General features: G+C 68.6%; 49 protein-coding genes and 2 pseudogenes (2 of these 51 cut by a window edge). 33 read left to right on the plus strand and 18 right to left on the minus strand.

Going from position 1 to position 57,221, the window contains the following annotated elements; genetic code table 11:
• Positions 1-829: the 3' portion of an LLM class F420-dependent oxidoreductase gene (locus tag ACWEKS_RS26085; RefSeq protein WP_452342557.1), read on the plus strand. 38 nt of this gene lie to the left of the window's left edge; 829 of the gene's 867 nt are visible here — the last part of the coding sequence; its start codon lies beyond the left edge, outside the window; it ends in the stop codon at positions 827-829.
• Positions 830-887: 58 nt separating this feature from the next.
• Positions 888-1,694 carry a nuclear transport factor 2 family protein gene (locus ACWEKS_RS26090; RefSeq protein ID WP_452342496.1) on the plus strand — a complete coding sequence of 269 codons (807 nt, stop codon included), beginning with the start codon at positions 888-890 and terminating at the stop codon, positions 1,692-1,694.
• Here ACWEKS_RS26090 and ACWEKS_RS26095 read toward each other — a convergent pair.
• Together ACWEKS_RS26095 and ACWEKS_RS26100 are read right to left on the minus strand one after the other, a co-directional pair.
• The gene (locus tag ACWEKS_RS26095) at positions 1,691-1,918 is read right to left on the minus strand and encodes a hypothetical protein (protein WP_354850320.1); all 228 of its coding nucleotides are present in this window, start codon (positions 1,916-1,918) and stop codon (positions 1,691-1,693) included. The two genes, ACWEKS_RS26090 and ACWEKS_RS26095, sit on opposite strands and share 4 nt — an antisense overlap.
• A gap of 112 nt (positions 1,919-2,030) precedes the next feature.
• Complete coding sequence (locus tag ACWEKS_RS26100; protein ID WP_452342497.1) at positions 2,031-3,041, minus strand: AraC family transcriptional regulator; 1,011 nt, start codon at positions 3,039-3,041, stop codon at positions 2,031-2,033.
• 70 nt (positions 3,042-3,111) lie between these two features.
• Here ACWEKS_RS26100 and ACWEKS_RS26105 point away from each other — a divergent pair, with 70 nt between their 5' ends.
• From ACWEKS_RS26105 to ACWEKS_RS26115, 3 genes are all read left to right on the plus strand, one after another.
• Complete coding sequence (locus tag ACWEKS_RS26105) at positions 3,112-4,608, plus strand: flavin-containing monooxygenase (protein WP_452342498.1); 1,497 nt, start codon at positions 3,112-3,114, stop codon at positions 4,606-4,608.
• Between the two features lie 573 nt (positions 4,609-5,181).
• On the plus strand, positions 5,182-5,529 hold the full coding sequence (locus tag ACWEKS_RS26110; protein WP_452342499.1) for an Rv3235 family protein: 348 nt from the start codon (positions 5,182-5,184) through the stop codon (positions 5,527-5,529).
• A 135-nt stretch (positions 5,530-5,664) separates the two neighbouring features.
• Positions 5,665-6,012, plus strand: a complete 348-nt coding sequence (locus ACWEKS_RS26115) for a histone-like nucleoid-structuring protein Lsr2 (RefSeq protein ID WP_364621785.1) — start codon at positions 5,665-5,667, stop codon at positions 6,010-6,012.
• A gap of 112 nt (positions 6,013-6,124) precedes the next feature.
• Here ACWEKS_RS26115 and ACWEKS_RS26120 read toward each other — a convergent pair whose 3' ends face one another.
• Positions 6,125-9,649, minus strand: a complete 3,525-nt coding sequence (locus tag ACWEKS_RS26120; RefSeq protein ID WP_452342500.1) for a BTAD domain-containing putative transcriptional regulator — start codon at positions 9,647-9,649, stop codon at positions 6,125-6,127.
• Between the two features lie 273 nt (positions 9,650-9,922).
• Here ACWEKS_RS26120 and ACWEKS_RS26125 point away from each other — a divergent pair, with 273 nt between their 5' ends.
• Positions 9,923-10,147: a hypothetical protein gene (locus ACWEKS_RS26125; protein ID WP_452342501.1), complete on the plus strand. Its 225-nt coding sequence runs from the start codon at positions 9,923-9,925 to the stop codon at positions 10,145-10,147.
• Between the two features lie 51 nt (positions 10,148-10,198).
• Here ACWEKS_RS26125 and ACWEKS_RS26130 read toward each other — a convergent pair whose 3' ends face one another.
• A complete protein-coding gene (locus tag ACWEKS_RS26130; RefSeq protein ID WP_452342502.1) occupies positions 10,199-11,479 on the minus strand; it encodes an amidohydrolase in 1,281 nt (426 codons plus the stop codon).
• Between the two features lie 197 nt (positions 11,480-11,676).
• Here ACWEKS_RS26130 and ACWEKS_RS26135 point away from each other — a divergent pair, with 197 nt between their 5' ends.
• On the plus strand, positions 11,677-14,283 hold the full coding sequence (locus ACWEKS_RS26135; RefSeq protein ID WP_452342503.1) for an ATP-dependent Clp protease ATP-binding subunit: 2,607 nt from the start codon (positions 11,677-11,679) through the stop codon (positions 14,281-14,283).
• 215 nt (positions 14,284-14,498) lie between these two features.
• Positions 14,499-15,002, plus strand: coding sequence for a PaaI family thioesterase (locus ACWEKS_RS26140; RefSeq protein WP_452342504.1), 504 nt, complete (start codon positions 14,499-14,501; stop codon positions 15,000-15,002).
• A 212-nt stretch (positions 15,003-15,214) separates the two neighbouring features.
• Here the strand turns inward: ACWEKS_RS26140 and glpD are convergent, their stop codons facing one another.
• Both glpD and glpK (ACWEKS_RS26150) read right to left on the minus strand, forming a co-directional pair.
• On the minus strand, positions 15,215-16,891 hold the full coding sequence (glpD, locus tag ACWEKS_RS26145; RefSeq protein ID WP_452342505.1) for a glycerol-3-phosphate dehydrogenase: 1,677 nt from the start codon (positions 16,889-16,891) through the stop codon (positions 15,215-15,217).
• A gap of 45 nt (positions 16,892-16,936) precedes the next feature.
• Positions 16,937-18,463 (minus strand): glycerol kinase GlpK, encoded by a 1,527-nt coding sequence (glpK, locus tag ACWEKS_RS26150; RefSeq protein WP_452342506.1) that lies wholly within the window; start codon positions 18,461-18,463, stop codon positions 16,937-16,939.
• A gap of 148 nt (positions 18,464-18,611) precedes the next feature.
• Between glpK (ACWEKS_RS26150) and ACWEKS_RS26155 the strand changes: the two genes are divergently transcribed.
• The 5 genes from ACWEKS_RS26155 (at position 18,612) to ACWEKS_RS26175 (ending at position 24,086) form a co-directional block, all read left to right on the plus strand.
• Entirely contained in the window at positions 18,612-19,376 is a 765-nt protein-coding gene (locus ACWEKS_RS26155) for an IclR family transcriptional regulator (RefSeq protein WP_452342507.1), read from the plus strand.
• Between the two features lie 25 nt (positions 19,377-19,401).
• On the plus strand, positions 19,402-20,934 hold the full coding sequence (gene glpK / locus ACWEKS_RS26160; RefSeq protein WP_452342508.1) for a glycerol kinase GlpK: 1,533 nt from the start codon (positions 19,402-19,404) through the stop codon (positions 20,932-20,934).
• Between the two features lie 15 nt (positions 20,935-20,949).
• A complete protein-coding gene (locus ACWEKS_RS26165) occupies positions 20,950-21,783 on the plus strand; it encodes a DUF72 domain-containing protein (protein WP_452342509.1) in 834 nt (277 codons plus the stop codon).
• A 56-nt stretch (positions 21,784-21,839) separates the two neighbouring features.
• Positions 21,840-22,610 (plus strand): ArsR/SmtB family transcription factor, encoded by a 771-nt coding sequence (locus ACWEKS_RS26170; RefSeq protein ID WP_452342510.1) that lies wholly within the window; start codon positions 21,840-21,842, stop codon positions 22,608-22,610.
• Positions 22,611-22,724: 114 nt separating this feature from the next.
• On the plus strand, positions 22,725-24,086 hold the full coding sequence (locus ACWEKS_RS26175) for an MFS transporter (protein WP_452342511.1): 1,362 nt from the start codon (positions 22,725-22,727) through the stop codon (positions 24,084-24,086).
• 82 nt (positions 24,087-24,168) lie between these two features.
• On the opposite strand, the gene ACWEKS_RS26180 is transcribed toward ACWEKS_RS26175, so the two are convergent.
• The gene (locus ACWEKS_RS26180; RefSeq protein WP_452342512.1) at positions 24,169-25,167 is read right to left on the minus strand and encodes an acyl-ACP desaturase; all 999 of its coding nucleotides are present in this window, start codon (positions 25,165-25,167) and stop codon (positions 24,169-24,171) included.
• Positions 25,168-25,470: 303 nt separating this feature from the next.
• On the opposite strand from ACWEKS_RS26180, the gene ACWEKS_RS26185 reads away from it, so the two are divergent.
• On the plus strand, positions 25,471-26,715 hold the full coding sequence (locus ACWEKS_RS26185; protein WP_452342513.1) for a KasA/KasB family beta-ketoacyl-ACP synthase: 1,245 nt from the start codon (positions 25,471-25,473) through the stop codon (positions 26,713-26,715).
• A 167-nt stretch (positions 26,716-26,882) separates the two neighbouring features.
• Positions 26,883-28,760, plus strand: a complete 1,878-nt coding sequence (gene fadD32 / locus ACWEKS_RS26190; protein ID WP_452342558.1) for a long-chain-fatty-acid--AMP ligase FadD32 — start codon at positions 26,883-26,885, stop codon at positions 28,758-28,760.
• A gap of 79 nt (positions 28,761-28,839) precedes the next feature.
• Here fadD32 and ACWEKS_RS26195 read toward each other — a convergent pair whose 3' ends face one another.
• Positions 28,840-29,409 carry an NADPH-dependent FMN reductase gene (locus ACWEKS_RS26195; protein ID WP_452342514.1) on the minus strand — a complete coding sequence of 190 codons (570 nt, stop codon included), beginning with the start codon at positions 29,407-29,409 and terminating at the stop codon, positions 28,840-28,842.
• 227 nt (positions 29,410-29,636) lie between these two features.
• Here ACWEKS_RS26195 and ACWEKS_RS26200 point away from each other — a divergent pair, with 227 nt between their 5' ends.
• Entirely contained in the window at positions 29,637-30,794 is a 1,158-nt protein-coding gene (locus tag ACWEKS_RS26200; protein WP_452342515.1) for a lipase family protein, read from the plus strand.
• Between the two features lie 54 nt (positions 30,795-30,848).
• Here ACWEKS_RS26200 and ACWEKS_RS26205 read toward each other — a convergent pair.
• From ACWEKS_RS26205 to ACWEKS_RS26215, 3 genes and pseudogenes are all read right to left on the minus strand, one after another.
• Positions 30,849-31,910, minus strand: a pseudogene (locus tag ACWEKS_RS26205) (YeiH family protein); the annotation flags it as partial.
• A 94-nt stretch (positions 31,911-32,004) separates the two neighbouring features.
• Entirely contained in the window at positions 32,005-32,160 is a 156-nt protein-coding gene (locus ACWEKS_RS26210; protein ID WP_452342516.1) for a hypothetical protein, read from the minus strand.
• A 115-nt stretch (positions 32,161-32,275) separates the two neighbouring features.
• Positions 32,276-32,509: a helix-turn-helix domain-containing protein gene (locus ACWEKS_RS26215; RefSeq protein WP_452342559.1), complete on the minus strand. Its 234-nt coding sequence runs from the start codon at positions 32,507-32,509 to the stop codon at positions 32,276-32,278.
• 83 nt (positions 32,510-32,592) lie between these two features.
• On the opposite strand from ACWEKS_RS26215, the gene ACWEKS_RS26220 reads away from it, so the two are divergent.
• Together ACWEKS_RS26220 and ACWEKS_RS26225 are read left to right on the plus strand one after the other, a co-directional pair.
• Positions 32,593-32,715, plus strand: a complete 123-nt coding sequence (locus tag ACWEKS_RS26220) for a hypothetical protein (RefSeq protein WP_452342517.1) — start codon at positions 32,593-32,595, stop codon at positions 32,713-32,715.
• A 55-nt stretch (positions 32,716-32,770) separates the two neighbouring features.
• Entirely contained in the window at positions 32,771-34,498 is a 1,728-nt protein-coding gene (locus tag ACWEKS_RS26225) for a GMC oxidoreductase (RefSeq protein WP_452342518.1), read from the plus strand.
• Between the two features lie 108 nt (positions 34,499-34,606).
• On the opposite strand, the gene ACWEKS_RS26230 is transcribed toward ACWEKS_RS26225, so the two are convergent.
• Both ACWEKS_RS26230 and ACWEKS_RS26235 read right to left on the minus strand, forming a co-directional pair.
• Positions 34,607-35,584 (minus strand): NAD(P)H-dependent flavin oxidoreductase, encoded by a 978-nt coding sequence (locus ACWEKS_RS26230; protein ID WP_452342519.1) that lies wholly within the window; start codon positions 35,582-35,584, stop codon positions 34,607-34,609.
• A gap of 55 nt (positions 35,585-35,639) precedes the next feature.
• Positions 35,640-36,890: an oxygenase MpaB family protein gene (locus tag ACWEKS_RS26235; RefSeq protein WP_452342520.1), complete on the minus strand. Its 1,251-nt coding sequence runs from the start codon at positions 36,888-36,890 to the stop codon at positions 35,640-35,642.
• A gap of 104 nt (positions 36,891-36,994) precedes the next feature.
• Between ACWEKS_RS26235 and ACWEKS_RS26240 the strand changes: the two genes are divergently transcribed.
• On the plus strand, positions 36,995-37,642 hold the full coding sequence (locus tag ACWEKS_RS26240) for a TetR/AcrR family transcriptional regulator (protein WP_452342521.1): 648 nt from the start codon (positions 36,995-36,997) through the stop codon (positions 37,640-37,642).
• A 55-nt stretch (positions 37,643-37,697) separates the two neighbouring features.
• Here the strand turns inward: ACWEKS_RS26240 and ACWEKS_RS26245 are convergent, their stop codons facing one another.
• On the minus strand, positions 37,698-39,497 hold the full coding sequence (locus ACWEKS_RS26245; RefSeq protein WP_452342522.1) for an alkyl/aryl-sulfatase: 1,800 nt from the start codon (positions 39,495-39,497) through the stop codon (positions 37,698-37,700).
• A gap of 337 nt (positions 39,498-39,834) precedes the next feature.
• Between ACWEKS_RS26245 and ACWEKS_RS26250 the strand changes: the two genes are divergently transcribed.
• Positions 39,835-40,377 (plus strand): TetR/AcrR family transcriptional regulator, encoded by a 543-nt coding sequence (locus tag ACWEKS_RS26250; RefSeq protein ID WP_354841428.1) that lies wholly within the window; start codon positions 39,835-39,837, stop codon positions 40,375-40,377.
• On the opposite strand, the gene ACWEKS_RS26255 is transcribed toward ACWEKS_RS26250, so the two are convergent.
• Complete coding sequence (locus tag ACWEKS_RS26255) at positions 40,367-41,068, minus strand: TetR/AcrR family transcriptional regulator (protein WP_452342523.1); 702 nt, start codon at positions 41,066-41,068, stop codon at positions 40,367-40,369. The two genes, ACWEKS_RS26250 and ACWEKS_RS26255, sit on opposite strands and share 11 nt — an antisense overlap.
• 115 nt (positions 41,069-41,183) lie before the next feature.
• Here ACWEKS_RS26255 and ACWEKS_RS26260 point away from each other — a divergent pair, with 115 nt between their 5' ends.
• The 5 genes and pseudogenes from ACWEKS_RS26260 to ACWEKS_RS26280 all read left to right on the plus strand — a co-directional run bounded on the left by ACWEKS_RS26260 (position 41,184) and on the right by ACWEKS_RS26280 (position 44,870).
• Positions 41,184-42,053 (plus strand): metal-dependent hydrolase, encoded by an 870-nt coding sequence (locus ACWEKS_RS26260; protein ID WP_452342524.1) that lies wholly within the window; start codon positions 41,184-41,186, stop codon positions 42,051-42,053.
• Positions 42,054-42,084: 31 nt separating this feature from the next.
• Positions 42,085-42,966 carry a metal-dependent hydrolase gene (locus ACWEKS_RS26265; RefSeq protein WP_452342525.1) on the plus strand — a complete coding sequence of 294 codons (882 nt, stop codon included), beginning with the start codon at positions 42,085-42,087 and terminating at the stop codon, positions 42,964-42,966.
• A 9-nt stretch (positions 42,967-42,975) separates the two neighbouring features.
• Positions 42,976-43,074 (plus strand): annotated as a pseudogene (locus tag ACWEKS_RS26270) (SDR family NAD(P)-dependent oxidoreductase); the annotation flags it as partial.
• Positions 43,075-43,181: 107 nt separating this feature from the next.
• Positions 43,182-44,249: a 2Fe-2S iron-sulfur cluster-binding protein gene (locus tag ACWEKS_RS26275; RefSeq protein ID WP_452342526.1), complete on the plus strand. Its 1,068-nt coding sequence runs from the start codon at positions 43,182-43,184 to the stop codon at positions 44,247-44,249.
• Between the two features lie 69 nt (positions 44,250-44,318).
• The gene (locus ACWEKS_RS26280; protein WP_452342527.1) at positions 44,319-44,870 is read left to right on the plus strand and encodes a GtrA family protein; all 552 of its coding nucleotides are present in this window, start codon (positions 44,319-44,321) and stop codon (positions 44,868-44,870) included.
• A 29-nt stretch (positions 44,871-44,899) separates the two neighbouring features.
• Here ACWEKS_RS26280 and ACWEKS_RS26285 read toward each other — a convergent pair whose 3' ends face one another.
• The gene (locus tag ACWEKS_RS26285) at positions 44,900-46,102 is read right to left on the minus strand and encodes an amidohydrolase (protein WP_452342528.1); all 1,203 of its coding nucleotides are present in this window, start codon (positions 46,100-46,102) and stop codon (positions 44,900-44,902) included.
• Positions 46,099-47,337, minus strand: coding sequence for an MFS transporter (locus ACWEKS_RS26290; protein WP_452342529.1), 1,239 nt, complete (start codon positions 47,335-47,337; stop codon positions 46,099-46,101). Before ACWEKS_RS26290 ends, ACWEKS_RS26285 begins: the two co-directional genes overlap by 4 nt.
• 231 nt (positions 47,338-47,568) lie before the next feature.
• On the opposite strand from ACWEKS_RS26290, the gene ACWEKS_RS26295 reads away from it, so the two are divergent.
• The 6 genes from ACWEKS_RS26295 (at position 47,569) to ACWEKS_RS26320 (ending at position 53,959) form a co-directional block, all read left to right on the plus strand.
• Complete coding sequence (locus ACWEKS_RS26295) at positions 47,569-48,780, plus strand: serine hydrolase domain-containing protein (RefSeq protein ID WP_452342530.1); 1,212 nt, start codon at positions 47,569-47,571, stop codon at positions 48,778-48,780.
• 231 nt (positions 48,781-49,011) lie between these two features.
• A complete protein-coding gene (locus ACWEKS_RS26300) occupies positions 49,012-50,760 on the plus strand; it encodes a thiamine pyrophosphate-binding protein (protein WP_452342531.1) in 1,749 nt (582 codons plus the stop codon).
• Positions 50,757-51,416: an SRPBCC family protein gene (locus ACWEKS_RS26305; protein ID WP_452342532.1), complete on the plus strand. Its 660-nt coding sequence runs from the start codon at positions 50,757-50,759 to the stop codon at positions 51,414-51,416. Before ACWEKS_RS26300 ends, ACWEKS_RS26305 begins: the two co-directional genes overlap by 4 nt.
• Positions 51,417-51,418: 2 nt before the next feature.
• Positions 51,419-52,429 (plus strand): 3-oxoacyl-ACP synthase III family protein, encoded by a 1,011-nt coding sequence (locus ACWEKS_RS26310; protein WP_379436512.1) that lies wholly within the window; start codon positions 51,419-51,421, stop codon positions 52,427-52,429.
• Positions 52,430-52,442: 13 nt separating this feature from the next.
• Positions 52,443-53,447 (plus strand): pyridoxal phosphate-dependent aminotransferase, encoded by a 1,005-nt coding sequence (locus ACWEKS_RS26315; RefSeq protein ID WP_452342533.1) that lies wholly within the window; start codon positions 52,443-52,445, stop codon positions 53,445-53,447.
• Between the two features lie 122 nt (positions 53,448-53,569).
• Positions 53,570-53,959 carry a MarR family winged helix-turn-helix transcriptional regulator gene (locus tag ACWEKS_RS26320; protein ID WP_452342560.1) on the plus strand — a complete coding sequence of 130 codons (390 nt, stop codon included), beginning with the start codon at positions 53,570-53,572 and terminating at the stop codon, positions 53,957-53,959.
• Between the two features lie 78 nt (positions 53,960-54,037).
• Here ACWEKS_RS26320 and ACWEKS_RS26325 read toward each other — a convergent pair whose 3' ends face one another.
• Positions 54,038-54,748: a Mut7-C RNAse domain-containing protein gene (locus ACWEKS_RS26325; RefSeq protein ID WP_452342534.1), complete on the minus strand. Its 711-nt coding sequence runs from the start codon at positions 54,746-54,748 to the stop codon at positions 54,038-54,040.
• Between the two features lie 257 nt (positions 54,749-55,005).
• Here ACWEKS_RS26325 and ACWEKS_RS26330 point away from each other — a divergent pair, with 257 nt between their 5' ends.
• A complete protein-coding gene (locus ACWEKS_RS26330) occupies positions 55,006-56,016 on the plus strand; it encodes an AurF N-oxygenase family protein (RefSeq protein ID WP_452342535.1) in 1,011 nt (336 codons plus the stop codon).
• 132 nt (positions 56,017-56,148) lie between these two features.
• Positions 56,149-57,221: the 5' portion of a flavin-containing monooxygenase gene (locus tag ACWEKS_RS26335; protein ID WP_452342536.1), read on the plus strand. The gene runs 430 nt beyond the window's last position; the window shows 1,073 of its 1,503 coding nt (coding positions 1-1,073); its start codon is at positions 56,149-56,151; its stop codon lies beyond the right edge, outside the window.

Consider the following 57,221-nt stretch of genomic DNA (forward strand, 5'->3'; position numbering starts at 1 on the left):
CGCCGCGACCGACCGGATCGCGTCGACGCTGGCGCATACCGCCCGCATTGCCGAACAGGCCGGATTCGCGCAGTTCACGGTCATGGACCACTACTTCCAGATGGAGCTTCGCGGCAGCGCCGAGGAACCCATGCTGGAGGGCTACACCACCCTCGGCTACCTGGCGGCGCTGACCGAGCGCATGCGGCTGGGACTGCTGGTGACCGGGGTGATGTACCGGTATCCCGGCCTGCTCGCCAAGATCGTCACCACCCTCGACGTGCTCTCGGGCGGCCGGGCCGAACTGGGCATCGGCGCGTCCTGGTACGAGCGGGAGCAGCGCGGGCTCGGCATACCGGTCGTTCCGATGGCCGAGCGGTTCGAACGGCTCGAGGAGACACTGCAGATCTGCCTGCAGATGTGGAGCCCCGACAATGGGCCGTACAAGGGCGAGCACTACCAGCTGGCCGAGACCCTCTGTGTGCCAGCGCCTTTGAGCCGGCCGCGCCCGCCCATCCGGATCGGCGGCGGCGGTGAGCGCAAGACGCTGCTGCTGGTGGCCCGCTACGCGGACGCCTGCAATCTCTTCGCGAGCAGCCCCGAGGAGGTCGCCGCCAAGCTGGCCGTGCTGCGCGCGCACTGCGAGGCCGAGGGCCGCGACTACGACGCCATCCGCAAGACCGGGGTCTATGTGTCCGATGCCCTCGGCAATCCGGACCAGGTGCTGCGGGATGTCGAGCAGCTCGCCGCCCTGGGCATCACCGAGCTGGACTTCATGCCCGATGGCGATCCCATCGCCTTCGTGACCGAATTCGCCGAACGCCTGCTCCCGCGCTTGGCGACCATCTAGTCCGGCGCCGGGGGCGTTCGGTATCATCGCGCGCGCTTGCCAACATCTGGAGGACACTGTGCCCGCGAATCCCACCGCCGCCGAACTATTGGCGACCGTCGAAGCGTCACCGCGGGCGGTCGGCGCGCACGACAAGGCCGCCTGGGTGGGCCTTTTCGCCGACGACGGCAGCGTCGAGGACCCGGTCGGCTCACGCCCGCACATCGGGCGCGCGGCCATCGAACGCTTCTACGACACCTTCATCGCGCCCAACGGCATCGTCTTCGACGTGACCGGTGACGTGGTGTGTGGCATGACGGTCTTCCGTGATCTCACCATTGCCACCACCATGTCCACCGGGGTCACCCTGCACGTGCCCATGCACCTCCGCTATGACCTGGCCGAAGTGGACGGCGCGCTGAAAATCCGAGCCCTGCGCGCACATTGGGAGCTGGCGGGCATGATCGGCCAGCTGCTGGGATCGGGCACGCAGGGTCTGCTGGCGGGCGCCAAGCTGGGCCCGCAGCTGCTCGGCAATCAGGGCATCGGCGGGGCGTTGGGCTTCATGTCCGGCCTGCGCGGTGTCGGCGCGGCGGGCAAGCGGGCCGCCGGGCAGCTGCTGGATGCCGTGGCCGCCGGTGATTCGTCCAGTGCCCGTGCGGTTCTGGCTCCGGTCCCGCGCCTGGAGTGGGGTGTGGACGGCGCGATGTCGCTGGAGGACTTCACCACCCGGGTGAAGGGCCTGCGCTGGAGCAAGGCCATTGCCGCCGGGCACTCGGTGACGGTGTCGGTGGAGACCCGTGAGGGCCGCGGTATCGCCGAACTCGATTTCGCCGACCGTGGGCTGCGCATCGAATCGGCGCGAATCTTCGTGCCGGCGAGCTAATCCCGGATCCCGGCGATCTCCGCCAGGGGATTGTTCCCGCTGAACGTGGTGCCCCCGGCCGCGCCGACCACCTTCCCGTGCACGCTGATCAGCCACTGGCCGCACACACAGCGCAGGTACTGCACCCCGCGGTGGGAGGAGACAGCCGTGGGAGAGGGCCAAGCGCAGGAGGGGCATTCGGCGATCATCAGGACATCCTGGGGGCGGGAGCGCCGATTGACCATGATCGACACGCGACGACTCGCAAATCGAGCGCGTGTCGTGAGCGACTCGCCGTACGTGATTTGCCAATGGGCCCATCGAAACTCGGCGCCCTCCCATTGACATCCGGTGTGGTCAGCCCGCTTTGCCCTTGCGTACCGCGGTCGGCGTTGCACCCCACCAGCGCTGGCAACAACGTGTGAATACAGACTGTTCCGACAAACCGATGAGCGAGGCCACCTGGCTCATCGGCATATCCGTCGTGGTCAGGTAGCGTCGCGCCTCGGTGCGCCGGACCTCGTCGAGAATCGCCGCGAAGCTGGTGCCCTCGGCGGCCAGCCGTCGCTGCAGGGTGCGCGGATGGATGGTGAGCAGCCGTGCCACGGCATCGATTTCGGGTGCGGCGGTGCCGAGCAGCTTCTGCAGGGTGGTCCGCACGCGCGGCGCGATCGCCGTGGCCGCGCCGCCGGACTGCTGGGCCAGGAAGGCCATCGCCATCCGGTGCAGGTTCTCGTCGCCGCCGGAGAGTTGCCGATTACCGAGCGCGGCCGGTATCCGCAGTAGTGCGGCCGGACGCTCGATTCGTACTGGCGCGCCGAAGAATTCCTCGTACGCCTGGATCGGGGCGGCGGGCCGGTAGGGGACCTCCACCGAGCGCAGCCCGTAGCGGTCCTCGGCCAGGCGCTGAATCGTCCTGTGTACGAAGGCCAATCCGAGATCGGTGCCCTGGACGGGGGTGGGCAGGCCGGGTGCGGTGGCGCCGTAGCGCAGGGCGATGACGCCGCGATCGCCGTACGGGTCGGGTGCCATGGTCAGACTGAGCGAGCGGGCGTGCACGAACAGGTACCGCGAGGTGCAGTCGAGCACCGCGGCCAGGGTGGTGGCATTCCGGATGGCCAGCGCCAGCGGGCCGAGCATGTCCAGGTCCTGCCGCGACGCCATCCGCAGCCCCAGATCCGGGCAGTCGAGCCGATGGGCCGCCAGCTCCAGCACCGCCCCGACCGCATGGTCGGGGACCAGTAGATCGTCGGTGTCCAGGGCGGCGAGCGGCAGTCCGCAGGCGGCGGCCAGCTCCTCGGCGTCCCCGCCGAGCTCGGCCACGGTCGCGCGGAAACCCCGCAGCCCGGCGGATCTGATCACCGACATGTCGTCAAGGATCAAATACTTGTCGTGCAGAGTCAAGAAACCGGATGGCGGGCGCAACAGACTGGAAGTCATGAACGCCGCGCAACCTCTCGCCGAACACCTCGACGTCGTCATCGTCGGAGCCGGGCTCTCCGGCATCGGTGCGGCGTATCGCCTGCAGGCCGAGCAGCCCGGCCGCAGCTACGCCATCCTCGAGGCGCGCGACGCGCTCGGCGGCACCTGGGACCTGTTCCGTTACCCGGGCATCCGCTCCGACAGCGACATGTTCACCCTCGGCTACCCGTTCAAGCCCTGGCGTGACGCCAAGTCGATCGCCGACGGGCCGGCCATCCTGCGCTACATCACCGACACGGCCACCGAGAACGGCATCGACAAGCACATCCGGTACGGCACCAAAGTCGTTGGCGCGGAATGGGACAGCGGCGAGTCGCGGTGGACGCTCACTGTCGAGCGGCGTACCTCCGAGGGTGTCGAGCGCGGCACGCTCACCTGCGGCTTTCTCTACTCCTGCTCCGGCTATTACAACTACGACCACGGCCATGAGCCCGAGTTCCCGGGCATCGCCGACTTCGCCGGCACCGTGGTGCACCCCCAGTTCTGGCCCGAGGACTTCGACTACACCGGCAAGCGCGTGGTGGTCATCGGCAGCGGCGCGACCGCGGTCACCCTGGTCCCGGCCATGGCCGAGCAGGCCGAACTGGTGACCATGCTGCAGCGCAGCCCCACCTGGATCTCCGCCGTCCCCGGCCGCGACAAGGTGGCCGACCGGATGCGCGAACTGCTGCCGCCGAACCTGGCGCACCGGCTCATCCGCACCAAGAACATCCTGTTCAACATCGGCTTCTACCAGTACTGCCGGCGTCGGCCCGCGGCCGCTCGCAAGCTGCTCACCGGGCTCACCACCCGAATCCTGAAGGACGAGAAGCTGGTCGCCGAGCATTTCACGCCCGAATACAACCCGTGGGATCAGCGCCTGTGCGCGGTGCCCAACGCCGACTTCTTCAAGGCCATGCGCAAGGGCAAGGCCGAGGTGGTCACCGATCACATCGAAACCTTTGTGCCCGAGGGCATCCGGCTGAAGTCGGGCAAGGTGCTCGAGGCCGATGTGGTGGTCACCGCCACCGGCCTGCAGCTGCTCGCCTTCGGCGGCGTCGACCTGGTGGTCGACGGGGCACCGGTGGAGCTGTCCGAGCAGTTCGTCTGGCAGGGCACCATGCTGACCGGCGTGCCCAACTTCGCGGTGTGCATCGGCTACACCAATGCCTCCTGGACGCTGCGCGCCGACCTCACCTCGCGACTGGTCTGCAAGGTGCTGGGGTACATGGACCGCAACGGCTACCGTGCGGTGGTCCCGCAGCCGCAGCGCACCCTGCACGAGCGGCCACTGCTGGATCTGGCCTCCGGGTACGTCCAGCGCTCGATCGGCGACTTCCCGCGCCAGGGCGATCGGCATCCGTGGCAGGTGCGGCAGAACTACCTGCTGGACACCGCCATGGTCCTGCGCACCGACCTCGGCAAGACGCTGCGGCCGGTCGCGGCGGCCGAGGTGCTCGAACCGGTCCACTGAATTCGGTTCCGCCGCAGTGCCTCCGGTTCGCTCTCGGGCCTGCTGGCCAGCATGGCCGCCATGACATCCACCCCGATCAGTACGACCCTCAGTCCGGGCAGCTGTGGACCACCAGCCGGTTGCTCTACCTGCCCACCGACCTGCTGGGGCGGCTCGCGCTGCTGAAGTAGCCGAGGGGTGCGAAACCCTGATTTCGGCCGCCTGCGTTCGGCTGGGCTGCCATGCTTTCGCGCCATGGGAGGAGTCGAGACGAGAGCGGTGGTCGAGTCGCGGGCAGCGACGGACTCGGGGACAGCGATGGAGTCGAGGACAGCGGCGGGCGGATTCCTGCTGCCCGCACCACGATTCGAGCCACCGCTGGAACAGTGTCGCGGCAAGCCGGAGCCGGTCCGCCAGGTGCCGAGGGCGGACCGCCACGCGCCGGAGGTGGGCCGCCGGGTGCCGCAGCCCGATCAGTGGCCGTCCGCCACCGCGGGCCTATCGCCCGGATGCCGGAATCGAGTGGATCGCCGATCGGTGTCTGCTGCGCCCGGATCGGTCGGCCTGCAACGGCTTCTGCGTTCTTCGCATGCTGTGAAAGCCTGGGGTGGTGATGAATGCAACACTGCGGCAAGGCAATTCGCCGGTGCGGTGCTGCGGCTGGCGCTCGAGGTGCTGGACGGCCGCCGTCCGGTGAGGCAACTGGGGCCGCTCGCCGAGCCGGCGGTGGTAGCCGCGGTGCGCACCCTGGCGGGGGTGGGACGGCTACCCGGTCGGCAGCTCGGCACCGCCACCCTCACCAGGGTGGATGTGATCATGGCCGGGCCGGGGCAGGCGGAAGTTTGCGCGGGTTACGATCGCGGCGCGCGGCGTTTCGCGCTCGCCGCCCGCATTGTCCACGGTCGTTCCGGGTGGCGCTTGGCCGCATTCCGGGTGTGCTGAAGACCGGACGGTCTCTGCGGTAATAGCAGAATAGTCTGGTCGCCCGTAATTCGATTCGCGCCTGGTTTGAATCCTGCATCGCGCGGCATTAACATTTCGGCGAATAGCGGCACCTCACACGTGGAAGGGCAGTCCATGGCGAAGAAAGTCACCGTAACTCTGGTTGACGACTACGACGGCGAATCGAAGGCCGACGAGACCGTCTTTTTCTCGATCGACGGCAACGACTTCGAGATCGACCTGTCGAACAAGAACGCCGGCAAGCTGCGGGAGGCCCTGGAACCGTGGACCGATAAGGCCCGCAAGGTCGGTCGTTCCAAGCGGACCGGCAAGGTGGCCGCGGGCGGCCGCGCCCGTCCGGCGGTGGACCGCGAGGAGAGCACCGCGATCCGCGAATGGGCGCGCGCTCAGGGGCACCAGGTTTCCTCGCGCGGCCGTATCCCGGCCGAGATCGTCGACGCTTACCAGCGCGCCAAGAATTAACCAGCGCAAATCACGGCGCTGGGAATTCGCTGGGAGCCGAAGCCTGCGGGCATCGGCTCTAAGCGCGGGGAGGACATTTCAGGCCAATGGCTCGATCCGGATTTCTCGTGCATCAAGCCGCGCGCAGTAGTACGGCGCCGCACTCGGGAAGTTCGGCTCGAATCCTTTCCAGCAGGCGTTCCGCGCGGTCGCGATGCGCAGCGGCCGCCTCGGCATCGCCCTGGGCGGCGGCCAGCGCCGCCAGGATCGAGTCCATCGGGCCGAACTCGGTCATCCCGGTTTCGAGGCCGATCAGGGTGCCGCTGTGCGGCGCCAGGTATTCGTAGAGCCGCTGAATTGCTGGACTGTCGCCGAGCTCGATGGCGGCGACCGCCCGCAATGCCGACATGAGGACCGGATAGAAGCCCGCCGCAATCGGATCCGAGTCCTCGTACACGCCGCGTGCGCGCTCGCGCTGTCCGCTCTGCAGCAGTGCGAGCGTGTAGGCCGGGGCGGCCGCCGCGGGCAGGGCCGCATGGGCGTTCGCGAGCCGGTCCGTCAGGCTCCCCAGTTCACCCCGCGCCCACGCGGTCGAGAGCGCGCAGAACAACTCCGCCTCCGCGTGATTGGCGACGCCGGAAAGCCGGGTGCGGGTGGTGAACCGCTGGTACAGCTCGTCGGCCGCGTCGATGTTCCCGCGCAGCAGTTCCATGGTCCCGGCGAAACAGCTGACCATATCCAGCAGCGGCTGCAACTGGCCCTCGTCGGCGAACTCCACCGCGGCCGTCGCCCGCCGCCCGGCCTCCCGCAGATCCGCCCGGGCCACTGCGGCCCGATATCCCAGATAATGCGCCAGCGCCCGGTACTCGGCCAGTCCGGCGGCGGTCGCCAGCCCCTCCAGTTCGTCGACCAGTGCCGAGAACTCCGCGTCGTACCCGAATGCGAGATAGGTCACCGCATTGATGGCGGCACACAGTAATTCGGGATCGCCGGTGCGCCGTGCCGTCTCCAGGGCCAGCCGCGCCAGTCGCCGCCCGGCGGCCGACTCCACCAGTCCCGTCTCGAAGGTCGCCGCGACCAGCAGGCGCACCAGATCAGCATCTGCGACGTCGTTCGAATCGGCCTGTGCCGCAATTACATTCGAGTCGTCGTGGGTCGACGCCGCGGGCCCTGGGGTCTCGCTCACCAGCAGGGCCAGGGTGGACGCGCCGATGTCGTACCGGGTCAGGGCGCCCGCCAGCGCCCGCCGCATGTGCTGATCGGGCCTGCGCCAGTTGCGAATCGCCCAGATGATCGGGGCGCGCCAGCAGGTCAGCGCCCGGACCACCAGGTCGGGATCGCCCAGCTGCTCGGCGAGGGTGAGGGCCCGGTCGCGTTCCACGCGGGCCTCCCGATGCCGATTGTCGTAGGCCAGCGCCGTGACCAGCGCGCAGCGGGTGCGCAGCAGTGCGATGCGGTCGCCGGCGGGCGCGTGGTCGGCGTCGTGGCGCGCCAGCCGGTGCAGGTCCACCGCCGACCGCAGCAGCCGCACACCGGCACTGCGCATCCCGCGGCTGGTGCGCCGCTCGGCCGCCCGCTCCACGTATTCGATGGCGCGCGAGGCGGTTTCGGCGGTCGCGCCGGTGAGGGCGTGCCGGGCCAGCACATCCGGGTCCCGCGCCACCGCCGGATAGGTGTCGGCACGCTGTTCCAGCAGCTCCAGTGCGGCCCAGTGCATCCGGCCCCGGCGCAGCGGCGGTATGCCCAGATACACGGCATCGCGAATCAGCCCGTGCTCGAACCGGATACTCCCGCCGCTCCCGGAGCCCACCAGTCCGGCCGCCTCGGCCGCCGTGACCAGATCGATCACGGTGTCCTCGGCCAGCCCCGCCGCCGCACTGAGGATCGCCAGATCGACGCTCTCACCCCAGATGGACAGCTGCCGCAGCACTTCGGCCACCCCGTCGGGCAGCTGCGCCACCCGATCCTCGATCAGCTCCCGGATCGAATCGGGCACCTCGTCCAAACTCCCCTGTGCGGCAGCCGCTTTCGCCACCTCCCGGACGAACAGCGGATTCCCGCCCGTCCGCTGGCGCAGCTGTTCCAGCGCCTCGGCCTCGATCCCCGGCAGCCCGGCAGCCGCCGCGGCTCGCCGCGTCCCCTCCGCGTCCAGTCCATTGAGCTCCAGCCAGGCGCCCGTATGCTGCGCCAGCGCCGCGACCGTATTGTGCGGCCCTTGCGCCGCCTCCGATCGCCGCATCGTGACCAGCACGAATACCGGCTCATCCCGCAGCCAGCTCACCACCTGCCGCAATACCTGCAAGGTCTCCGGATCGGCCCGCTGCACGTCCTCCAGTAGCAGCGCCACCGGCGCGGAACCGGCTGCGCGCCTGCATTTTTCCGCGATGACCCGCGCCAGCGTGAACACGTCCGCGGCCGGCGTCACCGGGCCGGCCGCGCTCTCCGAAAGCTGCCCAGCCGCGGCCCGGTTCGGCTCGCTCACGTCGAGGGCGGTGCTGATCTCGGTCCAGGCCCACGCCGCGGGCGCGCCGTCGATCTCCGGGCAGGTTCCCGTCACCGCGGTCCAGCCCGCGGTGGACAGCGTGGCGAGGGTGGCCTCCGCCAGCACGGTCTTGCCGATTCCCGCCTCTCCGGCGACCCAGGCGACCCGCAACTGCCCGGCCCGCGCCGCCTCGGCGGCGTGCAGCAGCTCCGACAACTCGGTGAGATAGCCGGTAGCGCAATGCAACCCGTCGGCAGCCCCGGGGGCGGCGCTGGCTTTCGCGGTCTCGATGCCCGGGCTGGAGACCGGCGCGGGAGCGGCCCTGCTCGTGGTGGCAGGGGGTGCGGCGGGGCCGGTGGGGCGGCGGTCGTGAGCCGGTAGGGGCGGGGTCTGGGCGAGGCCGGCGGAGTGATTGAGAATCGCTATTTCGAGTTGGCGTAACGCGGGGGAGGGATCCACGCCGAACAGGCCGCCGAGGAATTCGCGGGAGCGCCGGATGGTGGTGAGCGCCTCGAGCTGCTGGCCCAGCTGGTATTGCGCCAGGGCGAGCAGGCGGACGATTTCCTCGCGGCCGGGATTGTCCTCGAAGAGCTGGCGGAGTTCGCGGACCACTTCGCCGGAGCGGCCCAGTTCCAATTCGGTGCGGGCATTGAGTTCGACAGCGGTGAGGTAGAGATCGGTGAGCCGGTCGGCCTCGGCGACGGCCCAATCGGCCTCGGCGAAGGCCTCCAGCGCGGGACCGTGCCAGAGCGAGAGGGCGGCCTCCAGCAGGGCATTGCGCTCGGTGGGGTCGGTGTGGATCTCGGGGTTGCTGACCAGTTCCTGATAGGTCCGCAGCTGCTGTTCGAAATGCCATGCGTCCACGGCGTTCTCGGGGATCTTCAGGGCATAACCGGATGACTCGGACACGATGAAGCGGGAGGGCGCACGCCGCGGGCGCTGGGGTTCGAACAGTCGCCGCAGATTGTGGATGTGCACCTGCAATACCGCGGTGGCCTTGGGCGGCGGATGCCCGGACCACAGGTCGTCGATCAGCCGTTCGCTGCTCACGACCTGGCCGTGCGCGACGATGAGGCGGCCCAGCACGGCGCGCTGCATGGGGGTGCCCAGGGGCGTGTCGCGACCGTCGACGGACAGCTGCAGGGGGCCGAGCACTCTCAGCTCCGCGCCTGCCATCGGTGTCCTCCTGCGACCGGAAGCGAACTGGTCATTCGCCGCAAGAAGAGCACTATCCCTCAAAAACTTGGAGATGCCAAAAGGTAGCCGAATGGTTGTCGGATAGTTATCGGCGGGTCGCGGCCATAAAGAAGACCGTGTGGTACGGAATTCCGTTTCCAATGCTAACGGTGCGAATGCGTCACACAACCCGGCCGGAAGTGGATCGCAAGAGTGGGCGGGAAGAATACTTCTGACTGGAAGCAACCTTGAAGTTAAGGGGTGGTTGGTGTGATGAAGCCAGTGGATTTCCCCAGGGGCCTGGGAGAGACCGGCATCGAGCCCGAGAGCACCGGCATGTACGTGGACCGCGACGGCGATATCTGGGAGAAGCAGGACGATGGCTGGCGGCTGATTCTGCAGCGCGGCGTGTCTGTGGACCCGAAGTCCCTCTGGGATTGGACCGAGGGCCACGTTCGCGACTACGCGCCGTTCATGCCGGTCGTCGCCGGGCGCTGACGGTTTCCGCCGCGAGGGTGATCGCGGCGCGGAAATCGGCTGTGGCACAAACTATTCGGGTACCAGCGCGCCGCTCAGATGGTCGTGGGCCACCTGTGCGTGCAGCCGCACGCCGGTGACGAGGGTGTCGTCGTCGGCGTAGAAGTGCGGGTTGTGGTTCATGAGGAGCCCGCGCCCGCCGGGCATCGGCGTCGGCAGGCCCGCGGCGTCGAGCTGCGTGTCCTGTACGCCCAGCGTCACGTACAGCCCGCCATATCTGTTGACGAACTCCGAGACGTCGTCGTATCCGAGCGTGGCCCCCGTCGGCACCACCCGGTCGTCCCCGGCCACCCGGCGGAAGGTGGGCAGCCCGGCATCCATCCACGCCTGCTCGTTGTGCACGGCGGGCACATTCTGCAGGAAATCCACTGCGGCCGAACAGTTGTAGGCGGCCGCGGTGTTCGTGGCGAGCGTCCGCAGCCGCGTCTGTACCTCGCCCATGTCGTGCTCCGCCGCGCAGCGAATGGTGCCCCACAGCGTCACGGTCTGGCCGATGATATTGAACCGCCCGACGTCCTCGACGTGCCCGATGCTCACCGTGACCGGGTCGAAGGCGCTGACCTGCCGGTAGAGCTGCCCGATGCCCGTCAGGATCGCTCCGGCCGCCGGCATCGGGTCGATGCCCATCCACGGCGTGGACCCGTGTACCTGCAGGCCGGTGAGGGTGATCCTGGTCAGGCAGGACGCCCCGAACTGGTTCCCGACCCGATATCCGATGTAGCCCTTGGGATATGGGGTGACGTGGAATCCGAATGCCATCGTCGGCGCGGGATCGTCGAGTGCGCCCTCCGCGAGCATCTCACGCGCACCGCCCTTTTCGTTGACCGGCGGGCCCTCCTCGGCGGGCTGGAACACGAAAAGCACGGTGCCCGGCAGCTTTTCGCGGACCTCGGACAGGACAGTGGCCGCGCCCATGAGCATGGCGGTGTGGCAGTCGTGCCCGCAGGCGTGTGACACCGGGAACGGCCCGCCGGGGTACTGCTGATCGACCACGTGGGAGGCGAAGGGCACCCCGCACAGGTCCGGCACCGGCAGTGCGTCGATGTCCCCGCGCAGCGCCACCACCCGGTCGCCGGCCTGCCCGCCGCGCAGCACACCGACCACTCCGTGCCCGGCGATCCCGGTGCGAACCTCGTCCAGGCTCAATGCTTTCAGGTGATCGCTGATCAGCGCCGCGGTGTTCCTCTCGCGATTCGAGAGTTCCGGATGCTCGTGCAGATGCCGCCGCCAGCGCACCACCTGTCCGGCCACCGCAGCCGCGCGGGCGTCGAGTTCGTCGTGGATCGCAGGCATCAGGACTCCGTTCGGCCGGTACTCCGACGACGGGGGCGAGGGCCGAACCGATCCGAAACAAAGTCGTTACGGCCATTTGCCGTCCGCGCCGAGGCTACTACTGTGGACCCCGAGTTCGCCATCCGTTAGCTGACGCGTCGGCAGGCTCGTTGCGAACCCGAGTCCTTCCGAGCGTCACCCGAAGCCACGAGGTGACCATGACCCAGGGTTGGCCCAGTTCGATGGGTTCCTTCGACTCCTTCGACGATATCTTCAACCGATTCTTCGGATCCGGAATGTCCCGCCAGCCGCCGGTGCAGCGCATCGACCTGAGCCGTTTGCTGAGCGAGAGCGCCAAACAGGTCGTGGACTCCGCCCGGCAGGCCGCCCACGACTGGGGCAGCGCCGAGATCACCCCCGAGCACCTGCTCTACGCGGCCGCCGCCATCGAGCCGTCCCAGAGCATCATCGCCGAAATCGGCAGGGACCCCGAACAACTGCGCAAGCAGATGCGGACCGCCGCGGGCAGTGGCGTCGGCGCGCACGGCCAGGACCACGCCCTGGCCCTGAGCCCCGGCGCCAAGCTGGCCCTGCGCAATTCGCAGCGCAGCGCCGCCGAAGCGGGCAGCAGCTACATCGGGCCCGAGCACATTCTGCTCGGCATCGCGGGCGTGCACGACAGCCCCGCCGCCCAGGCCCTCTCGGGCGCGAAGATGCCCGCCGCCCAGACCGCCAAGGAGCCCTCCGACACCCCGACCCTCGACGAGTACGGCCGCGACCTTACCGCGGAGGCCCGGGCCGGCCAGGTCGATCCGGTGGTCGGCCGCGCCGAGGAGATCGAGCAGACCGTGGAGATCCTGTCGCGGCGGCGCAAGAACAATCCGGTCCTCATCGGTGATCCGGGCGTCGGCAAGACCGCGATCGTGGAGGGTCTGGCCCAGCGCATCGTCAATGGCGACGTGCCCGCCACCCTGACCGATCGCCGCGTCATCGCGCTGGACGTGAGCTCGATGGTGGCGGGCAGCAAGTATCGCGGCGAATTCGAGGAGCGGCTCACCAAGGTGCTCGACGAGGTGCGCGCGCACTCCGACGAACTGGTGGTCTTCATCGACGAGCTGCACACCATCGTGGGCGCGGGCGCCGGTGGCGAGGGCTCCATGGACGCGGGCAATATGCTCAAGCCCGCCCTGGCCCGCGGCGAACTGCACGCCATCGGCGCCACCACCATCGACGAGTACCGCAAGTACATCGAGAAGGACGCGGCCCTGGAGCGTCGCTTCCAGCCGGTCATGGTGTCCGAGCCGTCGGTGGCCGACACCATCGAGATCCTGCGCGGGCTCTCCGATGTGTACGAGGAGCACCACCAGGTGCGCTACCTGGACGAGGCGCTGATCGCGGCGGCCGAGCTGTCCGACCGCTACATCACCGACCGCTTCATGCCGGACAAGGCCATCGACCTGGTGGACCAGGCGGGCGCGCGGGTTCGATTGCGTACGCGCACACCGGATCCCAAGGTGCGTGAGCTGGAAGACAAACTGGCGCACCTGAATCGGGAGAAGGACGCGGCGGTCGCCGGCGAGGACTACGAGCGGGCCAACAGGATCAAGGCCGAGATCTCGAAGCTGGAGAAGAAGACCGCCGACGAGGTGGACCGCACCGAGATCCCGACGGTCGAGATCACCGATATCGCCGAGGTGGTGTCGCGGCAGACCGGCATCCCGGTCGCCGACCTCACCACCGAGGAACGCGCGAAACTGCTGAAGCTGGAACAGGATCTGCACCGGCGGGTGGTCGGCCAGGACGAGGCCATCGTCGCGGTGGCCGAGGCGGTGCGCCGCGCCCGCGCCGGGCTCAAGGACCCCAACCGGCCCATCGGCTCGTTCCTGTTCCTGGGCCCCACCGGCGTCGGCAAGACCGAACTCGCGAAAGCCCTGGCGGAGGCCGTCTTCGGTGACGAAGATCGGCTCATTCGCTTCGATATGAGCGAGTTCCAGGAGAAGCACACCGTCTCGCGGCTGGTGGGCACGCCGCCCGGATACGTGGGCTACGACGACGCCGCCCAGCTCACCGACAAGGTGCGCCGGCAGCCGTACTCGGTGATCCTGTTCGACGAGGTCGAGAAGGCCCATCCGGACGTGTTCAATGTGCTGCTGCAGCTGCTCGACGACGGCCGGGTCACCGACGCCAAGGGCCGCACGGTGGATTTCAAGAACACCATCGTGATTCTCACCAGCAATATCGGCTCCGATCTGATCCTGTCCGCGAAGGACGGCGACCTGGACTCGATCACGCCGCAGCTCGAGGAGCGGCTGCACAGGCAGTTCCGGCCCGAGTTCCTCAACCGGCTCGACGAGCAGATCATCTTCCACCGGCTCGACAGGTCGCAGCTGCGCAATATCGTCGGCCTGGTGCTCGACGGCACCAAGCGGCGGCTGCATGCCCAGGACATCGGCCTGGATGTCTCGGACCGGGCCATGGACTGGCTGGCGGAGAACGGATATCAGCCCGAGTTCGGTGCCCGGCCACTGCGCCGGACCGTGCAGAAGCAGCTGGACAACGCGCTGTCGAAGAAGCTGCTCGAGGGCGCGCTGGCGCCCGGCGACACGGTGCGCATCGATGCCGACGGCAACGGTCTGCAGATCGAGGCGATCCATCACACCGGTGGGAAGAAGACCGACGCCGAGATCACCGAGGAATCGGTCATGACCGTCGGCAAGGGCGGCAAGGTCAAGTCCGACAAGCCGGATGCCAAGCACCGCGGAAATGGCCACGGCAAGCACAGCACGAAGGCGTCGGGCGGCAAGGCGTCCCCGACCGAGCACTGAGCACTGACGCACACGAAATACGCCGCGCTGGAATCGATCCCGCGCGGCGCATTTCGTTCGTGGAGGGCTCACGTAGCCGGGCATGCGCGTCCACATCGAACATGGTCACGGCCAAACTCTGGGCGTAGTCGGGTGCGCCCGACCACTGCTGTCGATCTGCCTGCTCGCCCGGGGGCGGGTGCATGTCAGTTTTGAATATGCGTTAACTTCTGGTCATGGACCTTGATCGCGATGCCGCGCCGCTGCCTCTGGGCGACCTCGTCGCCGACGGGCCCTTCCCGCCGCATCACCCCGGCTGCTTCGGCTGCGGCCCCGCCAATCCGGCGTCCCCGCAGATCGCCTTCGGACGTCGGGGCGACACCGTGTGCGGCACCTTCACACTGGACGAGCGGCATCAGGGCGCGCCCGGCGTGGCGCACGGCGGCATCGTCGCCGCGGCCCTGGACGACGCCTGCGGCGCGATCCTGGTCCCACTGCGCCAGCCCGCCGTCACCGTCAAACTCGACGTCACCTTCTGTGCCCCCGCCCGCCTGCACCGCGATTTCGTGGTCACCGCCGTGCTCGCCGGACGTGAGGGCCGCAAACTCTTCATCGACACCACACTGACCGATGGCGACACCGTGATCGCCACCGGGCGGGCGATTTTCGTCGAGGTCGCACCCGAGCACTTCCTGAGCCTCGGTGCGACCCTCGGGGAGATGCCCACCATCGGGCTGTGACTCGGCGCAACTGCGAACTCCAGGTACTCCCGGGCGACCAGGCCCGCGAGCGCGCCGTCGTCCGGGGAGCCGAGTGCCGGAACCCAGGCATCGGCTCGGTCGGCGTTCCTACTGGTGGAAATGATTCCGGCACGGGGCTTTTCGGGAAATGAATACGACTCCGGCGCCGCGCGGGAATTACTCGTGCGGCGCCGGAATGCTCGGGCCGATCGTCAGCCGACGGCGATCATGCGGGCCGCGTTGGCCGACTCGTCGTCCTTCTCCTCGTTGGCCGCCAGTTCGGCGTGTACGCGGTCGAAGTAGCGGTTGATCTCGGCATTGCTGCGCTCGTCGTCCCAGCCCAGGTGCGGGGCGATGAGGCGGGCGATCTCCGGCGCCGCCCGCAGGCCGCGGTCGGGCACCTCGATCGAGATGCGGGTGCGGCGGGTGAGCAGGTCGTCCAGGTGCAGCGCGCCCTCGTGGGTGGCGGCGTAGACGGCCTCGGCGGCCAGGTAGTCTTCGGCGCCCGGAATCGGTTGGCCCAGTTCGGGAGTCGCGCCGATCAGGTCGAAGATCTCCGCGGTCAGCGAGCCGTAGCGGCCGAGTAGATGCGCCACGGTCTCGACCGGCAGCCCGGCCCGCGCCGCCACATCGGCGATGGTGTCGACCATGTCCTGGTAGCCGACCGCGCCCAGGATGGGCAGGTTCGCGGTCACCGACGGCGCGACATCGCTGCCGAGGCGCTCGGCGGCGGCGTCCACCACATCGGCGGCCATCACCCGGTAGGTGGTGTACTTGCCGCCCGCGATGACGAACAGGCCCGGGGCCGGTTCGGCCACCGCGTGCTCGCGCGACAGCTTGGAGGTCTCCTTCGACGCGCCGGTCATGAGCGGCCGCAAGCCCGCGTAGGTGCCGACGATGTCGGCGCGCGTGAGCGGTTCGCGCAGTAGCGAATTGACGTGGTCGAGGATGTACTGCACATCCGCGGCGGTAGCGGTCGGGTGGTTCTTGTCCAGCGACCAGTCGGTGTCGGTGGTGCCGATGATCCAGTGCTCGGCCCACGGGATGACGAACAGCACGGACTTCTCGGTCTTCATGGCGATGCCGGTGTCCAGGTCCAGCTTCTCGCGCGGGACCATGATGTGCACGCCCTTGGACATGCGCACGTGGAACGGGAAGTCCACGCCGGTCATCTTGATCATGTCGTCGGTCCACACCCCGGTCGCCGAGATCACGGTCCTGGCCCGGATGCTGTGCTCCAGACCTGTTTCCAGATCCATGACCTTCGCGCCCACGACCTGCTCGCCATCGCGCAGCAGCCCGGTGACCCGGGTGCGGGTCAGCACGGTCGCGCCGTGCTGGGCCGCGGTGCGGGCGATCATCATGGTATACCGGGCGTCGTCGACCTGCGCGTCGTAGTAGCGGATGGCGCCGGTCATGGCGTCTTCCCGGAGCGCCGGCGCCAATTCCAGTGCGCCGGAACGACTCAGGTGCCGGTGCATGGGCACCGAGCGCGCGCCGCCCATGGTGTCGTAGAGGGCGATGCCGGCGCCGATGTAGAAGCGCTCGTAGTGCTTCTGCAGCGGGAACAGGAACGACACCGGGTGCACCAGGTGCGGGGCCAGCTTGTTCAGCAGCAGGCCGCGCTCCTTCAAAGCCTCACGGACCAGCGCGAAGTCGTACTGTTCCAGGTAGCGCAGGCCGCCGTGGATGAGCTTGGAGGACCGGCTGGAAGTACCGGCGGCGAAGTCGCGCGCCTCGACCAGGGTGACGGACAGACCGCGAGAGGCGGCGTCGAGGGCGGCGCCCGCTCCGGTCACTCCACCACCGATCACGAGAACGTCGATTTCGGTGTCGCCGAGCGAATCAATCGCCCGGGCGCGGTAGGCGGGATCCAGTTGTGCGGACACGAAATACTCCTTGTTATCGGTGTTTCGATGCTGGTGGGGCACCGGTCAGTCCTCGTCGTCGAGGTCGACCCAGTCGAGGGTGCGCGAGACGGCCTTGGCCCAGCGCGCATAGCCGCGCCGTCGCTGCTCCTCGGTCATGGTGGGATGCCAGTTCTTGTCCTCGCGCCAGTTGGCCACGAGTTCGTCTGTGCTACGCCAGAATCCGACCGCGAGACCGGCCGCGTAGGCGGCGCCGAGCGCGGTGGTCTCGGCGACCACCGGCCGGGAGACCGGCACGCCGAGGAAGTCGGCCTGGATCTGCATGGCGAGTTCATTGGTGGTGACGCCGCCGTCGACGCGCAGGGTGTCGAGCCGCACCCCGGAGTCCTGCTGCATGGCCTCGACCACGTCGCGGGTCTGGTAGCAGATGGATTCCAGTGTGGCCCTGGCGATGTGGGCGTTGTTGCTGAAGCGGGACAGGCCCACGATCACGCCGCGGGCATCCGGGCGCCAGTAGGGTGCGAACAGCCCGGAGAAGGCGGGCACGAAGTAGACGCCGCCATTGTCGGGCACCTGACCGGCGAGGGCCTCAACCCTTTCCGCGCCGGAGATGATGCCCAGCTGGTCGCGCAGCCACTGCACGGCCGAGCCGGTGACGGCGATCGAGCCCTCCAGCGCGTACACCGGCTTGTCGTCGCCGAACTGATAGGCGACCGTGGTCAGCAGGCCGTGCTCGGAGTGCACGATCTCGGTGCCGGTGTTCAGCATCAGGAAATTCCCTGTGCCGTAGGTGTTCTTGGCCTCGCCGGGCCGGAAGCAGACCTGGCCGACCGTGGCGGCCTGCTGGTCGCCGAGCACGCCCGCGATCCGCACCGCGCCTTTGAAAGGGCCGCTGGGGTAGGTGGTGCCGAAGCCCTCGGGATTCGACGAGGGCGCGATGCGCGGCAGCATGGCGCGCGGCACCCCGAACACGGCGAGCAATTCGTCGTCCCAGTCCAGGGTTTCGAGGTCCATGAGCATGGTGCGCGACGCATTGGTCGGGTCGGTGACGTGCACACCGCCGTGGGCGCCGCCGGTGAGGTTCCAGATGATCCAGCTGTCGGAGGTGCCGAAGAGGGCGTCGCCGTTCTCCGCGTCCGCCCGCACGCCGGGGACATTGTCGAGGATCCACTTCAGCTTGCCGCCGGAGAAGTACGGCGCGGGCGGCAGTCCGGCGCGTTCGCGAATGAGATCGCCGTGGCCGGCCTTCTCCACCTCGCCCACGATGCGGTCGGTGCGGGTGTCCTGCCAGACGATGGCGTTGTAGTAGGGGCGTCCGGTGTGGCGGTTCCACACGATGGTGGTCTCGCGCTGATTGGTGACGCCGACGGCGGCCAGGTCGCTCGCGGTGAGACCGGCTCCGGCCAGGGCGCTCTTGATGACGGTGCGGGTGCGCTCCCAGATCTCGTCCGGGTTGTGCTCCACCCAGCCGGCCTGCGGGAGAATCTGCTCGTGTTCGAGTTGATGGCGGGCAACCACATTGCCGCCGTGGTCGAACACCATGAATCGCGTGGAGGTCGTGCCTTGATCGATGGCTCCGACGTACTGCGTCATCACGGTCCTTCCGGGAAGCTCGTCATTGAGTCCGTTTGCCCTGGTGAGGCCGATACCGGCCGACCGAGCTCCACGTTACGAAGTGGAACGTGCTTATGGCAGAGGACGCGTTCGACAATGCCGAACGGTTAGCTGATAGGTTACGGGCATGCCGGGTCCAATTCAGTCGATCGAGCGCGCCGCGGCCATGCTGCGGCTACTCGCGCGCGGGTCCGGGCGCATGGGAGTGGGGGAGATCGCCGCGGCGCTGGGGCTGGCCAAGCCGACCGCGCACGGCATTCTGCGGACGCTGCAAGGGGTGGGATTCGTCGATCAGGATCCCGTGACGGGCAAGTATCTGCTGAGTCCGGCACTGCAGGACCTCGGGTCCGGGCACCTGGACGCCAATGAACTGCGCTCCCGCGCCATCAACCGCGCCGACGCGCTGGCCGCGCGCAGTGGGGAATCGGTGCGGATCGCCGCGCCGGTGGACGGGCGAGTGGTGGTGATCCACCACGTCTTCCGGCCCGACAATACCGAGCAGGAACTGGCAGTCGGAGAGGAATTGCCTTCGCATGCAACGGCTCTGGGCAAGGTGCTGCTGGCCTACGACGGGGAGCTCGCCGACGCGGCGCGCGACGGCCGGCTGCCCGCGATCACGCACCGCACTCTCACCGATCCGGCGGAGTTGCGGCGGGCGATCTCCGAGGTGCGGCGCACCGGCTGGGCGGGGGATATCGGCGAATACCGTTCCGGTGAGGCGAGCGTCGCCGCGCCGATTCGCTCCCGGGGTGGTTTGGTGGTCGGTGCCATCGGCATCACCGGGCCGGTCGACCGGCTCTGCGACGGGCAGCTGCGGTTCCGGTCCGCGCCCATCGCCCAGGTGCGCGACGCCGCCGCCGCGGTGTCCCGAGATCTCGGTGGCGCGCAATGACCTTCCCGGACAGGAGCAGGCTCGGATGACGCAACGCTATGTGCTCGCAATCGACCAGGGCACCACCTCCACCCGGGCCATCCTCTTCGATCAGCGGGCGCGGCTGACCGGGGTGGCGCAGCGCGAGCACCGGCAGCACTATCCGCGGCCGGGGTGGATGGAGCAGGACGCGCTCGAGGTCTGGCGCAATGTGGAGCGCATCGTGCCCGCGGCACTGCGGGATTCGGGGATCACCCTGGAACAGGTGGCCGCGGTGGGGATCGCCAATCAGCGCGAGACCACGGTGGTGTGGGACCGGCACACCGGGACGCCGATCGGGCGGGCCATCGTGTGGCAGGACGTGCGCACCGAGGATCTCGTCGAGCGGCTGCGGAAATCGCCCGGGGCGGAACGGATTCGGGAGCTGTGCGGCCTGCCGCTGGCCACCTACTTCGCCGCGCCGCGGCTGCGGTGGCTGCTGGATCGCACGCCGGGACTGCGGGAGCGGGCCGAACGCGGCGACGTGCTGTTCGGGACCATGGAGACCTGGCTCATCTGGAACCTCACCGGGGGAGCCGATCACGGGGTGCACGTCACCGATGTCTCCAATGCCGGCCGGACGCTCCTGATGAACCTGTCCACCCTGGAATGGGATCGAGAACTGTTGCGGTTCTTCGATATTCCCAAGGCCATGCTGCCCGGGATCCAGCCCTCGACCGGCGAATTCGGCACGGCGCGGCGCGTGCTGCCGGGGGTGCGGATCGCGGCGGCGCTGGGTGATCAGCACGCGGCGCTGTTCGGACAGACCTGTTTCGCGCCCGGCGAGACCGAATGCACCTACGGCACCGGCGGATTCCTGCTCATGAACACCGGGCGGGAGCTGGTGCGGTCCGAGCACGGACTGCTCACCACCATCGGGTACCAGGTGGGGCCGGAACCGGTGTACGCGCTGGAGGGGCCGATCGCGGTGACCGGCTCGCTGGTGCAGTGGCTGCGGGACAACATCGGGCTCATCGCCAGTGCGCCGGAGATCGAAACCCTCGCGGGCACAGTCGAAGACAATGGCGGCTGCTATCTGGTGCCCGCCTTCTCGGGGCTGTACGCGCCGCACTGGCGCAGTGACGCGCGCGGGCTGCTCATCGGGCTCACCTCGTACATCACCAAGGGGCACATCGCCCGTGCCGTGCTCGAGGCCACGGCCTGGCAGACGCGCGACGTGGTGGAGGCCATGAATGCCGACTCGGGACTGCAGGCCGGGGCGCTGCGGGTGGCGGGCGGGATGACCTCTGACAACCTGCTCATGCAGATCATCGCCGATGTGCTCGACATACCGGTCATGCGTCCGATCGTGGCGGAGACGGTGTCGCTGGGCGCGGCCTACGCGGCGGGCCTGGCGGTCGGTTACTGGCCGGATCTCGAGGGCCTGCGCCACAATTGGCGCGTCGCGGCGCAGTGGCTGCCGCGTATGGACGCGGACCTGCGCGCCGAGGAGTACGACAACTGGAAGCGGGCCGTGCAGCTTACCTTCGGCTGGCTGCGGCCCAACGAGCCGGTGTCCGGACGACGCCGAAGTCGTTGACCTAACGTGGCAGGTATGCGGCTCTACGTCGGTTGCGCAATGTGGACACACCCGGACTGGCAGGAGAAGCCGCTACCGCCGGCAGAACGCCTGCGCACGTACTCCTCCTGGTGCAATGCGGTGGAGGGCAACACCACCTTCTACGCGGTCCCGCAGCGGCGCACCGTCGAATCCTGGGCCCGCCAAACCGATCCCGACTTCCGCTTCGTGATCAAACTGCCCCGCACCATCACCCACGACCGCCGCCTCACCGGCATCGACGACGAGATGGCGGCGTTCCTGGACGCCATCGAACCGCTGGGCCGCCGCCTGCACTCGCTGTGGGTGCAGCTGCCCGCCTCTTTCACCAATCTGCCCGCTCTCGCCGAGCTGCTCGACGGCCTGCCGTCGCACTACCGCTGCGCCGTCGAGGTGCGCCACCCCGCCTTCTTCGAAAACCCGCGCGCCACGGCCCAACTCGAACAGGTGCTGACGGCCGCGGGTGCGGAGTGGATTCCGTTCGACACGACCGTCCTGTTCGACGGCCCGCCCGTCAGCCCGGCCGAGTACGAGGCTCGCTCCAAGAAGCCCAACAACCCGCGCCGCACCCGCGCCCTCACCGGATACCCCATCGTGCGCTATCACGGCCGCGACGACGTCGCCACCACCGTCGCCGGCTGGCAGCCCTGGATCGACGCCACCGTCGCCTGGCTGCGCGAAGGCCGCTCCCCGACCGTGTTCATCCACACGCCCGACAATGCCTCGGCCCGCACGCTCGCCCGCCGCTTCCATGCCGAGGTCCGTGCCCGCCTCCCCGACCTGGAACCCCTGCCGGACCCCCTCCCCACCGACCCCATGACCCTGTTCTGACCGGACCCGCGGACCGTTCGGCGCGGGCCGAAGGATGGCGGCGGGACACTGGACCCATGGAACCGATCAGAGACGGCGATGTGGACATCTCCGGAGCCGCCCGCCTCCTGGCCGACCCGGCCCGGGCCCGCATGCTCACCGTTCTGGCCGACGGCCGCGCCCAGCCGGCCGGCGAACTGGCCCGGGCGGCGGGCGTGACGGCCGCGACGGCCAGCGAGCACCTGGGCAAGCTGGTCGATCAGGGCTGGCTGGCCGTCGAGAAGGCGGGCCGTCACCGCTACTACCGCATCGCACTCCCCGAGGTGGTCCAGGTCCTGGAATCCATGGCCCTGATCTCGCCGGTCCAACCGGTCCGTTCGCTACGTGGCGCTCGTGCCAACCGCGACCTGAAGCTCGCCCGCACCTGCTACGACCATCTCGCCGGAGCCGTCGGGGTAGCGATCTTCGACGCCCTGCACGACGCCGACCTGTTGAACGTGATCGGCGGGCACTGGACCGCCACCGACCACACCCACCCCCTTCTCGACGAATTGGCCATCACCCCAACCGATCTCCGCCATTTCGGCCGCCGCCCACCGGTCAAGGTCTGCCTCGACTGGTCCGAACGCCGCTACCACCTGGCCGGTGGCCTCGGCGCACTGATGCTGCGCCGCATGCTCGACAAAGACTGGTGCGCCCCCGGAACCACCGCCCGCGCAATGGCATTCACCCCCGCCGGCTGGGCAGCACTCGACCGCACAGCCGGCATCGACAAGACCGCCATCAGCTCCGGCTTCGCCGGAACCGCCACCCCAGCCCCCGCGAAGGTCGTTCCACGCGGCGCCTGAAAGACCGGGCCGCGCACCTCCCGCACGAACAGCGGCGGGCACGCCATCTCCGGGTCGATCGACGCCGGGATGGTTCGGTCCGGGCCGAAGTTGTTGGGGGCCAGGGTGGAAGGCATGACCCGAACACTGGAACAGGCGCGGACCGGAAGTGGTGGGCCGGCGCTGGCGGCGATTTCCGCCGGGTATTTCGTTGTCATTCTCGATGCCACGATCGTGAACATCGCGCTGGATCGGATGGCGGTCGGGCTGCATACGACGGTGACGGGGCTGGAGTGGGTGGTCGACGGGTATACCGTCACCGTCGCGGCGCTGCTCATGCTGGGTGGCGGGCTGGCGGATCGGTTCGGGGCTCGGCGCTGCTTCCAGGCGGGGCTGGGGTTCTTCGCAGTGGCCTCGGTGGGGTGTGCGGTGGCGCCGGAGGTCGGGCTGCTGGTGGCAGCCCGGGTCGTGCAGGGAATCGGTGCGGCGCTGCTGATTCCAGCCTCGCTGGCCTTGATCCGGTTCACGTATCCGGATGCGGCGGAGAGAGCGAGGGCCACCGGGATCTGGGGTGCGATCGGGTCGACGGCGGCCAGTTGCGGGCCGGTGCTGGGCGGCGTGCTTTCCGAAACCCTGGGCTGGCCCGCGATTTTCGCCATCAACGTGCCGGTGTGCGCGGTGACGGCGGTGCTGGTCCACCGGGCGGCACCGTCTGTACCCGGTGTGGCGCAGCGGATTCCGGTGCCGGGGCACGTCGCGGCCGTCGTCGGGATGGCGGGAGTCACCGCCTTCGTGATTCTCGGCGGTGCCCGTCCCATACGTCCGGAGCTGCTCACGGTCGCGGTTGTGGCGGCGTCGGCCGGGCTGCTGCTGGGATCTGTGGCGGCACGCTCGGGTAAAGGGCTGCTGCCCGAAGGGCTTCGTCGCGAACGTGGTTTCACCGGCGGCGCGATGATCGGCCTGGCGCAGAACTTCGGCTTCTACGGCGAGCTCTTCGTGGTCGGTCTGTACCTGCAACGGCACCTGGGCTATTCGCCCGCGCTGGCCGGTGCGGCACTGCTGCCTGAGATGGCCGTCGGCATTCTGGCGTCCGCTCTGGGCGGCCGGCACGCCGCGCGCCGCGGTCCCCGCGCGGTCATCGTCACCGGCCTGACCATCGGCGCGACGGGGCTGACCGGCCTTGCGTGCATCAGTGCCCGGACGCCCTATCCGGTGGTCGCGATCCCCTTGCTGCTCATCGGTTTCGGTATGGCCTACACCATGCCCGCCGCCACCAATGTCACCGTGTCGGCTGCGGGCCCCACGCACGCGGGGCTGGCCGCCGCCGCGTTCAATGCCGCCCGGCAGCTGGGTTCGGCGCTCGGTGTCGCGGTCCTGGGCGCGCTGATTCCGATCGCCCCCGGTGCGCTCGCCATCCCGCTGGCGATCGCCGCCGCGGTCTACCTCGCCGCCGCCATCCTGGCCCGGGCGCTCCTCCCGGCGCGGGGTCGTCCGTGAATGCGGCAGGGTCGTCCCTGAAGGTGGACGCGGCACACGGTGGGGCGGGCCGGGCCCGCCCCACCGTGTGCCACCGGATGATTCAGCCCACGAGGACCGGGGGCTTGCTGGAGCGCTGGGCTTCGCGGGCGAGCGCGCGGTCGCGCTGCTCCTCGAAGCGGACCACGTCCTTGCGGAGCTTGTCGAGGAATTCGCCGAGCTCGTTGCGGCGCCGGTCGCCGGCGGGGCCGAAGTCGGTGCGCTCGAAGATGTTCCACTTCTTGAGGTTGGGGATCAGCACCTCGTCGAGGTGCTGGCGCAGATCGTAGATGCCGTGCTTGGCCATCAGCACGCCGTTGCGGCGGAAGTTGGGCATGCCCAGGCCGGGCATCTGGAAGCCCACCACGACATTGGTGATGGCGTCCATGGCCTGGTCGGGCGAGAGGTCCAGGGCCGCGGCGCACATATTGCGGTAGAAGAGCATGTGCAGGTTCTCGTCCGCGGCGATCCGCTGCAGCATGCGGTCCGCGATGGGGTCGTCGCACACTCTGCCGGTATTGCGGTGGGACACCCGGGTCGCCAATTCCTGGAATGTCACATAAGCGACAGAATGCATGAATCCGGCATCGGCGTGAATGTACTCGGTATCCGAGTACTTCCTGATCAGATGCGCGGGGTTGTACCCGTCGGTCATGTGAATCATTCGCGCCTGCTCCAGCGCCACCGGATCCACACCCCGGGTGACGACCAGATAGTCGCGCATCACGATGCCGTGCCGGTTCTCCTCGGCCGTCCAGCGGCCCACCCAGGTACCCCAAGCCCCGTCCTGGGAGAAATTCTCGGCGATTTCCCGGTGATAGCTGGGCAGATTGTCCTCAGTGAGAAGATTGGTCACCATGGCCGCCTTGGCGACCTCGCTGAGCTTCGACTGCTCCGGTTCCCAGTCCACACCCGCCATAGCTGCGAAGTTGCGACCGAGATCCCAAGGCACGTAGTCGTGCGGGTTCCAGTCCTTGGCCATCGATAGGTGACGGTTCACGTTCTGCTCGGCAATCGGTTCCAGCTCGATGAGCAGCTCCAACTGCGTGAGACTCCTGGCCACGATCCTGTGCCCTCCCTCGAAATGGCTCGGCGCTGGGGGAATGATGTTAGGAGAGAAACGCTGGAGATCCGGCGACCGCCGCCGCGGCGAGAGGGGATCCGTGGGGTCGAAAAGGGATGCCCGCGTGTCGCGTAATGAGACCGATCGGCTCCGCCTCGGATAATCTAGCTCAGTTCGCCGAATATTGGCTTCATACCCCGCCGATGCGTTCACGGCCGGGCTCGCTCACTAGTTCTAAACCAGTCATTGACAGCCATGCGGATCGCACGCTGGTTCGCCGAAGCATTGCTACGGAGAGTGAACATGCAGACGCCCCACCGCCGGCAGTACCCCAGTGTCGTGGTCACCGCGCTCGCGGCGACCACCTCGATCGCGGGCGACGTCGACTCGACGTGGAAGGGACTACTCAACGGGGAGAGCGGGATCGACGTTCTCGAGGACAGCTTCCTCGACGATTTCGGCTTACCGGTCCGCATCGGTGGTCACCTCAAGGTCTCGCCCGCCGGCCTGGTCACCAATGCCGAGGCCCGGCGCCTGTCCTACGTCGAGCAGATGGCGGTGGTGCTGGGTCGTGAGGTGTGGGCCAATGCCGGCAGCCCCGAGGTGGACCACGATCGCCTCGGCGTCTCCATCGGCACCGGTCTCGGCGGCGCGGAGATGCTCATGTCCGCCCGCGACAAGCTGGTCAACGGCGGCTACCGCAAGGTGGTGCCGAACACCGTGCAGGCCGTGATGCCCAATGGCGCGGCCGCCTGCGTCGGGGTCGAGCTGGGCGCGAGGGCCGGTGTGTGCACTCCCGTTTCGGCTTGTTCGTCCGGTTCGGAGGCGATCTCCAATGCCTGGCGCATGGTCGTCATGGGCGATGCCGACATGGTGGTCACCGGCGGCGTGGAGGGTTCCATCCAGGCACTGCCCATCGCCGGGTTCTCCATGATGCGCGCCCTGAGCACCCGCAACCACGACCCCAAAGGCGCCTCGCGGCCGTTCGACATGGACCGCGACGGTTTCGTTTTCGGTGAGGCGGGCGCGCTCATGGTCATCGAGACCGAGGAGCACGCCAAGGCCCGCGGCGCCACCATCCACGCCCGCATCATGGGCGCGGGCGTCACCTCCGACGGCTTCCACCTGGTCGCCCCCGACCCCGAGGGCACCGGCGCGGCGCGTGCCATGTCCCGCGCCATGGAGTACGCGGGCCTGTCCAAATCCGATGTCACGCATATCAATGCGCACGCCACCGCCACGCCGATCGGCGATACCGCGGAGGCGAACGCCATCAAGCAAGCCGTCGGCAATCACCCCGCGGTGTACGCGCCGAAATCCGCCCTCGGGCATTCCATCGGCGCGGTCGGTGCGCTGGAGTCGATCATCACCGTCCTCAGCGTGCGGGACGGAATCATCCCCGCCACACTGAATTTGGAGAATCAGGACCCCGAGATCGACCTGGATGTGGTGAAAGGCCAGGCCCGGCCGGGTCGCTACGACTACGCCCTGAACAACTCCTTCGGTTTCGGCGGGCACAACGTGGCCATCGCTTTCGGCCGGTACTGATCGCCCCGGCCGCACGCGGTACCTCCATCGGCCGTAGGCAGTGACGTGGGATTCCGGCACCTGCTAGAGTTCCCCAGCCCCCAGCTACATTCGGGCTTTCGTGTCGATCTTTGTTCGGTGTCACTGCACAGTTCTGACGACTGTGAGTTGAAAAAGGATAGGGAATGATCGGCGAGACCATCGATGACTATCTGGACGAGCACGGCAACATCAAGATCCCTGACAACCAGACCATGGTCGACCTGCTCGACAAGCACGCCGCGGCCAACGGGGACGAGCTCGCCTACCGCTATATCGACTATTCACGCGAACGCGACGGCGAGTACCACGACATCACGTGGAATCGCTTCGGCCTCCGGCTGCGCGCCGTAGCCGCCCGACTACAGCAGGTCACGCAGCCGGGCGACCGGGTCGCCATCCTGGCGCCGCAGGGACTCGACTACATCGTGGCCATGTACGCCGCGGTGTACGCGGGCAATATCGCGGTACCGCTGTTCGATCCGGACGAGCAGGGGCACACCGACCGGCTGTACGCCGTGCTCGAGAACTGCAGGCCCGCGGCCGTCCTGACGGTCGGTGCGGCCGCCTCCGGGGTGCGCGAGATCTTCAAACACCTACCCGCGCCGCAGCGTCCGCGCATCGTGGCGGTCGAGGCGATCCCGGACGGCGTGGGGGAGAGCTGGGTACGGCCGCACGTGCAGATGGACGATGTGGCCTACCTGCAATACACCTCCGGCTCCACCCGCACCCCGGCCGGCGTGGAGATCACGCACCGGGCGGTCGGCACCAACCTGCTGCAGATGATCGATGCCATCGGCATCACCGAGAAGGCCCGCGGCGTCACCTGGCTGCCGCTGTTCCACGACATGGGGCTGCTGACGGTCATCCTGCCCACCATCGGCGGCAAGTACATCACCATCATGTCGCCCAGCGCCTTCGTGCGCCGGCCCTACCGCTGGATCAAGGAGCTGGCCGCCCAGGAGGACGGCGCCGAGATCTTCGCCGCCGCACCGAATTTCGCCTTCGAGCACGCCGCGGCCCGCGGATTGCCCAAGGCCGGTGAGGAATTGGACCTGTCCAATGTCATCGGACTGATCAATGGCAGCGAGCCGGTGTCGCTGACCTCGATGCAGAAGTTCAACGACGCCTTCGCCCCGTACGGCCTGCCCAAGACCGCCATCAAACCCTGCTACGGCATGGCCGAGGCCACACTGTTCGTCTCCGCCACCAAGCGCGAGGACGAGGCCCGCACGGTCTGGGTGGACCGTACCCGGCTCAATGCCGGGCAGATGGTCGAGGTCGACGAGCACGCGGAAAACGCTGTGGCCCAGGTGTCCTGCGGCTACGTGGCGAAGTCCCAGTGGGCGGCCATCGTGGACCCGGACACCGGCGCGGAGAAGGCCGAGGGCGAGGTCGGCGAGATCTGGTTGCACGGTGCGAACATCGGCCGCGGCTACTGGGGCCGTCCGGAGGAGAGCCTTGCCACGTTCCACAACAGGCTCACCTCCCGGCAGCCCGCGAGCCGCGCGGAAGGTGCGGCGGCGGACGGGAACTGGATGCGCACCGGCGACTTCGGCGCGTACTACGACGGCGAGCTCTTCATCACCGGCCGCGTCAAGGACCTGGTGATCGTGGACGGCCGCAACCACTATCCGCAGGATCTGGAGTACTCCGCCCAGGGGGCCAGCACCGCCCTGCGCCCGGGTTTCGTGGCGGCCTTCTCGGTCGCGGGGGATCAGCTCCCGGCCGAGGTGGTCGCGGTCGACACCGGCGCGCCCGCCTCCGCCTCCGAGCAACTGGTCATCGTGGCCGAACGCGGTACCGGCGCGGCCAAGCTCGACCCGGAGCCGATCACCGAGATCGTGCGGGCGGCCATCGCCAAGCGCCACGGCGTCACCGTGCGGGACCTGCTGCTGGTTCCCGCGGGCTCGATTCCGCGCACCTCCAGCGGCAAGATCGCCCGCCGCGCCTGCAAGGCGGCCTACCTGGAGGGCACCCTCCGCGGCGGCCACCGCCAGCAGGCGTTCCCGGACGAGACCGACTGACCGGGTTTCCTCGGCGAGTGGCACACCTCCGGGAGACCCCGGAGGTGTGCCACTCGGCGTTTCGGGTCGAGGGGATGCGTCAGTTGTCGAGCTGTACCGAGGTGAGCTGCTCGGCGGGGTGGGCAGCATGCGCGGCCAGGGTGCGGGCGGCGGCATTCAGGCGGGCGCGGGCATCCGCATCGGCAACCAGGCCATCCGGTCCGATACCGCTCTGGAGCACGGTGATGCGGCCGCAGGCCGCCTCGACCAACTCGGCTCCGACGTAGCCGAGCACGGTGCGCAGGGTGGCCACAGCGGCCTCACCGCGGCCCTCGTAGGCGACGTTCACGTAGGCGACCGGCTTGTCGCTGAGATCGGCATTGCCGACCGTCCACTCGAGCAGGTTCTTCAGGCTGCCGGGGATCATGCCCGCGTATTCCGGGGTGCAGAACAGCACCGCGTCGACCGCGGCGAGCTGCCGGTGCAGGGCCTCGACCACGGGGGGCTCGGGCTCGTCACCGGGGATGAAAGCGGGCAGGTCGAGCAGGCCCTGGTACCGAACGGCCTCGAAGTCGGACCCGGCGTCGGCGGCGATCGAGCGCAGCGCGGCGGTGTTCGTCGAGCCCTCGCGAGTGCTGCCCGAAATCAACAGGATGCGGGGAATAGTCACAACTGCGCCAACATGGCTGGGGCCGGGAGTATTTCGAGGTCACGGGGTCGTTGACTCCTATGCGCCGTCCCACCGAATGGGAGTTGTTGTGACAAGAGGTGTCGCTATCTCTCATAGTGGGTATGGTTCCGTTCGACCGAACTGTCCGGGACAGCTGACGCCGCCCCCTCAGGTCCGGTTGTGCGACAACTGCATAACGCGAGTGTGTGCAAGAAGGGCAGGCAACGATGACTGCGAACACCAACCGCCTCGACGAGGCGGCGGTCGGTGCCGGATATCCCGGTGCGTTCGAACCCGGCAGGCTGCTGGCCGCCGAACCGATGACCGCACGGATGCTGCCCGGGGTTCCGCTGCCTGCTCGCGCCTGGCGCATCAAGTACACATCGACCACCGCCACCGGGGCTCCGACGCAGGTCAGCGGCACCGTGCTGGTGCCGAACACGCCGTGGCGCGGACCCGGCCCGCGCCCGCTGGTCGGGTACGCCGTCGGCACGCAGGGCCTGGCGAGCACGGTCGCCGCCGCGTCCTGGCAGCTGCGGTTCGGGCTGGAGTACGAATCGGTCTTCCTCCGCGCCGCCCTGCGCCGCGGCTGGGCGCTCGCCATCACCGACTATCCGGGCCTGGGCACTCCGGGTCTGCACCCGTACGTCATGGGCCGCGCCCTGGGCCCGGCTGTCCTGGACAGCATGCGCGCCGCGCGCCGGCTGCCCGAGGCGGACCTGGATCCCGATGGCCCGCTGGGCGTCTACGGCTACTCCGAGGGCGGCAATGCCGCGGGCTGGGCGCTGCAGTTGCAGCCCGACTATGCCCCTGACCTGCCGCTCGCCGGCGGCGTGGTCGGCTCGGCGCCGGCCGACATGGTCGACATGGTGAAGTTCCTGGACGGCACGCCCTACGCCTTCCTGCTCTTCTACGGTGTGCTCGGCATCGAGGCCGCCTATCCGGAACTGAATGTGCTGCAGCACCTCAAGCCGCAGGGCCGCGCCCTGGCCGCGCTGTTCCGACACACCCATGTCGCCGCCGCGGCCGTGCTGGGGATCGGTGCGGGTCTGGTCGTGCCCACGAAGGTCTCGACCTTCTGCCACCGGCCCCCGTTCGACGTGCCCGAGGTCAAGGCCCGGCTGCTGGAGAACCGGCTGGGCGGAATCGCGCCCGCCACACCGGTTCTGGTGGCCGGCGGCACCAGCGAGCAGGTCATCCCGTATCCGCAGGCCGTGCGCCTCGCGGAGGAGTGGGAGGCGCTGGGTGCGGACGTCACCATGCACACCATGCGGGGACGTGAACACATCGGCGGCGCGATGGCCTTCGCGGGACCTGCCATGCGGTTCCTCTCCGAGCGTTTCACCGAGGAGGCCGACGCTCCGGTGCTGCTCCGCGGGGCGTAATCATCGGGAAAAGGCCGGGATCCACCGACGGATCCCGGCCTTTTACCGCGAATCTCAGCCCGCGACACCCCAATGCAGGACGCGCGAGGTGAACAGCACCAGCCCGAGTGAGACCACCGCGACGGTCACCAGGCCGACCACGGCGACCACCAGCGGCCGCCAGCCCGTCCTGGCCAGCTCCCGAAGATTGGTATTGAGCCCGACGCCCGCGAAGGTGAGCAGGAAGGCCCAGCGGGACACATTGGCCAGGTTGGTGACCTGCTGCTTGCTCAGCCAGTGGAAGGTCGCCACCGCGGACACGGCCAGGAAGCCCAGCACGAACTTCGGGAACTTGGACCACACGAACACCGCCTTCGCCCGCAGCCCGGGCGCGATCGCGTCGGCCTCGCCGCGCGCCGCCCAGTAGGCCGCGAAGCCCAGCACCACGAAACCGATGAGGGCATTGCGGGTGGACTTCACCAGTACCGCGATCTTGCCCGCCTCATCGGAGAACAGATAGCCGGTGGCGGTGGTCTCGGCGGTGTTGTCCACGGCCAGGCCCGCCCACAGCCCGAACTCGTGATCGCTGAGCCCGATGGCGTGCCCGAGCGGCGGCAGCGCGAACAGCGCGACCGCGCCCAGCGCGAGAATGGCCGCGATGGCGTAGCCGACATCGGAATTGCGGGCCCGGATCGCGCCCTTGCCCGCGATGATGGCCGACACCCCGCAGATGGCGGTGCCGATGGCCAGCAGCGATCCGAGCTTGCCGGACAGACCCAGCCGGCGCGCCACCGCCAGGATGATCGCGCCCGACACGGTCATGTCGACCAGGATCTGAATGAAACTGGTACCGCCCAGCTTCGCGACATCGCCGAGCACGAAGCGCGAGCCGAGCGCCACGATGCCGATCTTGAGCCAGAACTCGTAGGTGCCGACACCCGGCCGGAAGATCGGGTGCAGGCCAACGGTATTGGTGATGAGCAGGCCGATCAGGATGGCCCACAGCACGTATTCGATATCGGGGACGGTCCAGTGCTGATGCTTGGCGGCGGCGTTCCACCAGATCTGCGCGTACTTGCCGAGCACGCCGACCGCGATGAGCAGCAGGATGCCCGGGACGTAGCCGAGCAGGCGGGCAACGGTGAGCGGACCCAAGGGCTCGTCGAAGTCGGTTGCCCCGGAGCCGGTTTCGGCGTTCTTCCCGAGATTCACGGCGATGTCACTCACGGCGTCACCACGGAATCTTCGGCAGCACGTCGAATACGGCGAGCACGGTCACCACGCCCGACACGATCAGCGACCACCAGTCGGCACCCAGACGTCCGAGGGCGTCGGGCCACGACGGCCGGGCGGCGGATGTCTCCGGCGCGGGATTGGGACTGTTCACCAGGGGCCTCCAGGTCGAAAAAGCGCAGTACAGCAGGTCTGCACTATGGGGTGCCCGGAGGATTTCGGACAGCGTTGGAATCGGCCTGATTCCAGCTCGGTCGTGCTGTTTCCGCTCAGTCGCGGCGGTGCGCGCGCCGATGGGCGGCCGGTGTGGTGCCGGTCCAGCGTTTGAACGCGTGGATGAACGGGGTGGCCTCGGTGTACCCGAGCCGAATGGCGATGTCGTCCACCGACAGTGGCGTCAGCATCTCCTCGGCCAGGGTGCGGCGCACCTCGTCGAGCAGCGCGCGGTAGGAGGTGCCGGCCGCCTCGAGATGGCGGCGCAGATTATGGCCGAAAGTGTTGATTTTGTGGCCGTCGCTCTTTCATGACGGGATACGTGCAGGTCGTAGCGTCGGACTCGAGCACATCGAGGTGAGGAGAGGGACGCATGACCACCAGGCTGTCGATCGTCATCATCGGCACCGGCTTCGGCGGCCTCGGCATGCCGGGCGCATCACCAACAACTGGCCGGGCACCGTCACCGGATACCGCCGCGCGACCCGTCGCCTGAACCCCGCCGACTACCGGCTCACCCCGGTCGCCCACGCAGAATCCCAGGAGTAGCAATGCGATTCGACTACGACGTCCTCGTCATCGGTTCCGGCTTCGGCGGCAGCGTGAGCGCCTTGCGGCTGATCGAGAAGGGGTACCGCGTCGGCGTGCTGGAGGCCGGCCGCCGCTTCGAGGACCACGAGTTCGCGAAGACCTCGTGGCGGCTGCGGCAGTACCTGTGGGCGCCGGCCCTGGGCTGCTTCGGAATTCAGCGGCTGGCGCTGCTGAACGACACCTTCGTGATGGCGGGGGCGGGTGTCGGCGGCGGCTCGCTGGTCTATGCCAACACCCTCTACGAGCCGCCGGACAAGTTCTACGCGGACCGGCAGTGGGGTCACATCACCGACTGGAAGGACGAGCTCGCCCCACACTACGACCAGGCCAAGCGCATGCTGGGCGTCACGGCCAATCCGGCGACCACCCCGGCGGATCGCGTGCTGCGAGGCGTGGCCGAGGGGATGGGAATCGGCGACACCTACCAGCCCACCCCGGTCGGCGTCTTCTTCGGCGGACCCGGCCGCCGCCCCGGCGAGGACGTGCCGGACCCGTTCTTCGGCGGCGCCGGGCCGGACCGGCGCACCTGCACCCACTGCGGTGAATGCATGACGGGCTGCCGGCACAATGCCAAGAACACGCTGGTCAAGAACTATCTGTATCTGGCCGAAAAGGCCGGCGCCGCAGTGCATCCGCTCACCACGGTCACCGATGTGCGACCGCTGAGCGGCGGCGGCTACGCGGTGGAGACCGTCCGTACCGGGCGCGTGGTCCGCAAGCAGCGTCGCGAATTCACCGCCGAGCACGTGATCTTCGCCGCCGCCTCGCTCGGGACCCAGCGGCTGTTGCACCGGCTGCGGGACAGGGGCTCGCTCACCGGGATCTCCGACCGGCTCGGCTATCTGTCACGCACCAATTCCGAGGAATTGCTCGGCGTGCGCAGCCGTGACGAGCACGCGGATTACACCAAGGGCGTGGCGATCACGTCCTCGATCCACCCCGACCACGACACCCATGTGGAGCCGGTGCGCTATGGCAAGGGCAGCAATGCTTTCGGCGTGATGAGCACTCTGATGGTCGACGACGAGGGCGACACCCCGCGCTGGCGGCTCTGGTTGCGAGCGGCCGGCCGTCGGCCACGTGACGCGGTCCGGGTGCACAATTCGCGGCATTGGTCCGAGTGCACCATCGGTCTGCTGGTCATGCAGTCGGTGGACAACTCCATCACCACCTACACCAAGCGTGGGCTGTTCGGCCGCCGCATGACCACCAAACAGGGTGAGGGCCAGCCCAATCCGACCTGGGTCCCCGCCGGGCACGAGGTCGCCCGCCGGGTGGCGGACGCCATCGACGGCATCCCCATCGGCGCCAGCTCCAGCATTCTGAAGATCCCCATGACCGGACATTTCCTGGGCGGCTGCGCCATCGGCGACTCGCCCGCCACCGGCGTCGTCGATGCCTACCACCGGCTCTACGGTCACCCGGACCTGCACGTCATCGACGGCTCCACCATCTCGGCCAACCTCGGCGTCAACCCGTCGCTCACCATCACCGCACAGGCCGAACGCGCACTCTCGTTGTGGCCCAACAAGGGTGAGCCCGACCCCCGCCCGGAGGTGGGTGCGGCCTATCGCCGTCTACCCCCGATTCCGCCCCGCAACCCGGTCGTCCCGCCCACCGCCCCGGCTGCCCTGCGGCTCCCACTGGTCGGCTGCAACGAAGGTGTGAAGACACACGGGGACAACTGATCCCCCGACTCCGGATCGCATGGCCTCATCGGGAAAGTCGTCGAGCGTCGACGGGAAAAGGGCGGGCGCGGGTGCGCCCGCCCTTTCGCGGCGTCGGAGCGGGTGCGGTCAGAGCGCCAGCAGGCGGGCCTTGGCCTCGTCGTATTCGCGGATGAGGCGTTCGACCAGGTCGGCCGCCGGGCGCACGGCGTCGACCGCGCCGATGCCCTGGCCCGAGCCCCAGATGTCCTTCCACGGCTTGGCTCCGGGCGTGGTGGAGTCGGATTCACCGGTGCCGAAATCCATGGCGGACGGGTCGGACTGGCCCAGGTTGTCGGGGTCCATGCCGGCGGCGGTGATGCTGCCGCGCAGGTAGTTGCCGTGGACGCCGGTGAAGAGGTTGGAGTAGACGATATCGCCCGCGCCGGAGTCGACGATCATCTGCTTGTACCCGGGCACCGCATTGGCCTCGTCGGTGGCGATGAAGGCCGAGCCGATGTAGGCCAGGTCCGCGCCCGAGGCCTGGGCGGCCAGGATGGAGCGGCCGTGCGCGATGGACCCCGACAGCAGCAGCGGGCCGTCGAACCAGGACCGGATCTCCTGGGTCAGCGCGAAGGGGGACTGGGGCCCGGCGTGCCCGCCCGCGCCCGCCGCCACCGCGATCAGGCCGTCGGCGCCGCGTTCGACGGCCTTGTGCGCGAACACATTGTTGATGATGTCGTGCAGCACGATGCCGCCGTAGGAGTGCACGGCCTCATTGACATCGGGCCGCGCGCCCAGCGAGGTGATGACGATCGGCACCCGGTGCTCGACGACCGTGGCCAGGTCCTCCTCCAGCCGGTCATTGCTCTTGTGCACGATCAGGTTGACCGCGTACGGCGCCGCCGGCTGCTCCGGATTGTCGGCGTCGTGCTTGGCGAGCTCCTCGTTGATCCGCACCAGCCACTCCTTGAAGAGCGACTGCGGCCGCGCGTTCAGCGACGGGAACGAACCCACGATGCCCGCCTTGGACTGGGCGATCACCAGCTCGGGCCCGGACACGATGAACATGGGGGAGGCGACCGCGGGCAGGCGCAGGCGCTCGGACAGGATGGGCGGCAGGCTCATTGACCAGTTCCTTCATCAAGGGGTTACCCGGCGTAGGTTACCGCCGGTAAGAAGTTCAGGCCGCGCGGGTTTCGGCCAGCCGATCGTGGCGGGCGTAACTGCGGTCCGGATTGTTCACGAGGGCGGCCCGCCGCATCATGCGCTCGGTGGCGCGGCGGCCCAGCCGCTCGCTCAGCCGGGTCGCGCCCGGAATGACCCGGCGCGGCACCTCCAGCACGCCGTTGACGACCGCCGTGGCCAGCACCGTCGCCAGGAAGACGCGGCTGTAGGGCATCTCCAGGAAGTCGGAGTTGGTCTTACCCAGCAGGATTCGGCTGTAGGAGACCGAGTACATCGTGAACGCCCAGCGCAGTGCCCGGGAACGCAGGCCGGGCCCGTCGAACCCATAGATCGGGCCGAGCGCGGACACCAGCGCTTTGGACAACCGCCGCGAGTCCTCGTCGGGCAGGAATTCGTAGTCGGCCTGCAGCCACAGCAGCCGCCAGGTGTCGGTCTCGTCGGCCGGCAGGATCTCGGGATCGAGCCCGATGAGGTGGCCGACATACCGCCACAGGTGGTAGACGGCCGCCTTCTCCTTCTTCGAGAACCGCAGCCCGACGGCATTGCACCCGGCAATCGTGGCCAGCGAGAACAACATCAGCGTGCCCGCGGTCAGGGACTGGTTGAGCGGCTGATCCCACTGCTCGTAATCCCAGTCCGGCCGCCGGTTCATGCCCGCCCGCACCTGCGCGTGCATGATGCGCACCCGCACGGTGTTCTTGAATCCCGGCGCGAACCGCTCCAGTCCGCCCGGCGCGGTCACGTCGATCCACCAGGTCGCGGTCTCGACGACCCGGCGGGGCGCCATGGTCTCGGCCGACAGCCCGCCGGTGCCGACCAGCACCTTGCCCGCCCGCGAGGCGAGGTAGCCGCCATTGAGCGAGAACATGGACAGTGCCAGGTTGGTCGCCCACGGCCCGACCCGGCCGCTGACCCGCGCGGCCCGGTCCATCTTGTCCCGGTCGAGCCAGAACGGCACCGAATCGATGTGCGCGAAAAAGGCTTTCAGCTCGGCGGGCGCGTCCGGCACCGCGTCGATGCCGCGCTCCAGGGCCGTCTCGAACATGGCCCGGCCCTGCCCGGTCGGCAGTCGCCGGAACATCTCGACCACGGCGTCGGCCAGCGGGTCGCCCATCTTGGTGAACTTGCGGTAGGCGGCCTGCTGCTCGGGGGTCGGACGGATATCTCCGGGGGCGAGGACCTTGACCCCGATATTGAACGGGAACTCCCGGAAGATCACCGGATCGGGCAATTCGGAACGCGTCATTGCGTGCCTCCTGGGTGCGTTCAGATTCTGGTGAAGGATGTCACCAGAACTTTGGTGATAGTCTTCACCAAACTTTGCGGCATGGCAACAGGCAGGGCGGAACCGTGGACATACCCCGTGGCCGATACGCCGGTCTCAGCGCTGATGAGCGCCGGAACCAGCGGCGCGAGCGGCTGCGCGAAGTCGCGCTGGAGGTGATCGCCGAGGAGGGTATCGGCGGGTTGAAGGTGCGGGCGCTGTGCGCCCGCGCCGGGCTCAATGATCGCTACTTCTACGAGACCTACAGCCACACTGACCGGCTGCTGTACGAACTGGTCGACGAGCAGCTGGCCGAGGTCGTCGCCGCGGTCATGGGCGTCATCGCCGCCGCGCCCGCCGACACCCGGATCCGCCTGCGGGCCGTGATCGAGGCCGGCGTCACCGCCATCGCCGATCATCCCGCCCGCCGCCGGCTGGCCATCGATATGCAGACCACCGACGAATTGCGCCGCCGCCGTACCGAACTCATCGATGTGGTCGCCCAGGTCATGCTCGATCAGGGGCGCGAACTGCTCGGCGCCGCCGCCGTCACCGGAGTGCACGCCGAGCTCGCCGCCCGCACGGTCGCCCACGGCGGCCTGGAGATCCTCATCGAATGGCTGCGCGACGAGCTGGACATCGACCGTGCCCAGCTCATCGACTTCCTGGTGGCCATGATCCTGACCGCGTCCGAGATCACGGCCACCGTGCAACGCGAAATGGCTTCTAACTGAGTCCCTTTTCGGCGGCGCGGATCTTGCGGTAGGCGGTCCGGTGGTCTCCCGGGCGTCAGGGCACGACGATCGTGAAATTGGGATCGGCCTTGTCGAGCAGGCCGGTGAGCCGCTTCCACACCCCGGTATCGCCCTTGGTCTGCAGGCCGTCGAACTTTCCGGTCGCCATCAGCTGCAGCAGGCCGAGTTTGGTGAGGGTGATGTCGAGATCGGCATCCCGCTTGCGGGTGGCCGGATGGTGGATGAGCGCGCCATGGCTCAGCTCCATCCGGTACTCCTCGCCGCTGTCGGTGAAATGCCAAGCGATGCTGAACTTCTCGTCCCACGCCTGGGATCCGACGATGTTCAGCGACAGCGTGTCGAACAGCTGGGTGATGCTCATGGCGAGGGCTACCGCCTGGCTGGCGGCGATCGCCGTGGGGGCGACGCCCCGGCGGAGTTCCTGTGCGCCGGTGAGGAAACAGTTGCGCCAGGTCGCGTTCTCGGAGCCGAAGCCGAGCTGCTCGAACACCGCCGCCAGGGTCTCCTTGGCCTCGGCGTGGGACGGGTCGGCGAAGACCGCGTGGCTGCCGAGTTCGGCCGCGAAGCGCAGATCGCCCTGGTCCACGAACTCCTTCACCTTGGCGACGGTCGCGTCCACGCCGCCGAGCAGCTGCACGTAGCGGGTGGCCTGCTCCTGCGGCGGGTGCAGCCACAGGTGCGCCGGATTGGCGTCGTACCAGCCGAGATAGCGCTGGTAGACGGCCTTCACGTCATGGCTGATGGAGCCGTAGTACCCGCGGTTGTTCCACTGTGCGGCCAGGTCCGGGGCCAGCGGGAAGTCCTCGGCGATCTCGGTTCCGATCTCGCCCTGGTTCATTCGCCGCACGGTCTGGTCGTGCAGGTAGGCGTAGGTGTCGCGCTGCTGGATCAGGAACTCCACGATGTTGTCCCGGCCCCACGTCGGCCAGTGGTGCGAGGCGAACACGACATCGGTGTGGTCGATGAACATCTCGATCGCCTCGGCGATGTACCGCGACCACATGCGGGCATCGCGGACCTGGGCGCCGCGCAGGGTGAGGATGTTGTGCAGGGTGTGGCAGGCGTTCTCGGCCATGCACAGCGCATTGCGGTCGGGCAGCAGGAAGTTCATCTCGGCCGGCGCCTCGGTGCCGGGCGTCATCTGGAAGATGATCCGCACCCCGTCGACCACTTCCTCCTGGCCGGTGGCGGTGATGTCGAGTGTCGGTGCGAGCAGCCCGAATTCACCCGCCGAGGCGACCGGGCCCAGGCCCATGCCGACCAGCCCCTTCGGGTCGCGCGTCAGATTCGCGCCGGAGTAGTACATGCCGCGCCGCAGCATGGCCGTGCCGACATACACGTTCTCCGAGATGGCGTGTTCCATGAAGTGCTCGGGCGCGATGATCGGCACGGTGGTGTCCTGATCGACCACACCGAGCACGCCGCCGAAATGATCGGCGTGCGGGTGGGTGTAGATCACCGCGGTGACCGCGCGGTCGCCGCGGTTCGCGCGGTACAGCGCCAGCGCCGCGGCGGCGGTCTCCGCGCTCACGAGCGGGTCGACCACGATGACGCCGTTGTCCGATTCGATCAGCGTCATGTTCGAAATATCCAGGCCGCGAACCTGATACACGCCCTCGCACACCTCGTAGAGGCCGTGCATCGCGGTGAGCTGGGACTGCCGCCACAGGCTCGGGAGGACGGTGGCCGCGCCGTCGGCCTTCAGGAAGTCGAAGGAGTCCGCGTCGTAGGCCACGCCTCCGCTCTTCCCCGGAATCACGGCGGGCGAGAGTCGCGCGATGAATCCGCGCTCGGCATTGTCGAAATCGGTGCGATCAACGGGTGCTGCTGTCATGTGCCACCTCACTGTTGGGTTTTCCGACTGTCGATCCAGTTGGTTCCGAGGTCGACGGCCTTGGTGAGCGGCCCGCAGATCTCGGGTTCCTGCAGAGCCCGTATGCGGACGCTGTTCACGCCACGTCTTTCGCCAGCCTCACATAGAACGGGTGAACTTCCAGCAATTTGAGATAGGTCTGTTGCGGGTGGCTGCCAAAGGTGAATTTGGTGCAATTGCGGAGATTCAGCTATCCAACGGGTATCCAGTAGCCCGCCCGCGGCGGCCGCATTGACCCTGGACGAATCGTGACTCACATCTCAGGATGAGACCTGATCTTCATCGATGAGGAGTGGGCATGGTGACCGAGCAGCGCGTGGACTGGCTGGCGGGTGGCGTGCGGCGGTCGGTCGCCGCGGACCGGATCGTCGGGGTCGCGTCGGAGCTGTTCCAGGCGCGCGGGTTCGACCATGTGGGCATGGACGAGGTGGCGAGCGCGGTCGGCTGTTCGCGGGCCACACTGTATCGGCACTTTCCCGGCAAGGCCGCACTGTTCGACGCGGTGATGGCCAAATCTGCGATCGCGGTGGCGGAGCGGGTGGCCGCGGCGGTGCGGCGCTACGAGGGCCCGCGCCGGATCGTGGAGGCGATCCTGGCGTCGGTGGCGGCGGTGCGCTCGGATCCGGTGCTGGCCAAGGGATTCGCGGGCACCCGGGCGGGCGGCAGCGACGGGGCCTTCGCGAGCTCGCCGGAGCTGGGGCGGATCGCCACCCTGCTCACCGGGATCGCCCCGGATGACGAAGCGGCGCAATGGATTGTGCGTATGGTGCTGTCGCTGCTGACCTGGCCGCTGGCCGATGCCGCCAGCGAGCGGCGGATGGTGGAGCGCTTCATTCGCTGAGCTGGGGCAGCGGCAATAGCGGCGCGTCCGGATCGAGGGTGAGGCCGCGGGCGGCGGCGGTGGCCGCGAGCGCGCCCCAGGCGAAGGCGGTCAGTTCCTCGGCGAGTTCCTTTGCGGTGATGGCCGGTTCGTTGAGCCAGCGCAGCACGCCCAGGCCGATCGCGCCGAGCATGGCGTCCACCGCGAACTGGGTGTGGTCGCCGTTCGCGCCGCGCAGGCGCAGCGCGCCGGAGAAGAAGTCCGCGACTGTATCGGACAGTGGGCGGCCATCCTCGATCAGACGGGTCGCGCCGAAGGCCGCGACCACATGTGAGCTGACGATGAAGCGAAACAGGTTGGGGCGCTCGGCCACCAGATCGATGTAGGCGGTCAGGGCGGTGCGCAGACCATCGCGCACCGGTCCGGCGGGGTTCAGGTGCGGGGTAACCCGCTCGACGATGAGCTGCTGGACGGTCCCGCTCACCGCGGCCAGTAGTTCCACCTTGTCGCCGAAGAAGCGATACAGCTTGGGACGCGGTATACCAGCGGTTTTCACCACATCGTCGATGGACAGATCCGGGCCGTGGGCGTCGATGGCGCGGATGGTGGCCTCGATGAGTTCGGCCCGGACCGAGGTGCGGTGCGAGTGCCAGCGGTCGTAGCGCGCATCGCTCTTCCTCTCGCCCGGGCGGTGACGCGGGTGGGAGGCCATGCGGCAGATTGTAATTCGATCCGTTACGGCAGACCTCTTGCATGCTGTCTGGGACAATCCTACACTGGGCATCACATCGAACACGCAGTACTAGGTACTTCGTGTTGCATCAAGGATGGTCCAGATGGCGAATGCCCTTCCGGCGCAGGCCTATCCCAAGGCCCGCCGCATCAGGTTCAGATTCGATCAGCGCGCATCCGGCGACAAGTACTTCGTCGAAAACGACATGGTCTACAGCCATTTCGTGGCCGGTATGTCCGGCGGGTTCCCGGCGGGGGAGGAGTCCTTCATCCGTTCGGTGCGCCGGGTGGCCGACCGGGTCACCGATCCGATGCTCAAGAAACGGGTGACCGGTTTCGTCGGGCAGGAGGCCATGCACGGCCAGGAGCACCGCAAACTCAATGAAAAGCTGGTCGAGCTGGGCTATCCCATCGCCTGGCTGGACTCCGAGTGGGCCAGGGAGCGCATGCTGTGGATCGAGGAGCGGGTGTCGCCCGAGGTGCACCTGGCCATGACCGCGGCGGCCGAGCACTACACCGCCGTGCTGGCGGAGCGGGTGCTGTCCAGTGACGAGATCCAGGCCGTTCCCGGCGATCCCGAAGTGTGGAATCTGCTGAATTGGCATGCGCTGGAAGAACTCGAGCACAAGTCGGTCGCCTTCGACGTGTTCCGCGCGGTCGGCGGCACCGAGCGCACCCGTATCGGGGTCATGCTCGCCATGTACTCGCTGACGCTGCCGCTGACCTACGTCAGCTTGGCGCTGGCCGTCGGGCGCGACCCGGCCGCGCGGCGGCAGCCGATCCGCGTGGCGCGCGAGGCATACCGGTTGTTCACCGGCCCCATCTTCCGCGGGCTCATGCCGGAGCTGGGCAAGTATCTGCGGCCCGGCTTCCACCCCGACGACATCGACACCGCCGCTCTGCTGTCCCGGTGGCAGCAGGAACTCTTCGGGGCGGACGGTCAGCTCGCCGACCACGTGAAGTAGTCACAACCCCATGGCAAGAAAGGACCGGCCAATGGCGATCGGTCGGCAGGACAGCACCTCCCTCATGCCCTATCCGAAGGTGCGGCGCATGCGATTCCGGTTCGGCGAGCCCGAACCGATGGCGCATCAGTTCGTCCAGGGCGACATTCCCCTCACCCACCTGATTGCGGTGCTCTCGGCGGCCTTTCCGCCGGGCGAGGAATCCTTCATCCGCTCGGTGCGCAAATTCTCCGGTGAGATCACCGATCCCGTGCTCAAGAAGCGGGTGGCCGGATTCATCGGCCAGGAGGCGGTGCACGGGCAGCAGCATCGGCGGTTGAACGAGCGGCTCATCGAGAACGGCTTCCCCATCGTCCGCCTGTTCACCTTCGCGCCCGGCGCGCTACGGGAGAAGGGTGTGGTCGCGCTCGAGAACGCGGTGCCGCGGCAGGTGCATCTGGCGATGACCGCTGCGGCCGAGCACTACACGGCGACGCTCGCCAGGCGGGTGCTGGGCACCCAGGAGATCCAGGACATACCCGGCGATCCGGAGGTCTGGAATCTGTTGAACTGGCACGCTTTCGAGGAGCTCGAGCACAAGTCGGTGGCCTTCGATGTGTTCCGGAGCGCCGGCGGGACCGAAATGGTGCGTATCGGCGTGATGGCGGGGATGTATGTCTTCACCATTCCGGTGGTCTCGCTCGGCGTGCTCGCGTCGATCCTCGGTGATCCGCGCAGTTGGCGGCCGGTGCAGGTGGCGCGGCAGTCGATTCGGCTGTACCGCGGGCCGATTGTGAAGGGGCTGCTGAAGGAGATGCGGCCCTATATGCGGCCGGGGTTCCACCCGGACTACATCGACACCAACGCGCTGCTCGAACGATGGCGGCGGGAGCTGTTCGGCACGGACGGCGAACTGCTGGACCGCATCGGCTGAGGGGGTGACGTGAGAGCCGCCAACAGTGTCGATCCGAAGCTGGTGGTCGTCGCCGGTGCGGGCAGTGGGATCGGGCGGGCCACGGCGCTGCGGTTCGCGCGCATGGGGCAGCAGCTCACCGCGCAGATTCCGGAACTGGCCGAGCGGCTGCCCTTCTCGCCGCTGAGCCCGGATCTGGTGGCGCGGGCCGTGGTGCGCGCCAGGGGAGGACCCCGTTGAACGCACGCGCCCACCAGTTGAAGGTGCGCGAAGTCATCAGCGAGACCGCCGACGCGGTCTCGCTGATCTTCGATATCCCCACCGACCTGACCCGCCGCTTCGCCTACGCGCCGGGGCAATACCTCACCCTGCGCGTTCCCAGCGAGCGCACCGGCTCGGTAGCCCGCTGCTACTCCCTGTCCAGCAGCCCGCACTGCGACGACCGGCCCACCGTGACGGTCAAGCGGACGCCGGGCGGTTACGGCTCGAACTGGCTGTGCGACAACGTCTCCGCGGGCGACATCCTCACCGTCCTCGAACCGGCGGGCAATTTCGTGCCACGCGCGTGGGACCGCGATCTGCTGCTCTGCGCGGCGGGCAGCGGCATCACGCCCGTGATCTCCATCCTCAAATCGGCGCTCGCCATCGGGCGCGGCAATATCGCGCTGTTCTACGCCAACCGGGACCGGGAATCGATCATCTTCGCGAACCGGCTGCAGCAGCTGGCCCGCGGTTACCCCCGGCGGCTGACAGTGACCCACTGGCTCGAATCCGAGCGGGGACTGCCGTCCGCGCGCGTAATCGCATTGTGGGCGCGTCCCTACCGGCGTCATGACGTCTACGTGTGCGGCCCGGCGGGTTTCGCGTCCTCGGTGGAGCGGGGCCTCGGTCAGCTCCGCATTCCCGGCCGGGCCATCCACCAGGAGAACTACCGCTCGCTCACCGACAACCCGTTCGAACACCACACCCCGGCGGCGTCCGAACCCACGCGGGTCGTGGCGACCGCCCGGGGCACGGCCGTCGCGGATGTCGCGACCGTCCGGGTCGACATCGACGGCGAAACCCACACCCTGCCGTGGCCGAGATCCGAGAAACTCCTCGATGTCCTGCTGCGCCACGGCATCGACGCCCCCTACGTGTGCCGCGAATCGGCCTGTGCCACCTGCGTCTGCAGCGTCAAGCAGGGCCGCACCCGCATGCTCATGAACGAATCCCTGATCGAGGAGGAACTGGCCCAGGGCCTGACCCTCGCCTGCCAGACCCTGCCCGAATCGGACGACCTCCACATCGCCTTCGACCAGTGAGTGCCCGACGCAAGCCGCGCGTCAGGTCGACGTCAGGTCGATGTCAGTCGCACCGGCGACGGTAATCGGGTGAATACCACCGCCGATCTCGGACTGCGCTACCTGCGCGGCGATCACGTCCTCGCCCAGCTGATCCGCTTCGCTCTGGTCGGCGGCGCCAGCAATATCACCTACCTCGTACTGTTCCTGACCCTGAACAGCACCGGTCCCCTGATCGCCAATATCGCCGGCTCGATCCTCAGCACCGTGATCGCCAACGAACTCCACCGCCACCTCACCTTCCGCGCCGCCGGCCGCGTCACCTGGTTCACCGCCCAGTGGGAAGGCGGCGGACTGGCCGTGATCGGCCTCCTGATCAGCACGGCCGCTCTCGCCGCCCTCGACTCCTACGCGCCCGGCCTGAGCCCGCTCGCCCGCGCGGCCGCCGTCATCGCCCTCACCGCGGCCATCGGCGCGCTGCGCTTCCTGGCCCTGCGCGGCTTCGTCTTCGGATCACCGTCCACCGAATCCCCCGCGGAGACCGAAGAACACCATTCCATGGAATCCGGAGACGCGCTTCGGTATTCGCGGCCGGGCGGCGACGTACGGCCGGCCTTTCTGATGGGTCCGATAATGGCCTGAACCTGCCGAACCCTTCCTGTCGTCGGCTTTCAGGCGCGGGTGAGTTCGGCTCGGGTGGCGGTGAGCATGGTGGTGATGGCGGCGGGGAGGGCTCGGGCGGGGTCGGGGGCGAAGCGGGGGGAGTGGTTGGAGGGGAAGCGGGGTGGGAGGGCGCCCTCGGTGAGCATGTAGGCCTGGTCGTCCTCGGTGAAGCGGGCGGGGTCTATGCCGCCGATGTGCCAGAAGACGGAGGGGGCGTGGGCCGCGGTGCCGAAGGCGCCGAAATCCTCGCTGCCGGTGATGGGGTGGTCCATGGGCATGACGGGGAGGCCGGCGGCGGTGAGGGTGGCCAGGACCCGTTCGGTGTCGCCGGGGGTGTTCTCGGTGACCGGGAAGTGGTCGTAGAACTCGACTTTCGGTTCCTGGGGTGCGCCGGCGGCGGCCGCCTCGGCCTCGGCCATGCGCTGGATGCCCTCGACCATGTGGTTGCGCGAACTGTCGGTGAAGGTGCGCAGGCTGAGCAGGACCTCGGAGGTGTCCGCGATGATGTTGGGGCGGGTGCCCGCGTGCAGGGCGCCGGCGGTGAGGACCGGGCTGGCGGCGGTGGCGCTCTGGCGGGCGGTGAGTGATTGCAGCCGCACCACCAGGGAGGCCGCCATGAGCAGCGGGTCGATGGCGGTGTGGGGCTGAGAAGCGTGGCCGCCCTTGCCCAGGAAGGTGATCCGGACCGAGTCGGAGGCGGCCATCAGGGTGCCGGGCCGGCTCAGGATGATGCCCGCGGGCAGCGGGCTCACATGCTGGCCGAGCACGATGCGCGGATGCGGAAAGCGTTCCAGCAGACCGTCATTGATCATGCCCTGCGCGCCCGCACCGGTCTCCTCGGCGGGCTGGAACAGCGCCACCACCGTGCCGGGCAATGGATTCGCCGACAGTTCCGCGCAGGTGCCGAGCAGTGCCGTCACGTGCACGTCGTGGCCGCACGCGTGCATGACGCCGGGGATCGTGGAGGCGTAGTCGAGCCCGGTCTCCTCCTGCACCGGCAGCGCGTCCATATCCGCGCGCAGCCATACCACCGGTCCGGGACCACTCCGCAGCACGCCGACAACGCCGGTGCCACCGACGTTCTCGGTCACCTCCCAGCCGGGCAGGGCGCGCAGCTCATCGGCCACCAGGCGGGCGGTGGCGTGCTCTTGGCCCGACAGCTCCGGGTGGGCGTGCAGATGGCGGTAGACCTGCTGCCAGTGCTCGGTCATGTGAGACTCTCCTTTGTCGGGACGGTCGCCGAGGCGCGGCGGGCCAGCGTCGCCCGGAACGCGTCGGCGGTTTGCGGGACCACGGCCGCCGCCAGCAACGCCAGCAGCGGTCCGAGGGCCATGGCTTCGAAAGCCGTTGTGTACGAGACGTGATCGGTGATGACACCGAAGGCGAGCGGGCTCGCCACACCCGCCAGCTGCCCGCCGAAGATGATCACCCCGGTGGCCGCGCCGATGTAGGCGCTCGGCAGCGACCGCAGCGGCACCGAGAACGCGGGCATGTAGGCCATCCCGGCGACCAGGCTCATCGTGGTGCCCAGCAGGACGAACAGCGGGAAGGACTCGGCGCGCGGCAGGGCGAACAGCATGGCGGCGGTGAAGGCCATGGCCGGCACCACGATCACCCGCGGCCGCCCGCCGATCCGATCGGAGAGCCGGGCGCCCAGGACCACCCCGGCCGCCGCGGCCAGCGTGGTCGGCACCGCGGCGATGGCGATGCCGCCCATGGAGATTCCGCGCTGCTCGTGCAGGAAGGTCGGCGTCCACGCGGTGACGCCCCATACCAGCACGTCGTAGCCGAAGAAGATGACCGCGAAGCCGATCAGTGCGGGCGAGAGCAGCACGGCGCGGCGTTCGGCCCTCGTGCCGGCGTTCGCGACCGGAATCTCGTCCTGCACCAGCGGTTCCGGCATCCATCGACGCCACGCCAGGATGACCGCCACCCCCAGCACCGAGATGACCCCGAACATCACCCGCCACCCGACCGTGGGCAGCATGACCCCCGCGATCACCGCCGCCAGCAGCAGGCCGGCCGCGTTGGAGGAGTTCGTCCAGCCCGCCGCGGTCGTCCGCTGCTCGGGCAGACTGCGTTCCGCCAGCGCCTTGATAGCGGCCGCCGGAAAAACACCCTGCACCAAGCCGAACAGGAACCGGATGCCCAGCAGGACCGCGAAAGACCAGGCGACCGCGGTCAATCCGGTGAAGATCGACCAGGCCGTCAAACCTGCGATGCCGACCTTCAAGGCCCCGAACCGATCCGCCAGCAAACCTCCGGGAACCTGGATGAGCGCATAGGCGATGAAGAACACCGACACCAGCAGACCCTGTTGCGTGTGGTCGAGACCCAGGTCGTCGCCGATCGAGGGCAACGCGAAATTGATCACGGTCCGATCGATGTAATCGACCACCCACGCCGCGAACAGCAGCATGATGGTTATCCGGGTGGTGCGTGGCATCCAGGCCCCTTCAAAAGCGGGAGTAGTGGCTGGGTGCCACGTTCGTGCCGATGCCCGAGCATACGGCGCAATTGCCGAGAGCCGCCATGTGAGGCGGTGACGCCCTGATCGCGCGATTGGTGAACGCTCTGCAATTGGCTGGACGGGGCTCGAGAGGCGCGAGTCACTGCCCGCACCCGTGGCGTGCGGCGTGGCGCTGGGCGTGTCGTAGTCTCGCGTCCGATGAGGGACATGACTATTCACGGGTATGTGGCCGACGGGTACGGGCGGGTTGCGGACGCCTTCCGGCGCAACTTCCAGCACGGGGAGATCGGCGCGGCCGTGGCGGTGTTCGATGGGGACACGCCCGTGGTGGACCTCTGGGGCGGCTGGCGGGATGCGGTCCGGCGGCTGCCGTGGGAGCGGGACACCATAGCCCCGGTGTTCTCCTCGACCAAAGGTGTTGCGGCGCTGACGCTTGCCGTGCTGGTGTCGCGCGGGCAGCTGGACTACGGCGAGCCGGTGGCGCGGTACTGGCCCGAATTCGCGGCGCGTGGCAAGGCCGAGGTCACCGTGCGGCAGCTGATCGATCACCAGGTGGGCCTCCATATTCTGCGCGATACCCGGATGACCCTGGCCGATCTGTTCGATCTGGATCGCGTCGCCGGCGTGCTGGCGGCACAGCGGCCGGGGTGGACGCCGGGCACACGGCAGGGCTATCACCCGGTCAGCATCGGGCTGTACATCAATGAGCTGGTGCGCCGCGCCGATCCGGCCGGGCGCAGCATCCGGCGGTTCATCGCCGAGGAGATCTCCGGGCCGCTGGGCGTCGATTTCACGATCGGGCTGGATGCCGATCTCGGGGGTGAGCGAATCGCCCGGCTGGTCCGCACCTCCGGGCTGGACCTGCGCCACGAGCGGAATCTGCCCTGGAACCAGGCGGTTCCGGCGCTGCTGCGCCGGGGCCCGCTGTTCCGGGCGCTGACGGTTCCGGACCTGGGCATGCCCGAGGACTTCGTGCGACCCGAGATCATGTCGGTGGAGCTGCCGGGCAGCAATGGCGTCGGCTCGGCGCGCGGCCTGGCGCGGATCTACGCGGCCGGGCTGTCCGGTGAGCTGCCGATCGCGGACGAGGTGCGGGCCCGCATCGCCGGCCCGGGACCGGTGCCCGCACCCGACGCCGTGCTGAAGACCACGACCCGATTCCACCTCGGATTCCGGAAGTCGTGTCCGACCTTCCCGTTCGGTTCGTCCGGTCACCGCGCCTACGGCACGCCTGGTATGGGCGGTTCGCTCGGTTTCGCCGATCCGGAAACCGGGCTCTCCTTCGCCTACGTTCCCAACCGCCTCGGGCTCACTCTCAATGGCGACCGGCGTTGCCTCCGCCTGGCCCGCGCGGCCTTCGGGAAGCCGACACGCCGATCGGGTACTCGTGCTGAACCCCGGCAGGCCGCCGATCGTTGACTGGATGACCGGCCCCACGCCGGTAGCCATCCAGATGCGGTCCGGTTCTCCCCCTGCGTCCGGACCGGGACCCCGCCGAGGCATCCCCGGCGGGGTCTTTGCGTGGCTAATTACGCTGCGCAACAGCAACTTCCGGCTCAGATGTGACTTGGGACACGTTGATCGAGCTCACTTCAAATGGATACCTTGTGTGCGATGTATCGCGGACAAGGCACTGTGAAACGGGGGATCGTGTTCGAGAGAAAACCCGAATTCCGAACCGTGGCCGACCTCATCGCCGAGCGGATCGCGGCACATACCGACCATGTCTTCGGCGTGGGCGGCGCCAATATCGAGGACCTCTACGACGCCCTCCACCGGCACCCCGGCCTCACCGGCATCATCGCCAAACACGAATTCGGCGCGGCCACCATGGCGGACGGCTACGCCCGCGCCACCACCCGCCTCGGCGTGGTGGCGGCCACCTCCGGCGGCGGCGCCATGAATCTCCTCGCCGCCCTCACCGAATCCTTCGACTCCCGCGTCCCGGTCCTGGCCCTGGTCGGCCAGCCCCCGACCACCCTCGAGGGTCGCGGCGCCTTCCAGGACGCCAGCGGCCACCCCGGCCGCCTCGACGCGGAGCGCATCTTCACCGCGGTCTCCCGTCACTGCGTCAAGATCACTCGGCCCCAGGACATCTCCGCCGAACTCGACCGTGCCATCGCGGCCGCACTGTCCGGTGGCCCGGCAGTGCTGCTGCTCCCCAAGGACATTCAAGCCACCCTGATCTCGAGCGGCTCCACCCTGGCGGCCGGCCTGCGATACGAGCCTCCTCACGCGGGCCCGGATGAACCGATTGCGAGCTCGCCGGAAACGCCGGCGGACATCGCGGCGCTGCTTGCCGATGTGCCTGCCGGAAGCCGGGTGGTCGTCATCGCCGGACCCGAGGTCGCGGCGGCCGATGCGCGGGCCGAGCTGGCGGAGGTGGTGCGGGTGCTGGATGCGGCGGTGCTGGTCACCCCGGATGCCAAGGATGCTTTCTCGAATCGGGATGACCGCTTCGCCGGGGTCGTCGGGGTCATGGGGCACCCCCATGCCGCCGGGCTCGTCGCGGCGGCGGAGCTGTGCCTGCTGGTGGGGGCGCCGCTGTCGATGACCGCACGAGCCGGATTGGATGCGGCGCTGGCCGGCTGTCCGCGCGTGGTGTACCTGGGAGCGGAACAGCCGTTCGTGCCGGTCCATGCCGAGGCACGGGGGCCGCTGGGTGCTTCCCTGGGGGAACTGCGTGCCTCCTTGGCGGAATCAGACGTCCTGTCCGCTCTCCCGGCGCTGCCCGGTGACGCGGCGGCCGCCTCGGAATCGATTGGTGTGCAATCGAATCCCGGCGCACCGCACGAGCTGACCGTCCCGCCCACGTCCGGGCCGGGTGTGCGATATCGCCCGGCCGTCGCGGCCATCGAGGCGGCGCTGGAGCCCGGCACCGATGTGGTCGCGGATGCCGGGAACACCGGCGCCGCGGTCGTGCACTACCTGCGGGTCCCCGAGGACGGGCGGTTCCTCATCGCGCTCGGCATGGGCGGGATGGGGTACTCCTTCGGGGCGGGGATCGGGTGTGCGCTGGGGCGGGGGCGGCGGGCCGTGGTGATCGCCGGGGACGGCGCGTATTTCATGCACGGCCACGAGGTGCACACGGCTGTCGAGTACCAGGTGCCGGTGACCTTCGTGGTGTTCAACAACAACGCGCACGCCATGTGCGTGACGCGGGAGCAGGTCTTCTACTCCGGCGAGTACAGCTTCAACCGGTTCCGCGCGGCGGAGATCGGGGCCGGTGTCGCGGCCATGTTTCCCGAGCTGCCCGCCTGGACCGCGCGCACGCTGTCCGACTTCGAGAACGCACTGGACAAGACGCGGGCCACGCCGGGGCCCGCGTTCATCGAACTGCAATGTGACCCAGACGAAATCCCACCGTTCGCCCCCTTCCTGAAGGAGCCGCTCGCATGACCGAGACCGCCACCGACGCGCCGATCGAAGTCCCGGAGCTGGATATCCCGGGCGTGTACCGCATCGAGACCATGGCCCTCAAGGAGGGCATGCCGCTGGTTCTCGACATGACCCGCGCCGTGTACCCGCACGACGAGATCTACGGGGACTACTGCACCGTCACCGAATTCATCGCCGCCCCGCCGGACGAGGTGTACGGATACCTGGCCGACACTCGCAGCCTGTGCGAATGGACCTACAGCATGCGGGGTTTCGAGCGCACCGCCGATCCCGAGATCTGGGTGTCGGATGACCGGATCGGCTCGCACACCCGCATCTACACCCGCACCGTCGCCAACCCCGACGCCCGCACCGTGGACTACCACTGCGCCTGGGACCAGGCCGACCACCTGTGGATGATCTACCTGATGCGGGTCGTGGACGCGCAACTCGTGCTGAACAAGCCGGGATCCGTTGTCACCTGGACCAATTGCCATCACCCGTTCTACGAGGACAACGGCTATCCCGAGACCGAGCCGCAGGGCCGCCCGGTCTGGGTGGGCGACTTCTGGCACCTCTTCGCCGCCGGGCACCTGCTGGAACTGCGCAATCTCAAAGCGATCTGCGAACACCGGCACGCCGCCGGGCAGCCGATCAAGCCGGAATGGATGGCCTGACCATGAGCACTGTCAGCCTGCTCGACGTCGCCGGATACCTGCCCGAGAACATCGTCCCCGCAGACTATTTCGCGCAGTACGCGGATCCGGACGAGGTCACCTCCAACATCATGTTCAAGGCCCCCAAGTTCCGCCACCACGTCGCGCCGGGTGAGACGCCCGCCGACATGGCCGAGCGCGCCGTGGCCCCGATCCTCGCCCGGCAGGGCCGGGATGCGTTGCGCGACATCGATGTTCTCATCGTGCACACCCAGCTGCCGGACATCGGCATCGTGGGCAGCGGTGGCGACGTGGCCGCCCGCCTGGGCATCGCGCCGGAGTGGCTGATCGATCTGCACAACGGCGGGTGCGCGGCCTTCGTCTACGGCATGAAACTGGCCCGCCAGATCCTGCTCTCCTCCGACGCGCGCTCCGCCCTGGTGGTGACCATCCAGAATGTCGCGGGCCAGGTCTTCACCCAGGAGCAGGTGCGCGGCAAGGCGCAGGCCGCGATTCCGGGCGACGGCGCGGGCGCGGGACTGCTGGTGAAGTCCGGTGTTTCGCCGATCCTCGATATCGAGACCCGGCACCTGCCGGAGTTCGCCGGGCAGATGACCGTCATCGCCGACCCGCCGCGCCGCTACTGGGAGGCCGGATCCGGCCAGATGCACGTGGGTTTCACCGAATCCAAGATCGCCAAGGTGCTGCAGCGCGGCAACCGGCTGGTGCCCGAGGTGGCGAATGCGGTGTGCGGTCGCATCGGGGTGTCCGCGCAGGAGCTGGATCTGCTGGTCACCAATCAGCCCAACCGCGCCTTCCTGCGCAACTGGCGCGACGCCCTCCAGTTGCCGCCCGAACGACACCCGGACACCTTCGACGACTGCGGGAACCTGTTCGGCGCGGGCATTCCCGTCACCTTCGACCGGGCGGTCGACGAGGGCCGGGTGCCGGCCGGGTCGCTGGTGATGTTCGCGGGCTTCGCGCACGCGGGCGATTTCGCCGGGGCCGCCGCCGTCCGCTGGGGCGGGCGCTGAGGGGCCGGCCGCGATGAGTCCGCTGATCACGGCCGGACATCGGCTGCAGCTCAACGAGATTCCCTATGGACCGCCGCCCTCGGTCCAGCAGGCGCTGAGCGCTGCTTTGGCCTCGGCCAATCGCTATCCGGAATTCCTGCCGCAGCGGCTGCCGCGGCTGATCGCCGCCCGGCTCGGCTGCGACCCCGATCGCATCGTGGTGGGCGCGGGCGCGACCGGCGTGATCATGCACATCGTCCAGGAATTCGGTTCCGGCGCGGCCGAAGTCGTCATGGCGACGCCCACCTTCGACGGGTTCCCCATCCTGACCAGCATGGCGGGCGGGCGGCCGGTCACGGTGCCGCTCACCGGCGCGGGCCGCCAGGACCTGGCGGCGCTGGCCGCCGCGGTGACCGAGCGGACCCGGCTGCTGGTGGTCTGCAGTCCGCACAATCCGACCGGAACCCTGGTGCCGCCAGGGGAATTCGAGGACTTCCTGCACGAGATCCCGGCGGCGGTCACCGTCGTCCTGGACGAGGCCTACGTGGATTTCGTCGCCGAGGCGGACCGCATCGATGTCTTCGCCCTGCTGGACCGGCACCCGAATCTGCTCGTGCTGCGCACCTTTTCGAAGGCCTACGGCCTCGCGGCCCTGCGGGTCGGCTACGCGCTCGGTGCGCCGGAGCTCATCGAGCGCATCGCCCGCTGGCAGCTGCCGTTCGGCATGACCGCGCTGGCCGAGGTGGCGGTGCGGGCCTGCTACGAGGCGGAGGACGAGATCGCGGCCCGGGTGGCGGTGCTGGCCGAGCAACGCGCTCATCTCACCGCCGGGCTGCGCGAGCTCGGCCTGTGCATTCCCGACAGCTACGCCAACTTCTCCTACCTCACCCTGTCCGGCGCCGAGGCCGATCGGGTGGCAACCGCGTTGGCGGGCGCGGACATCCACGTCAAGACCTATCCCACCGGTATCCGCATCACGGTCGGCGATCGCGCGGCCACCGACGCCGTGCTCGCCACGGTCCGCAGTACAGTGCAGTAATGCACGAACATCCGCCTTCCGCACCCGACGGGCAACGGGCCGGAGCGGACGAGGAGATCGACTACGCACTGCTGTCGCTCAATGCCCAGCTGTGCTTCGCGCTGTACTCCACGTCGCGATCCATGACCGCCGCTTACCGGCCGTTCCTGGACGACATGAACCTGACCTACCCGCAGTACCTGGTGCTGCTGGCGCTGTGGGAGCGGCCCGGCATCACCATGAAGGACCTCGGTGAACAGGTGCATCTCGACTACGGCACGCTCTCGCCCCTGGTCCAGCGACTGCAGTCGCGCGGCCTGGTCGAGAGTGTCCGCAGCGCCACCGACGGCCGGGCGGTGGTGCTGCACGCCACCGACGCCAGCCGCGGCCTCCAGCACGGCGCACAACAGATGATCCGCACCGTGGTGGACCTGGTCGGCGTCCCGATCGAGGACATCGAGACACTGCGCGATCAGGTCAAGGCCCTGGGCGCCCGCCTCGACGCGGCCGCGGCAGCCGCCCGCGCCCGCTGACCGCGGATCCCTGGACCGCCGACCCCGCCCGGTCACCACGGCGGTGATCGGAGACGGGTACGCGGGCAGTGTTTTCGGTCACGCGAATTTGGCCAGTGCGTCCGCCACGATGGCGTCCAGCCGGGCGTGGTGCGCGCCCTTCCAGTAGGTCTGGCCGCAGTCGACGCACTGGGCGAAGGAGTCGTAGGTCTGGCCCGTGTTGTCGGGCAGCTGGTCGCGGACGGTCTCGCGGTCGGCGGGGCGCAGCGTGCCGTTGCAGGAGGTGCAGCGGGTCCACGGGGCCAGGCGCGGGGCGAAGCGGGACAGCACGTCATCGAGCTGCTCCGCCGGTTGGTGGCTGTAAACGTAAGCGCCGGAATAGATTTCGCGGCGGCGCAGCAGGCCGCGATCGCGGGAGAGCAATACCCGGCGCTCGGCCGCGGAGCGCGCCGCCAACGCGGCGTCGCCGATATCCGGATTCTCGTATGCCGCATCGATTCCCAGCAGGCGCAGCCGCCGGGCCAGGGTACCCAGGTGGATGTCGAGCAGGAAGCGCAGCGGTTCGGGGCTGGTCTGCGGACGGGACACCGCCGCCACCGTGACGCTCTCGCCGCCGCGTGGAATATGACCGGCCGCAACCGGTTCCCCGTTCACCAGCAGGGCGCCCACCTCGGTGAGCGGCACGCCCGATGACTCCACCACATGCCCCAGCGTCGAGGTGCCGTCCACCCGGACCGGCGAGCCGTCGCGCTGACCGACGAACACGCGCAGCTCGGGCGCGAACTCGACGGTGATTTCCCCTGCGTTCACCAGCCCAGGATCCCAGAAACCGGGCACCGGCGAGCAACTCCATTTCGATCCCGGCCGGCCGGTTCGGCGGCGAGAAACGTGAAGTGGAGACCAATTTCACTGGTGCAGTGGCCTGAAGCGCAGTCGAAAGGTGTGAGAACAGTTAGTTGACCAATTGTTTGCACACCGGCTGGTCGCGGAGTCTTGTTGACGCCTTGCCAGCATAGGTGTAACGATGGGAAACAGATACTTAGGTCACTTCCCGAGAGGCTCTGACAATGTCGTCAGCATCCGTGACGGCCGACGACCCTGCGGTCGCATTCGCCCGGCAGTATGCCGAGAAGCTCATGCTGCTCTCGCAGGGCTCGGTCGACAAGAATTTCGATCCGTTCACCGATATCGACTGGGATCACCCCGATTTCGTGGTGAAGACCGACGACAAGCGGTGGATCCTGCCGGTTTCGGGCGACATGTTCGCCCGGCATCCGTGGTACCAGGCGCAATCCGAGGCGCGCAAGATCGCCATCGGGCTGTGGCGCCAGGCCAATATCGCCAAGGTGGGGCTGCAGTTCGAGACGCTGCTCATCGGCGGCATGGTGCAGCACACCTTCAAGCTGCCCAATGGCTCACCGGAGTTCCGGTACTGCACCCACGAGGTCATCGAGGAGTGCAACCACACCCTGATGTTCCAGGAGATGGTGAATCGCATCGGGATCGATGTGCCGGGCATGAATCCGATCCTCAAGCAGCTCACCTACCTGGTGCCGCCGCTCGCCTCGGTCTTCCCGAACCTGTTCTTCATGGCGGTGCTCTCCGGTGAGGAGCCGATCGACCACATCCAGAAGGCGATTCTGCGGGCGGGCGAGGATATTCATCCGATCATGCGCGGTGTCATGGCGATCCACATCGCCGAGGAGGCCCGGCACATCTCCTTCGCCCACGAGTTCCTGGAACATCATGTGCCGCAGGCGAACCCGATCGACAGATTCGTGCTGTCGCTGGCCTTCCCGATCGTCCTGTGGATCGGCGGGCGGGCCATCCTCGTCCCGCCGCGCGCGTTCTTCCGGGAATTCGGGATTCCGCGCTCGGTCCGCAAGGACGTCTTCTTCGGGCTGCCCGACTCCAAGGAGGCCTTCGCGGGCTTCTTCGGTGACGTGCGGTCGCTGGCCAAGAAGATCGGGCTGATGAATCCGGTCTCCAAGCAGGTGTGGAAGGCGCTGGGCATCGACGGCGCGACCACCCGCTACCGATCGGAAGCGGATCGTCCGGGTCAGGTCCGCGCGGCCTGACCGGGGTGACGGGCGTGGACCGGGGACTTCGGTCCCCACCCGCCCGCGACAGTAGACGTTACCGTAAATAACATGTAATACTCGGTGCGTCCGGACGCCGATGTCCGGGCGCGACGAGAAGCGAGAACCTCAATGACGCGGCATGTCGACGTACTGATCATCGGGGCGGGTCTGTCCGGAATCGGCATGGCCTGCCATCTCACCCGCGAGCAGACCGGGCGCAGCTACCTGATCCTGGAGCGCCGGACCGCCATCGGCGGCACCTGGGACCTGTTCAAGTACCCCGGCATCCGCTCCGACTCGGACATGTACACCTTCGGCTACGGCTTCCGGCCCTGGCACGGCACCAAGGTGCTCGCCGACGGACCGCACATCCGCCAGTACATCGAGGACACCGCCGCCGAATACGGCGTCACCGATCACATTCGCTTCGGTCGCAAGGTCACCAAGACCGCCTGGTCCAGCGACGAGGGCGGGTGGACCGTCGAGGTGCTCGACGAGCGCACCGGCAAGACCGAGACCTACACCAGCAACTTCCTGGTCGGCTGCACCGGCTACTACGACTACGACAAGGGCTACCGGCCGCAGTTCCCCGGCGAGGAGAACTTCGGCGGGCAGATCGTGCACCCGCAGCACTGGCCCGAGGACCTCGACTATCGCGGTAAGCGCGTGGTCGTGATCGGCAGCGGCGCGACCGCCATCACGCTCATCCCGGCCATGAGCAATGACGCCGCGCACGTCACCATGCTGCAGCGCTCGCCCACCTACATCGCGGCGCTGCCCGCCGACGACCCGGTCGCGGTCGGGTTCAAGTTCGCGAGAGTGCCTGCCGCCATTGCCTACCGGGCGGGCCGGGCGCGCAATATCGCGCTGCAGCGGGCCAGCTACCAGCTCTCGCGCACCAACCCCAAGTTGTCGGCCAAGCTCATGCTGGCCGCGGTGCGCGCGCAGGTCGGGCCCGACATCGACATGAAGCACTTCACCCCGAGCTACAACCCGTGGGACCAGCGCCTGTGCGTGGTGCCCAACGGCGATCTGTTCCGGGTGCTGCGCAAGGGCAAGGCGGCCATCGTCACCGACACCATCGAGACCTTCACCGAGAAGGGCATCCGCCTGTCCTCGGGCGAGGAGCTCGAGGCCGACATCATCGTCAGCGCAACGGGTCTCACCGTGCAGATGCTCGGCGGCGCGGAGCTGGAGGTGGA

The organism is Nocardia sp. NPDC004711 (genome assembly GCF_053601595.1).

Excerpts from the sequence above, each read along its gene's own strand:
- ACWEKS_RS26095 (WP_354850320.1), bottom strand. The coding sequence starts at position 1,918 with ATGGTCAATCGGCGCTCCCGCCCCCAGGATGTCCTGATGATCGCCGAA.
- ACWEKS_RS26100 (WP_452342497.1), bottom strand. The coding sequence starts at position 3,041 with ATGTCGGTGATCAGATCCGCCGGGCTGCGGGGTTTCCGCGCGACCGTG.
- ACWEKS_RS26105 (WP_452342498.1), top strand. The coding sequence starts at position 3,112 with ATGAACGCCGCGCAACCTCTCGCCGAACACCTCGACGTCGTCATCGTC.
- ACWEKS_RS26115 (WP_364621785.1), top strand. The coding sequence starts at position 5,665 with ATGGCGAAGAAAGTCACCGTAACTCTGGTTGACGACTACGACGGCGAA.
- ACWEKS_RS26120 (WP_452342500.1), bottom strand. The coding sequence starts at position 9,649 with ATGGCAGGCGCGGAGCTGAGAGTGCTCGGCCCCCTGCAGCTGTCCGTC.
- ACWEKS_RS26125 (WP_452342501.1), top strand. The coding sequence starts at position 9,923 with ATGAAGCCAGTGGATTTCCCCAGGGGCCTGGGAGAGACCGGCATCGAG.
- ACWEKS_RS26130 (WP_452342502.1), bottom strand. The coding sequence starts at position 11,479 with ATGCCTGCGATCCACGACGAACTCGACGCCCGCGCGGCTGCGGTGGCC.
- ACWEKS_RS26135 (WP_452342503.1), top strand. The coding sequence starts at position 11,677 with ATGACCCAGGGTTGGCCCAGTTCGATGGGTTCCTTCGACTCCTTCGAC.
- ACWEKS_RS26140 (WP_452342504.1), top strand. The coding sequence starts at position 14,499 with ATGGACCTTGATCGCGATGCCGCGCCGCTGCCTCTGGGCGACCTCGTC.
- glpK (WP_452342506.1), bottom strand. The coding sequence starts at position 18,463 with ATGACGCAGTACGTCGGAGCCATCGATCAAGGCACGACCTCCACGCGA.
- ACWEKS_RS26155 (WP_452342507.1), top strand. The coding sequence starts at position 18,612 with ATGCCGGGTCCAATTCAGTCGATCGAGCGCGCCGCGGCCATGCTGCGG.
- glpK (WP_452342508.1), top strand. The coding sequence starts at position 19,402 with ATGACGCAACGCTATGTGCTCGCAATCGACCAGGGCACCACCTCCACC.
- ACWEKS_RS26165 (WP_452342509.1), top strand. The coding sequence starts at position 20,950 with ATGCGGCTCTACGTCGGTTGCGCAATGTGGACACACCCGGACTGGCAG.
- ACWEKS_RS26170 (WP_452342510.1), top strand. The coding sequence starts at position 21,840 with ATGGAACCGATCAGAGACGGCGATGTGGACATCTCCGGAGCCGCCCGC.
- ACWEKS_RS26175 (WP_452342511.1), top strand. The coding sequence starts at position 22,725 with ATGACCCGAACACTGGAACAGGCGCGGACCGGAAGTGGTGGGCCGGCG.
- ACWEKS_RS26185 (WP_452342513.1), top strand. The coding sequence starts at position 25,471 with ATGCAGACGCCCCACCGCCGGCAGTACCCCAGTGTCGTGGTCACCGCG.
- ACWEKS_RS26200 (WP_452342515.1), top strand. The coding sequence starts at position 29,637 with ATGACTGCGAACACCAACCGCCTCGACGAGGCGGCGGTCGGTGCCGGA.
- ACWEKS_RS26220 (WP_452342517.1), top strand. The coding sequence starts at position 32,593 with ATGACCACCAGGCTGTCGATCGTCATCATCGGCACCGGCTTCGGCGGC.
- ACWEKS_RS26225 (WP_452342518.1), top strand. The coding sequence starts at position 32,771 with ATGCGATTCGACTACGACGTCCTCGTCATCGGTTCCGGCTTCGGCGGC.
- ACWEKS_RS26230 (WP_452342519.1), bottom strand. The coding sequence starts at position 35,584 with ATGAGCCTGCCGCCCATCCTGTCCGAGCGCCTGCGCCTGCCCGCGGTC.
- ACWEKS_RS26235 (WP_452342520.1), bottom strand. The coding sequence starts at position 36,890 with ATGACGCGTTCCGAATTGCCCGATCCGGTGATCTTCCGGGAGTTCCCG.
- ACWEKS_RS26245 (WP_452342522.1), bottom strand. The coding sequence starts at position 39,497 with ATGACAGCAGCACCCGTTGATCGCACCGATTTCGACAATGCCGAGCGC.
- ACWEKS_RS26250 (WP_354841428.1), top strand. The coding sequence starts at position 39,835 with ATGGTGACCGAGCAGCGCGTGGACTGGCTGGCGGGTGGCGTGCGGCGG.
- ACWEKS_RS26255 (WP_452342523.1), bottom strand. The coding sequence starts at position 41,068 with ATGGCCTCCCACCCGCGTCACCGCCCGGGCGAGAGGAAGAGCGATGCG.
- ACWEKS_RS26260 (WP_452342524.1), top strand. The coding sequence starts at position 41,184 with ATGGTCCAGATGGCGAATGCCCTTCCGGCGCAGGCCTATCCCAAGGCC.
- ACWEKS_RS26265 (WP_452342525.1), top strand. The coding sequence starts at position 42,085 with ATGGCGATCGGTCGGCAGGACAGCACCTCCCTCATGCCCTATCCGAAG.
- ACWEKS_RS26285 (WP_452342528.1), bottom strand. The coding sequence starts at position 46,102 with ATGACCGAGCACTGGCAGCAGGTCTACCGCCATCTGCACGCCCACCCG.
- ACWEKS_RS26290 (WP_452342529.1), bottom strand. The coding sequence starts at position 47,337 with ATGCCACGCACCACCCGGATAACCATCATGCTGCTGTTCGCGGCGTGG.
- ACWEKS_RS26295 (WP_452342530.1), top strand. The coding sequence starts at position 47,569 with ATGACTATTCACGGGTATGTGGCCGACGGGTACGGGCGGGTTGCGGAC.
- ACWEKS_RS26305 (WP_452342532.1), top strand. The coding sequence starts at position 50,757 with ATGACCGAGACCGCCACCGACGCGCCGATCGAAGTCCCGGAGCTGGAT.
- ACWEKS_RS26310 (WP_379436512.1), top strand. The coding sequence starts at position 51,419 with ATGAGCACTGTCAGCCTGCTCGACGTCGCCGGATACCTGCCCGAGAAC.
- ACWEKS_RS26315 (WP_452342533.1), top strand. The coding sequence starts at position 52,443 with ATGAGTCCGCTGATCACGGCCGGACATCGGCTGCAGCTCAACGAGATT.
- ACWEKS_RS26320 (WP_452342560.1), top strand. The coding sequence starts at position 53,570 with ATGACCGCCGCTTACCGGCCGTTCCTGGACGACATGAACCTGACCTAC.
- ACWEKS_RS26330 (WP_452342535.1), top strand. The coding sequence starts at position 55,006 with ATGTCGTCAGCATCCGTGACGGCCGACGACCCTGCGGTCGCATTCGCC.